52 protein-coding genes, 1 tRNA gene and 1 pseudogene (1 of these 54 running past the window's edge) are annotated in these 55,796 nt (G+C 71.5%); 28 read left to right on the top strand and 26 right to left on the bottom strand.

The window, feature by feature from the left end; translation table 11 throughout:
• Positions 1–404 (bottom strand): annotated as a pseudogene (locus IF89_RS0124405) (hypothetical protein); the annotation flags it as partial.
• A gap of 2 nt (positions 405–406) precedes the next feature.
• On the opposite strand from IF89_RS0124405, the gene IF89_RS0124410 reads away from it, so the two are divergent.
• Positions 407–931, top strand: a complete 525-nt coding sequence (locus tag IF89_RS0124410) for a DUF4184 family protein (RefSeq protein WP_267882107.1) — start codon at positions 407–409, stop codon at positions 929–931.
• A gap of 53 nt (positions 932–984) precedes the next feature.
• On the opposite strand, the gene polA is transcribed toward IF89_RS0124410, so the two are convergent.
• The gene (polA, locus tag IF89_RS0124415) at positions 985–3,708 is read right to left on the bottom strand and encodes a DNA polymerase I (protein ID WP_030771993.1); all 2,724 of its coding nucleotides are present in this window, start codon (positions 3,706–3,708) and stop codon (positions 985–987) included.
• Positions 3,709–3,907: 199 nt separating this feature from the next.
• Between polA and IF89_RS0124420 the strand changes: the two genes are divergently transcribed.
• The 8 genes from IF89_RS0124420 (at position 3,908) to IF89_RS0124455 (ending at position 13,733) form a co-directional block, all read left to right on the top strand.
• Positions 3,908–6,178: an FdhF/YdeP family oxidoreductase gene (locus IF89_RS0124420; protein ID WP_030771997.1), complete on the top strand. Its 2,271-nt coding sequence runs from the start codon at positions 3,908–3,910 to the stop codon at positions 6,176–6,178.
• A 54-nt stretch (positions 6,179–6,232) separates the two neighbouring features.
• Positions 6,233–6,715 carry a PaaI family thioesterase gene (locus tag IF89_RS0124425; RefSeq protein WP_030772000.1) on the top strand — a complete coding sequence of 161 codons (483 nt, stop codon included), beginning with the start codon at positions 6,233–6,235 and terminating at the stop codon, positions 6,713–6,715.
• Between the two features lie 286 nt (positions 6,716–7,001).
• Positions 7,002–7,379, top strand: a complete 378-nt coding sequence (locus IF89_RS0124430; RefSeq protein WP_030772002.1) for a hypothetical protein — start codon at positions 7,002–7,004, stop codon at positions 7,377–7,379.
• A gap of 566 nt (positions 7,380–7,945) precedes the next feature.
• A complete protein-coding gene (locus tag IF89_RS0124435; protein WP_030772004.1) occupies positions 7,946–9,178 on the top strand; it encodes a branched-chain amino acid ABC transporter substrate-binding protein in 1,233 nt (410 codons plus the stop codon).
• A 116-nt stretch (positions 9,179–9,294) separates the two neighbouring features.
• The gene (locus tag IF89_RS0124440; protein WP_030772006.1) at positions 9,295–10,227 is read left to right on the top strand and encodes a branched-chain amino acid ABC transporter permease; all 933 of its coding nucleotides are present in this window, start codon (positions 9,295–9,297) and stop codon (positions 10,225–10,227) included.
• A gap of 5 nt (positions 10,228–10,232) precedes the next feature.
• Complete coding sequence (locus IF89_RS0124445) at positions 10,233–11,963, top strand: branched-chain amino acid ABC transporter permease (protein WP_043194353.1); 1,731 nt, start codon at positions 10,233–10,235, stop codon at positions 11,961–11,963.
• Between the two features lie 4 nt (positions 11,964–11,967).
• Positions 11,968–13,020 carry an ABC transporter ATP-binding protein gene (locus tag IF89_RS0124450; RefSeq protein WP_030772012.1) on the top strand — a complete coding sequence of 351 codons (1,053 nt, stop codon included), beginning with the start codon at positions 11,968–11,970 and terminating at the stop codon, positions 13,018–13,020.
• A complete protein-coding gene (locus tag IF89_RS0124455) occupies positions 13,017–13,733 on the top strand; it encodes an ABC transporter ATP-binding protein (RefSeq protein WP_030772015.1) in 717 nt (238 codons plus the stop codon). Before IF89_RS0124450 ends, IF89_RS0124455 begins: the two co-directional genes overlap by 4 nt.
• Before the next feature lie 63 nt (positions 13,734–13,796).
• Here the strand turns inward: IF89_RS0124455 and IF89_RS0124460 are convergent, their stop codons facing one another.
• Positions 13,797–14,453, bottom strand: a complete 657-nt coding sequence (locus tag IF89_RS0124460) for an ANTAR domain-containing response regulator (RefSeq protein ID WP_030772018.1) — start codon at positions 14,451–14,453, stop codon at positions 13,797–13,799.
• Between the two features lie 92 nt (positions 14,454–14,545).
• Between IF89_RS0124460 and IF89_RS0124465 the strand changes: the two genes are divergently transcribed.
• Both IF89_RS0124465 and IF89_RS0124470 read left to right on the top strand, forming a co-directional pair.
• Positions 14,546–14,628: transfer RNA gene (locus tag IF89_RS0124465), tRNA-Leu, on the top strand.
• Between the two features lie 86 nt (positions 14,629–14,714).
• Positions 14,715–15,494, top strand: a complete 780-nt coding sequence (locus tag IF89_RS0124470; protein ID WP_030772021.1) for a hypothetical protein — start codon at positions 14,715–14,717, stop codon at positions 15,492–15,494.
• On the opposite strand, the gene IF89_RS0124475 is transcribed toward IF89_RS0124470, so the two are convergent.
• The 3 genes from IF89_RS0124475 to IF89_RS0124485 all read right to left on the bottom strand — a co-directional run bounded on the left by IF89_RS0124475 (position 15,491) and on the right by IF89_RS0124485 (position 18,533).
• The gene (locus IF89_RS0124475) at positions 15,491–16,075 is read right to left on the bottom strand and encodes a GNAT family N-acetyltransferase (protein WP_051807535.1); all 585 of its coding nucleotides are present in this window, start codon (positions 16,073–16,075) and stop codon (positions 15,491–15,493) included. The genes IF89_RS0124470 and IF89_RS0124475 overlap by 4 nt on opposite strands.
• A 176-nt stretch (positions 16,076–16,251) precedes the next feature.
• Positions 16,252–17,679 (bottom strand): pyruvate kinase, encoded by a 1,428-nt coding sequence (gene pyk, locus IF89_RS0124480; protein ID WP_030772027.1) that lies wholly within the window; start codon positions 17,677–17,679, stop codon positions 16,252–16,254.
• A 146-nt stretch (positions 17,680–17,825) separates the two neighbouring features.
• A complete protein-coding gene (locus IF89_RS0124485) occupies positions 17,826–18,533 on the bottom strand; it encodes an SIMPL domain-containing protein (RefSeq protein ID WP_030772030.1) in 708 nt (235 codons plus the stop codon).
• Positions 18,534–18,660: 127 nt separating this feature from the next.
• Here IF89_RS0124485 and IF89_RS0124490 point away from each other — a divergent pair, with 127 nt between their 5' ends.
• Positions 18,661–20,463 carry a bifunctional metallophosphatase/5'-nucleotidase gene (locus IF89_RS0124490; protein ID WP_030772033.1) on the top strand — a complete coding sequence of 601 codons (1,803 nt, stop codon included), beginning with the start codon at positions 18,661–18,663 and terminating at the stop codon, positions 20,461–20,463.
• Positions 20,464–20,639: 176 nt separating this feature from the next.
• Here IF89_RS0124490 and IF89_RS0124495 read toward each other — a convergent pair whose 3' ends face one another.
• The 7 genes from IF89_RS0124495 to IF89_RS0124520 form a co-directional block, all read right to left on the bottom strand.
• Positions 20,640–22,049, bottom strand: a complete 1,410-nt coding sequence (locus IF89_RS0124495; protein ID WP_030772036.1) for a lysine N(6)-hydroxylase/L-ornithine N(5)-oxygenase family protein — start codon at positions 22,047–22,049, stop codon at positions 20,640–20,642.
• On the bottom strand, positions 22,046–23,527 hold the full coding sequence (locus IF89_RS0124500; protein ID WP_078628478.1) for a pyridoxal phosphate-dependent decarboxylase family protein: 1,482 nt from the start codon (positions 23,525–23,527) through the stop codon (positions 22,046–22,048). The genes IF89_RS0124495 and IF89_RS0124500 overlap by 4 nt, the downstream gene beginning before the upstream one ends.
• A gap of 383 nt (positions 23,528–23,910) precedes the next feature.
• Positions 23,911–26,433 carry an aminopeptidase N gene (gene pepN / locus IF89_RS0124505; protein ID WP_199820552.1) on the bottom strand — a complete coding sequence of 841 codons (2,523 nt, stop codon included), beginning with the start codon at positions 26,431–26,433 and terminating at the stop codon, positions 23,911–23,913.
• Positions 26,434–26,465: 32 nt separating this feature from the next.
• On the bottom strand, positions 26,466–26,819 hold the full coding sequence (locus IF89_RS0124510) for a chorismate mutase (protein ID WP_051807537.1): 354 nt from the start codon (positions 26,817–26,819) through the stop codon (positions 26,466–26,468).
• A gap of 66 nt (positions 26,820–26,885) precedes the next feature.
• Positions 26,886–27,038, bottom strand: a complete 153-nt coding sequence (locus IF89_RS47090; protein ID WP_199820554.1) for a hypothetical protein — start codon at positions 27,036–27,038, stop codon at positions 26,886–26,888.
• Between the two features lie 226 nt (positions 27,039–27,264).
• The gene (locus tag IF89_RS38245) at positions 27,265–27,564 is read right to left on the bottom strand and encodes a response regulator transcription factor (RefSeq protein ID WP_051807539.1); all 300 of its coding nucleotides are present in this window, start codon (positions 27,562–27,564) and stop codon (positions 27,265–27,267) included.
• Positions 27,565–27,856: 292 nt separating this feature from the next.
• A complete protein-coding gene (locus IF89_RS0124520) occupies positions 27,857–28,609 on the bottom strand; it encodes a serine protease (protein WP_030772048.1) in 753 nt (250 codons plus the stop codon).
• A 174-nt stretch (positions 28,610–28,783) separates the two neighbouring features.
• Between IF89_RS0124520 and IF89_RS0124525 the strand changes: the two genes are divergently transcribed.
• Together IF89_RS0124525 and IF89_RS0124530 are read left to right on the top strand one after the other, a co-directional pair.
• Positions 28,784–29,680 carry a hypothetical protein gene (locus tag IF89_RS0124525; protein WP_030772050.1) on the top strand — a complete coding sequence of 299 codons (897 nt, stop codon included), beginning with the start codon at positions 28,784–28,786 and terminating at the stop codon, positions 29,678–29,680.
• Positions 29,681–29,856: 176 nt separating this feature from the next.
• Complete coding sequence (locus IF89_RS0124530) at positions 29,857–30,558, top strand: HAD family acid phosphatase (RefSeq protein WP_030772053.1); 702 nt, start codon at positions 29,857–29,859, stop codon at positions 30,556–30,558.
• 192 nt (positions 30,559–30,750) lie between these two features.
• On the opposite strand, the gene IF89_RS0124535 is transcribed toward IF89_RS0124530, so the two are convergent.
• Complete coding sequence (locus IF89_RS0124535) at positions 30,751–31,662, bottom strand: SDR family oxidoreductase (RefSeq protein ID WP_030772055.1); 912 nt, start codon at positions 31,660–31,662, stop codon at positions 30,751–30,753.
• A 1-nt stretch (position 31,663) separates the two neighbouring features.
• Positions 31,664–32,428 (bottom strand): SDR family oxidoreductase, encoded by a 765-nt coding sequence (locus tag IF89_RS0124540; protein WP_030772058.1) that lies wholly within the window; start codon positions 32,426–32,428, stop codon positions 31,664–31,666.
• A gap of 56 nt (positions 32,429–32,484) precedes the next feature.
• Here IF89_RS0124540 and IF89_RS0124545 point away from each other — a divergent pair, with 56 nt between their 5' ends.
• The 5 genes from IF89_RS0124545 to IF89_RS0124565 are packed head-to-tail and all read left to right on the top strand — an operon-like array spanning position 32,485 to position 36,920.
• Positions 32,485–33,234: an enoyl-CoA hydratase family protein gene (locus IF89_RS0124545; protein ID WP_030772060.1), complete on the top strand. Its 750-nt coding sequence runs from the start codon at positions 32,485–32,487 to the stop codon at positions 33,232–33,234.
• Positions 33,231–34,082 (top strand): CoA transferase subunit A, encoded by an 852-nt coding sequence (locus IF89_RS0124550; protein ID WP_030772062.1) that lies wholly within the window; start codon positions 33,231–33,233, stop codon positions 34,080–34,082. The genes IF89_RS0124545 and IF89_RS0124550 overlap by 4 nt, the downstream gene beginning before the upstream one ends.
• On the top strand, positions 34,079–34,831 hold the full coding sequence (locus IF89_RS0124555; protein WP_030772064.1) for a CoA-transferase subunit beta: 753 nt from the start codon (positions 34,079–34,081) through the stop codon (positions 34,829–34,831). The genes IF89_RS0124550 and IF89_RS0124555 overlap by 4 nt, the downstream gene beginning before the upstream one ends.
• 4 nt (positions 34,832–34,835) lie before the next feature.
• Positions 34,836–35,963, top strand: coding sequence for an NAD(P)H-dependent flavin oxidoreductase (locus IF89_RS0124560; protein ID WP_051807541.1), 1,128 nt, complete (start codon positions 34,836–34,838; stop codon positions 35,961–35,963).
• A gap of 30 nt (positions 35,964–35,993) precedes the next feature.
• Positions 35,994–36,920: a tyrosine-protein phosphatase gene (locus tag IF89_RS0124565; protein ID WP_030772070.1), complete on the top strand. Its 927-nt coding sequence runs from the start codon at positions 35,994–35,996 to the stop codon at positions 36,918–36,920.
• A 110-nt stretch (positions 36,921–37,030) separates the two neighbouring features.
• On the opposite strand, the gene IF89_RS0124570 is transcribed toward IF89_RS0124565, so the two are convergent.
• Both IF89_RS0124570 and IF89_RS0124575 read right to left on the bottom strand, forming a co-directional pair.
• Entirely contained in the window at positions 37,031–38,716 is a 1,686-nt protein-coding gene (locus IF89_RS0124570; RefSeq protein ID WP_030772072.1) for a DEAD/DEAH box helicase, read from the bottom strand.
• 101 nt (positions 38,717–38,817) lie between these two features.
• Positions 38,818–39,021 carry a cold-shock protein gene (locus IF89_RS0124575; RefSeq protein WP_030028954.1) on the bottom strand — a complete coding sequence of 68 codons (204 nt, stop codon included), beginning with the start codon at positions 39,019–39,021 and terminating at the stop codon, positions 38,818–38,820.
• Positions 39,022–39,253: 232 nt separating this feature from the next.
• On the opposite strand from IF89_RS0124575, the gene IF89_RS0124580 reads away from it, so the two are divergent.
• Complete coding sequence (locus tag IF89_RS0124580) at positions 39,254–40,009, top strand: SIMPL domain-containing protein (protein WP_078628479.1); 756 nt, start codon at positions 39,254–39,256, stop codon at positions 40,007–40,009.
• Here the strand turns inward: IF89_RS0124580 and IF89_RS0124585 are convergent.
• From IF89_RS0124585 to IF89_RS0124595, 3 genes are read right to left on the bottom strand one after another with little or no spacing between them, the layout of a single operon-like run.
• Positions 40,006–41,163 (bottom strand): acetyl-CoA C-acetyltransferase, encoded by a 1,158-nt coding sequence (locus IF89_RS0124585; RefSeq protein ID WP_030772079.1) that lies wholly within the window; start codon positions 41,161–41,163, stop codon positions 40,006–40,008. The two genes, IF89_RS0124580 and IF89_RS0124585, sit on opposite strands and share 4 nt — an antisense overlap.
• A 34-nt stretch (positions 41,164–41,197) precedes the next feature.
• On the bottom strand, positions 41,198–41,839 hold the full coding sequence (locus IF89_RS0124590) for a TetR/AcrR family transcriptional regulator (protein ID WP_051807542.1): 642 nt from the start codon (positions 41,837–41,839) through the stop codon (positions 41,198–41,200).
• Between the two features lie 15 nt (positions 41,840–41,854).
• The gene (locus IF89_RS0124595) at positions 41,855–42,637 is read right to left on the bottom strand and encodes an SDR family oxidoreductase (RefSeq protein WP_030772085.1); all 783 of its coding nucleotides are present in this window, start codon (positions 42,635–42,637) and stop codon (positions 41,855–41,857) included.
• A gap of 86 nt (positions 42,638–42,723) precedes the next feature.
• On the opposite strand from IF89_RS0124595, the gene IF89_RS0124600 reads away from it, so the two are divergent.
• Positions 42,724–43,869, top strand: a complete 1,146-nt coding sequence (locus IF89_RS0124600; protein ID WP_030772088.1) for an acyl-CoA dehydrogenase family protein — start codon at positions 42,724–42,726, stop codon at positions 43,867–43,869.
• On the top strand, positions 43,869–44,876 hold the full coding sequence (locus IF89_RS0124605) for an acyl-CoA dehydrogenase family protein (RefSeq protein WP_030772090.1): 1,008 nt from the start codon (positions 43,869–43,871) through the stop codon (positions 44,874–44,876). Before IF89_RS0124600 ends, IF89_RS0124605 begins: the two co-directional genes overlap by 1 nt.
• Here the strand turns inward: IF89_RS0124605 and IF89_RS0124610 are convergent.
• Positions 44,851–45,621 (bottom strand): class I SAM-dependent methyltransferase, encoded by a 771-nt coding sequence (locus tag IF89_RS0124610; protein ID WP_030772094.1) that lies wholly within the window; start codon positions 45,619–45,621, stop codon positions 44,851–44,853. The two genes, IF89_RS0124605 and IF89_RS0124610, sit on opposite strands and share 26 nt — an antisense overlap.
• A 54-nt stretch (positions 45,622–45,675) precedes the next feature.
• Here IF89_RS0124610 and IF89_RS0124615 point away from each other — a divergent pair, with 54 nt between their 5' ends.
• Positions 45,676–46,146 carry a hypothetical protein gene (locus tag IF89_RS0124615; protein WP_030772097.1) on the top strand — a complete coding sequence of 157 codons (471 nt, stop codon included), beginning with the start codon at positions 45,676–45,678 and terminating at the stop codon, positions 46,144–46,146.
• Between the two features lie 153 nt (positions 46,147–46,299).
• Here IF89_RS0124615 and IF89_RS0124620 read toward each other — a convergent pair whose 3' ends face one another.
• A complete protein-coding gene (locus tag IF89_RS0124620; protein ID WP_030026623.1) occupies positions 46,300–46,497 on the bottom strand; it encodes a hypothetical protein in 198 nt (65 codons plus the stop codon).
• Positions 46,498–46,675: 178 nt separating this feature from the next.
• Here IF89_RS0124620 and IF89_RS0124625 point away from each other — a divergent pair, with 178 nt between their 5' ends.
• From IF89_RS0124625 to IF89_RS0124645, 5 genes are all read left to right on the top strand, one after another.
• Positions 46,676–48,079: a US12 family protein gene (locus IF89_RS0124625; RefSeq protein ID WP_030772101.1), complete on the top strand. Its 1,404-nt coding sequence runs from the start codon at positions 46,676–46,678 to the stop codon at positions 48,077–48,079.
• Positions 48,080–48,113: 34 nt separating this feature from the next.
• Positions 48,114–48,842, top strand: a complete 729-nt coding sequence (locus IF89_RS0124630; RefSeq protein WP_030772103.1) for a VWA domain-containing protein — start codon at positions 48,114–48,116, stop codon at positions 48,840–48,842.
• A gap of 35 nt (positions 48,843–48,877) precedes the next feature.
• Positions 48,878–49,396: a pyridoxamine 5'-phosphate oxidase family protein gene (locus IF89_RS0124635; RefSeq protein ID WP_030772106.1), complete on the top strand. Its 519-nt coding sequence runs from the start codon at positions 48,878–48,880 to the stop codon at positions 49,394–49,396.
• Positions 49,397–49,609: 213 nt separating this feature from the next.
• A complete protein-coding gene (locus tag IF89_RS40950; RefSeq protein WP_051807543.1) occupies positions 49,610–50,332 on the top strand; it encodes a DUF4232 domain-containing protein in 723 nt (240 codons plus the stop codon).
• Positions 50,333–50,418: 86 nt separating this feature from the next.
• Entirely contained in the window at positions 50,419–50,835 is a 417-nt protein-coding gene (locus IF89_RS0124645; RefSeq protein WP_051807544.1) for a hypothetical protein, read from the top strand.
• A gap of 40 nt (positions 50,836–50,875) precedes the next feature.
• Here IF89_RS0124645 and IF89_RS0124650 read toward each other — a convergent pair whose 3' ends face one another.
• The 4 genes from IF89_RS0124650 to gltB all read right to left on the bottom strand — a co-directional run.
• Positions 50,876–51,076, bottom strand: coding sequence for a DUF397 domain-containing protein (locus tag IF89_RS0124650; RefSeq protein WP_030772116.1), 201 nt, complete (start codon positions 51,074–51,076; stop codon positions 50,876–50,878).
• The gene (locus IF89_RS0124655) at positions 51,061–51,900 is read right to left on the bottom strand and encodes a helix-turn-helix domain-containing protein (RefSeq protein WP_030772120.1); all 840 of its coding nucleotides are present in this window, start codon (positions 51,898–51,900) and stop codon (positions 51,061–51,063) included. Before IF89_RS0124655 ends, IF89_RS0124650 begins: the two co-directional genes overlap by 16 nt.
• A gap of 216 nt (positions 51,901–52,116) precedes the next feature.
• Complete coding sequence (locus tag IF89_RS0124660) at positions 52,117–53,577, bottom strand: glutamate synthase subunit beta (protein WP_030772123.1); 1,461 nt, start codon at positions 53,575–53,577, stop codon at positions 52,117–52,119.
• Positions 53,570–55,796: the 3' end of a glutamate synthase large subunit gene (gene gltB, locus IF89_RS0124665; protein ID WP_030772125.1), read on the bottom strand. 2,312 nt of this gene lie beyond the right edge of the window; the window shows 2,227 of its 4,539 coding nt (coding positions 2,313–4,539); the start codon falls outside the window, past its right edge — the gene reads right to left on this strand; it ends in the stop codon at positions 53,570–53,572. Before gltB ends, IF89_RS0124660 begins: the two co-directional genes overlap by 8 nt.

Genomic DNA, 55,796 nt, shown 5'->3' on the forward strand with positions numbered 1-55,796 from the left:
GGGGTGGGGGTGGGGGTGGGGGTGGCCGTCGGAGGCGGCGTGGGCGTCGGCGTCGGCGTCGGCGTCGGCTGCGGGGTCGGGGTGGGCGTGGGCTTCGGGCTCGGCTTCGCGGGTGTGCTCGCGGGCGCGCCGGCGCCGCTGTCCGGGGTTTCGTGGGCGCCCTTGAGGTAGTGGGCGAACCAGGACCGCACGGTCCGCAGGTACTCCGTCGAGCGGTTGTAGGACAGCACGGCCCGGTCCAGGTCCGCTTCGACGCGCAGGTCCCGGTCGCCCGCGCACAGGTAGCGGCCGGCCGCGAGGGCCGCGTCGTGCACGTTGTTCGGGTTGCGCCGGCCGTCGCCGTCCGCGTCCTGGCCCCACGCCGCCCACGTGGAGGGACTGGCGGGGCGGACGCCGACTGCCCGCGCTGGCCGCCTGGTTCTACGTCTCGGCGGTCATCGGGTCGCTCACGCATGTGGTGTGGGACAGCTTCACGCACATGGACCGCTGGGGGACGAACGCGATGCCGTGGCTCGGCGAGCCCATCGCCTTCGGTTTCCCGCCCTACACCTTCCTGCAGTACGGCTCTTCGGCGGTCGCGGCCTGCGTGCTGCTCTGGTTCACGGTGACCGGGCTGCGCCGCACGCCCGCCGACCCCGACCCGGCGGGCGTGCCGGTGCTCGGCCGCGCCGAGCGCTGGGGCTGGCTGGCGCTGATCGCGGCGTGCGTGGCGACCGGCATCACCGTGCGCGTGATCCGTTTCTTCACCTTCTTCGACCGGATCCGTACGCCGCTCGACATCATCCCGACCGTCTGCTTCGGGGCGGGCGGCGGACTGGCCGTCGGGCTGCTGCTCTACGGGGTGCTGGTCCGGCTGCGCCGGCGCCGCGGCCCCGGCGACGGGCAGCAGCCGGCGGACGAGGAGACGCGGACGCCCGTCCCCACCGCCTGAACGGCGGCGGGAACGGGCGCCGAACCGGCCCGGGCACCGGTGCCCCGTGCCGGTCAGTGCGCGGCGGACTCCCAGTCCGCGCCGACGCCCACCGACACGTCCAGCGGGGCACGGAGCTCCACGGCCGCGCCCATCTCGCGGCGCACCAGCTCCTCGACCCGCTCCCGCTCGCCGGGGGCGATCTCCAGCACGATTTCGTCGTGCACCTGGAGCAGCATCCGCGAGCCCAGGCCGGCCTCGGCGATCGCCCGGTCCACGCGCAGCATCGCGACCTTGACGATGTCGGCGGCGGTGCCCTGGATGGGGGCGTTGAGCGCCATCCGCTCGGCTGCCTCGCGGCGCTGGCGGTTGTCGCTGTTGAGGTCGGGCAGGTACCGGCGGCGGCCGAAGATCGTCGCCGTGTACCCGGTGGCCCGAGCCTCGTCCACGACCCGCTGGAGGTAGTCGCGGACCCCGCCGAACCGCTCGAAGAAGGTCTCCATCAGGCCGCGCGCCTCGGCGGGCTCGATGCCCAGCTGCTGGGAGAGGCCGAACGCGGACAGCCCGTAGGCCAGGCCGTAGGACATGGCCTTGATCTTGCGGCGCATCTCGGCGTCGACCTGGTGGCGCTCCACGCCGAACACCTGGGAGGCGACGGTGGTGTGCAGGTCCTCGCCGGAGGCGAAGGCCTCGATCAGGCCCTCGTCCTCGGAGAGGTGGGCCATCACGCGCAGCTCGATCTGGCTGTAGTCGGCCGTCATCAGGGACTCGAAGCCCTCACCGACGACGAAGCCGCGGCGGATGGCGCGGCCCTCGTCGGTGCGCACCGGCACGTTCTGCAGATTCGGGTCGGTGGAGGACAGCCGACCGGTCGCGGCGACGGTCTGGCTGAAGCTGGTGTGCACCCGGCCGTCGGCGGCGATGCTCTTGACCAGGCCCTCCACGGTGACGCGCAGCTTGGCCTGCTCCCGGTGACGCAGCATGATCACCGGCAGTTCGTGGTCGGTCTGCGTGGCCAGCCAGGCCAGCGCGTCGGCGTCCGTGGTGTAGCCGGTCTTCGTCTTCTTCGTCTTCGGCAGGTCCAGCTCGCCGAAGAAGACCTCCTGGAGCTGCTTGGGCGAGCCGAGGTTGAACTCGTGGCCGACGGCCGCGTGCGCCTCCTTCACCGCCTGCTGCACCGCTCCGGCGAACTGCTGCTCCATCGCCTCCAAGTGGTCGCGGTCGGCGGCGATGCCGGCGCGCTCCATCCGGGCGAGCAGTTCGGAGGTCGGCAGCTCCATGTCGTGCAGCAGCTCCGCGGCGCCCACCTCGGCGAGCTTGCCGCTGAAGGCGTCGCCCAGGTCGAGGACGGCGCGGGCCTGCGCCATCAGCGCCTCGGCCTCGGCGGTCTCGTCGGCGCCGAAGGCCAGCTGCCCGTCGGCGGCGGCGGGGGCCAGCTCCCGGTGCAGGTACTCCGTGGACAGGGCGTCCAGCGCGAAGGAGCGCCGGCCGGGCTTGACCAGGTACGCGGCGAGCGCGGTGTCCATGGTGATACCGGCCAGGCTCCAGCCGTGCTCGGGGAACACCCGCAGCAGGCCCTTGGCGTTGTGCACGACCTTGGGGCGTGCCGCGTCGGCCGCCCAGGCCGCGAAGGCCCGCTCGTCCGCCTCGTCGAGGTCGGCCGGGGTGAACCAGGCCGCGGCCCCGCCGGCGGCGGCGAGCCCCACCTCGCTGATGCTGCCCTGGCCCAGTGCCCAGCTGTCGACCGTCGCGACGCCCAGCGGCCCGCCGCCGTGGCTCTCCAGCCACGGTGCCAGCTCGCCCGTACCGAGCACGGAGCCGTCGAGCTCCACACCGGCGGCCGGCGCCGGCGCGGCGTCCTGCTCCGCGGCGCCCGGGTCGACGGCGAGCAGCCGCTCGCGCAGCGAGGGGTTGCGGATCTCCAGCACGTCCAGAACCCCGGTCACGGCAGCCCGGTCGTACGGCAGCCGGCCCAGGTCGGCGGGGCTCCGGGACAGCTCCACGTCTTTGACCATCTCGGTCAGGACCCGGTTGAGCTTCACGGCCTCCAGGTGGTCGCGGAAGTTCTGCCCGGCCTTGCCCTTGACCTCGTCCGCGCGCTCCACGAGCTCCGCGAACGACCCGAACTGCATGATCCACTTGGCGGCGGTCTTCTCGCCGACGCCCGGGATGCCGGGGAGGTTGTCGGACGGGTCGCCGCGCAGCGCCGCGAAGTCGGGGTACTGCTGAGGGGTGAGGCCGTACTTCTCCTCGACCTTCTCCGGCGTGAAGCGGGTCAGCTCCGAGACGCCCTTGGTCGGGTAGAGCACAGTGGTGTGCTCGGAGACGAGCTGGAAGGAGTCCCGGTCGCCGGTGACGATCAGCACCTCGAAGCCGAGGGCCTCGGCCTGCGTCGCCAGGGTCGCGATCACGTCGTCGGCCTCGAAGCCGTCGACCGCGAACCGCGGCACCTTCATCGCGTCGAGGAGCTCGCCGATCAGCTCGACCTGCCCCTTGAACTCGTCGGGCGTCTTGGAACGGTTCGCCTTGTACTCGGGGAACTCCGTCGACCGCCACGTCTTGCGGGACACGTCGAACGCCACCGCGAAATGCGTGGGCGCCTCGTCGCGCAGCGTGTTCGCCAGCATCGACGCGAAGCCGTAGATGGCGTTGGTCGGCTGCCCCGTCGCGGTCGTGAAGTTCTCCGCGGGCAGCGCGAAGAACGCCCGGTACGCCAGGGAGTGCCCGTCCATGAGCATCAGGCGGGGGCGGTCCGCTGCGGTCGTCTGGTCCGTCTTCTTCGATGCTGAATCTGCCACGTCCCCGATCCTAGGCGCCCCCGCCGACAATGCGGCCCGCCTCCTCCCCGGGCGCATCCGCCCCACCGGCCGCCCCCGGCGCACCCACCCGGGCACCGCGAGCACCGGGCCGCCCTCCCCCGGAACCCGTGGACCGTGCAAGGATCGAAGGACGCGGCCACCCGTGCTGCACCCGTACGAACGCTCGAAGGGGAGCGCGATGGCGACCAAGCCGCCCACAGGCGATCCGGTACAGGACGCACCGCAGGTCACACCGCCCAAGCACGCCGCCGCCGGGCTGCCCGCGATCGGCCACACGCTGCGGATCGCGGGGGCGCAGATGGGCCTGGCCCGCACCGCCCGCACCCTCCTCAAGGTCAACCAGAAGGACGGCTTCGACTGCCCCGGCTGCGCCTGGCCCGAGGGCGACGAGCGGCACGCGGCCGAATTCTGCGAGAACGGCGCCAAGGCCGTCGCGGAGGAGGCCACCCTGCGCCGGGTCACCCCGGAGTTCTTCGCCGCGCACCCCCTGGCCGACCTGGCCGCCCGCTCCGGTTACTGGCTGGGCCAGCAGGGCCGGATCACCGAGCCGATGTACCTGCCCGAGGGCGGCGACCGCTACGAGGCGATCAGCTGGGAGCGCGCCTTCGCCGTCATCGCGCAGGAGCTGAACGCGCTCGACTCCCCCGACGAGGCCCTCTTCTACACCTCGGGCCGCACCAGCAACGAGGCCGCGTTCCTCTTCCAGCTCTTCGCCCGCGAGTTCGGCACCAACAACCTGCCCGACTGCTCCAACATGTGCCACGAGTCCTCGGGCTCCGCACTGACCGAGACCATCGGCATCGGCAAGGGCAGCGTCTCCCTCGAAGACCTCCACAAGGCCGACCTGATCATCGTCGCCGGGCAGAACCCGGGCACCAACCACCCGCGCATGCTCTCCGCCCTGGAGAAGGCCAAGAACGCCGGCGCGAAGATCATCTCGGTGAATCCGCTGCCCGAGGCCGGCATGGAGCGGTTCAAGAACCCGCAGACCCCCCTCGGCATGCTCCGGGGCACCGCGCTCAACGACCTCTTCCTGCAGATCCGCATTGGCGGCGACCAGGCCCTCTTCCGCCTCCTCAACAAGCTCGTCATCGAAACCCCGGGCGCCACCGACGAGGCCTTCGTCCGCGAGCACACCCACGGCTACGAGGACCTCGCCGCCGCCGCGAAGGAGGCCGACTGGGAGGAGACCCTCACCGCGACCGGCCTGACCCGGCCCGAGATCGAGCGGGCACTGGCCATGATCCTGGCCTCGGAGCGCACCATCGTCTGCTGGGCGATGGGCCTCACGCAGCACAAGCACTCCGTCGCCACCATCCGCGAGGTCGTCAACCTCCTCCTGCTGCGCGGCAACATCGGCCGGCCCGGCGCCGGGGTCTGCCCCGTCCGCGGCCACTCCAACGTCCAGGGCGACCGCACCATGGGCATCTTCGAACGGCCCGCGCCCGCCTTCCTCGACGCCCTCGACAAGGAATTCGGCATCACCTCGCCCCGCGGCCACGGCTACGACGTCGTCCGCTCCATCCGGGCGATGCGCGACGGCCGCGCCAAGGTCCTCTTCGCCATGGGCGGGAACTTCGTCGGCGCCACCCCCGACACCGAGGTCACCGAGGCCGCGATCCGCCGCACCGCACTGACCGTGCACGTCTCCACCAAGCTCAACCGCTCCCACGCGGTCACCGGCCGGCGCGCCCTGATCCTGCCCACCCTCGGCCGCACCGACAAGGACGTCCAGGCCTCGGGCCGGCAGTTCGTCACGGTCGAGGACTCCATGGGCATGGTCCACGCCTCCCGCGGCAACCTCGCCCCCGCCTCCCCGCACCTGCTCTCCGAACCGGCGATCGTGGCCCGCACGGCCCGCGCCGTCCTCGGCCCGGCCTCCGCCACCCCCTGGGAGGACTTCGAGCGCGACTACGGCACCATCCGCGACCGGATCTCCCGCGTGGTCCCCGGCTTCGAGGACTTCAATGCCCGCGCCGCCCGCCCCGAGGGCTTCCGCCTCCCCCACGCCCCGCGCGACGAACGCCGCTTCCCCACCCGGACCGGCAAAGCCAACTTCACCGCCGCGCCCGTGGAGTACCCGCGGATCCCCGAGGGCCGGCTGCTGCTGCAGACCCTGCGCAGCCACGACCAGTACAACACCACCATCTACGGCCTCGACGATCGCTACCGCGGCATCACCGGGGGCCGCCGCGTCGTCCTGGTCAACCCCGCCGACGCCGCCGAGCTCGGCCTCGCCGACGGCTCGTACACCGACCTCGTCAGCGAGTGGAAGGACGGCGTGGACCGCCGCGCACCGGGCTTCCGCGTCGTGCACTACCCCACCGCCCGCGGCTGCGCCGCCGCCTACTACCCCGAGACGAACGTGCTCGTCCCGCTCGACTCCACCGCGGACACCAGCAATACCCCGGCCAGCAAGTCCGTCGTCGTGCGCTTCGAACCGGCCTGATAGAACGACCTCAGGACATGAAGGTTAACGAGCGTTGACGAACGGAGCCCGGCCATGGGTGAGCAGCACGCAGTGAAGTTCCCGCAGGAAGTCCTCGACGAGTACGCGGCCCTGGGCATCGACCTGCCCGCGCTGTTCTCGGCCGGCGACCTCGGCGCACGCATGGACATCCGCATCCTGGAGGCCTCCGCGGACCGCGTCGTCGGCACCATGCCGGTCAAGGGCAACACCCAGCCCTACGGACTGCTGCACGGCGGCGCCTCCGCCGTACTGGCCGAGACCCTCGGCTCGATCGGCGCCATGATGCACGGCGGCATCGACAAGATCGCGGTCGGCGTGGACCTGAACTGCACCCACCACCGGGGCGCCCGGACCGGCATCGTCACCGGTACCGCCACCCCGGTCCACCGCGGCCGTTCGACCACCACCTTCGAGATCGTCATCACCGACGAGCAGGACAAGCGGATCTGCACGGCCCGCCTGACCTGCCTGCTGCGCGAGGTCGACCGGGCCGACGGCGCCCGCACCGGCTCCTGACCCCGCGCACGCCGCACCTCCACCGGCCCGGGCGGGCGGCCACCACCGCCGCCGGGACCGGACCACCCCGTCGCCGGGGCCCGGGCGACCGCCACCGCCGGGAACCCGGCCGGCGGGCCCCGGACGCCCCCTCCGCGGCGCCCGGGGCCGGCGAGGGGTGGGCACGCCGGCCCTGGACGCCGGCACCGCCGCATGCCGGGCCGCGGACCCGCCCGGAATCCGCCACTCCGCACGCTTCGCGGTGACATCTGTTGTCTCGCCGCCGGCCACCGCCTACCGTCCCCCCATGGGGACCCCGCCTCGCCCGGCCCGGTACGCCGCGCGCATCCTCCTCACGGCGCTCGCCCTGACCGGATGCTCATCCTCCGCACCCAGCCCCGCGGCGGGTTCCGCGAGCCCCTCCACGCCCACCCCCGCCCCGCCCGTACAGGTGTGCACGACCCTGGTGTCCTACTGGGCGAAGGAGACCCTCCTGGGCACGAAGTGGTCCGGCCTGGACTGGGAGCAGAAGGGGCTCTCCAACGACCAGTACGCGATCCACGAGGACGCGGTGGCCGCGGGACGCGCCGAAGAGCGAACTGCCGGACGGACCAAGGCACTTGAGCTGATCGACCGATTCGTCGCCCAGCACTGCGCCGAACAGGGCGGCGCGACGGGCGGCTGACGGGAACCGGCGCCGCCGGTGTGACCGGCGTCACCGCATTCCGAGCACGGTGTCCGCCTACCGGGCAGATGATCGCGTACGGCCGAACCGCAGGTGGGGGGCCGTGCCGGCGCATACACAAGATCGTTCACGGTCCCGACACACGGCCGAAATCATCACGCTGCGTAATGCCCATGAGGGATCGAATCCACCTTTTCCCCGGAGAATGGCCACCCGGAGGATTCTTTTGGACACGCGCAGCCACATTCGGCTCAATTTGATCTAAGACAGGTGCATGAAGGCCTCAAGCCCCTTAGAGGAACTGCGATTTCTCACGATGCGGACGATCTCCACAGTACCTAAATGTCCGTTTTGTTTAAACTCCGACCACACATTCTTGGCCTTGGCATAACAAGAGCGTCACATCCTCCTTTCCCGCCTCCCGGTGCTCGCCACCTCGGCCCTAGAGTCACGGCCAGTCACCGCGCCGCAGGGCGCGAATCAGCACGGCCGTGGACCTCTCCAGTGCGGCCCGGCGACCCAACGGCACCTCGACAGAGCGCGCCGCGCCAGGGAAAGGAAGAATCGTGCGACACCGTTCTTTGCTCATCCTCACCACCGTGATCACCACGGGAGCACTGACCCTCACCGCTTGCGGATCGCGCGACGGAGGCTCCAAGGACAACAGCGGCGGCAAGAAGACCGTCGTCGTCATCGGCGTCGACGCCCCGCTCACCGGATCCCTCTCCGCTCTCGGTCAGGGCATCAAGAACTCCGTGGACCTCGCGGCCAAGACGGCCAACAAGAACAACGAGGTCCCGGGCATCGAGTTCAAGATCGAGGCCCTCGACGACCAGGCCGTCCCGGCCTCCGGCCAGGCCAACGCCACCAAGCTCGTCGGCAACAAGGACGTCCTCGGCGTCGTCGGCCCGCTGAACTCCGGCGTCGCCCAGCAGATGCAGGGCGTCTTCGCCTCCGCCAAGCTGGCGCAGGTTTCCCCCGCCAACACCAACCCCGCGCTCAGCCAGGGCGACAACTGGGGCAAGGGCGAGTTCAAGCGCGGCTTCGACACCTACTTCCGCACCGCCGCCACCGACGTGGTCCAGGGCAAGTTCGCCGCCCAGTACCTCTTCAAGGACGCCGGCAAGAAGAAGGTCTTCATCGTCGACGACAAGCAGACCTACGGCGCCGGCCTCGCCGCGATCTTCGCCGAGGAGTTCAAGAAGCTCGGCGGCGAGGTCGTCGGCACCGACCACGTCACCGTGAAGGAGACCGACTTCTCCTCCACCGCCGACAAGGTCAAGTCCTCCGGCGCCGACTCCGTCTACTTCGGCGGCCAGTACCCCGAGGGCGGCCTGCTCGCCGACCAGATCAAGAAGACCGGCGCCAACGTCCCGCTCATGGGCGGCGACGGCATCCAGGACCCCGCCTTCATCAGCGCCTCCGGTGAGGCCAACGAGGGCGACCTCGCCACCTCCATCGGCTACCCGGTCGAGAAGCTCGACACCGCCAAGAAGTTCATCGAGGACTACAAGGCCGAGGGCTACAAGGACCCGTACGCCGCCTACGGTGGCTACTCCTACGACGCCGGCTGGGCCGTCATCCAGGCCGTCAAGGCCGTCGTCGCCGCCAACAACGGCAAGCTCCCCGACGACGCCCGCGCCAAGGTCGTCGAGGCCCTCGGCAAGGTCTCCTTCGAGGGCGTGACCGGCAAGGTCGCCTTCGACCAGTACGGCGACACCACCAACAAGCAGCTCACGGTCTACAAGGTCGAGGGCGGCAAGTGGGTCGACGTCAAGAGCGACACCTTCAACCAGTAAGCCGTAACACCCAGCAGCACCCGTAACACCCGCAACACCTGAACCAACGCCGCGCGAGGGCGCAAACAGTGCCCTCGCGCGGAGTCTTATCCGACACGCTCATCGGAGGCCCTGCGGTGCACGAACTGCCGCAACAGCTGGCCAACGGCCTGGCCCTCGGTGCTCTCTATGGCCTCATCGCCATCGGGTACACCATGGTCTACGGCATCGTCCAGCTCATCAACTTCGCCCACGGCGAGATCTTCATGATCGGCGGCTTCGGCGCGCTCACCGCCTACGCCATCCTCCCGACCGGCACCACCCTGCTGATCGCGATACCCGTCATGATCGTCGGCGGTGCCCTCTGCTCCGTCGCCGTGGCATGCGCAGCCGAACGCTTCGCCTACCGCCCCCTGCGCAGCGCTCCAAGGCTCGCACCCCTCATCACCGCAATCGGCCTCTCGATCGCGCTCCAGCAGCTCGTCTGGCAGTTCTACCCGGACGCCAAGAAGGCCGTCAGCTTCCCCGAGTTCACCGGGCCGGCCTTCAACCTCACCGACAGCCTCGCGATCCAGCGTGCGGACCTCTTCGTCCTCATCCTCGCCCCCCTCTGCATGCTCGCCCTCGGCGTCTTCGTCCAGAAGAGCCGCAGCGGCCGCGCCATGCAGGCCACCGCGCAGGACCCCGACACCGCCAAGCTGATGGGCATCAACACCGACCGCATCATCGTCATGGCCTTCGCCATCGGTGCCGCGTTCGCCGCCGTCGCAGCCGTCGCCTACGGCGTCGACAAGGGCCAGATCAACTTCGAGATGGGCTTCATCCTCGGCCTCAAGGCCTTCACCGCAGCCGTCCTCGGCGGCATCGGCAACATCTACGGAGCCATGGTCGGCGGCGTCGTCCTCGGACTCGCCGAAGCCCTCTCGATCGCCTACATCGAAGAGATCCCCGGCATGCAGCAGCTCGGCGGCGGAGCCTGGTCCAACGTCTGGGCCTTCGTACTCCTCATCGTCGTCCTCCTCGTACGGCCCCAAGGCCTGCTCGGCCAGCGCGTCACGGATCGGGCGTGAGAACCATGACCACAGACACCACCCCGCAGACGCAGACGCAGACCGCGAAGACGGCACCCGCACCCGCCGCGCTCCTCTACGCGATCATCGGTGGCAGCCTCCTCACCATCGTCAGCGCCTTCCTCGCCTGGACGTGGACCGCCGACTTCCCCGGCGACCTCACCTTCTACGGCAGCCCCGCCGACCTCCAGTACGTCACCCTGGCCGGCGCCGCCCTCACCCTCGTCCACGCACTCTCCGCGCTCGGCGTCAAGGGCTTCGGCTGGCTCACCCCCGCCGGCTCCCGCAAGGCCATCTGGTTCCTCGCCCTCGGCAACCTCGCCGCCACCTGGTTCACGGTCATCGCGATCACCGTCGTCCTCGGCGGCGTGATCAACCTCGAACCCGGCGCCTACGTCGCCCTCGTCGGCTCCCTCGTCCCGGCCCTCGCCGCGCACAAGCTCCCCGACGACAGCCGCAAGGTCACCCCCGGCAAGAGCACGCTGCCGAACTGGGCCGAAATCCTCATCATCACCGGCGTCTTCGCCCTCGGCCTCTTCGTCATCACCTTCGGCATCGACACCGATGACAAGGAACCGCAGCTCTTCGTCGCCTACCTCATCACGGTCGGCCTCGCGGCCCTCGCCCTGACCAAGTCGGGCATCCTCGCCCGCTTCTCGGTCCTCACCGCGAACAACCGCCAGGTCACCCTCCTCGGCACCGCGGCCGCCGCGATCGCCTTTCCGTTCATCCAGCAGAGCGGCGACACCTACACGCTGATCGCGGTCAACATCCTGATCTTCGCGACCGTCGCCCTCGGCCTGAACATCGTCGTCGGCCTCGCCGGCCTCCTCGACCTCGGATACGTCGCCTTCCTCGGCGTCGGCGCCTACGCCGCCGCCCTGGTCTCCGGCAGCACCGCCTCCGCCTTCGGCATCCACCTCCCCTTCTGGGCGGCGGTCATCGTCGGCGCCATCGTCTCGCTCGTCTTCGGCGTGGTCATCGGTGCACCCACCCTCCGCCTGCGCGGCGACTACCTCGCCATCGTCACCCTCGGCTTCGGAGAAATCTTCCGCATCGCCATGGGCAACCTCGACGGCACCTCCGGCCCCGACGTCACCAACGGCCCCAACGGCATCCCGAACATCCCCCACCTCGAGATCTTCGGGTGGAACTTCGGCGAGTCCCACACCGTCGCCGGCATCGAACTCGGCGCCTACGCCAACTACTACTTCCTCATGCTGCTGGTGATGGCCCTGGTCGTCCTGGTGTTCGCCCGCGCGGGCAACAGCCGCATCGGCCGCGCCTGGGTCGCCATCCGCGAGGACGAGACCGCAGCCGAAGCCATGGGCATCAACGGCTTCAAGGTCAAGCTCATCGCCTTCGCCCTCGGCGCCACCCTCGCCGGCCTCGCCGGCACCGTCCAGGCACACGTCAACACCACGGTCGTCCCCGAGAACTACGTCTTCGCCGGACCCGTCCCGCCGAACTCCGCGTTCCTCCTCGCCGCCGTCATCCTCGGCGGCATGGGCACCATCCGCGGCCCCATCCTCGGCGCCGCACTGCTCTTCCTGATCCCGGCGAAGCTGGCCTTCCTCCAGGACTACCAGCTCCTCGCCTTCGGCATCGCCCTCATCCTGCTCATGCGCTTCCGCCCTGAAGGCCTCATCGCCAACAAGCGCGCGCAGCTCGAGTTCCACGACGACACCGCTGACCAGGCCCCCAAGGACCTGGCCACCGCCAAGGCGGGGGCGTAACACCATGACGACCACCACGGACACCACCACCACCACGAAGACCACGGTCCTCGAAGCCAAGGGCGTCACCATGCGCTTCGGCGGCCTCACCGCCGTCAAGGGCGTCGACCTCCAGGTCAACGCAGGCGAGATCGTCGGACTCATCGGCCCCAACGGCGCTGGCAAGACCACCTTCTTCAACTGCCTCACCGGGCTGTACGTCCCCACCGAGGGCTCCGTCAGCTACAAGGGCAAGGTCCTCCCGCCCAAGCCCCACCGGGTCACCGAGGCCGGCATCGCCCGCACCTTCCAGAACATCCGGCTCTTCCACAACATGACCGTGCTGGAGAACGTCCTCGTCGGACGCCACACCCGCACCAAGGAAGGCCTCTGGTCCGCCCTGCTGCGCGGCCCCGGCTTCAAGAAGGCCGAAGCCGCCAGCGAGGCACGCGCCATGGAACTCCTCGAGTTCATCGGCCTGGAGCACAAGGCCGACCACCTCGCGAAGAACCTCCCCTACGGCGAACAGCGCAAGCTGGAGATCGCCCGCGCCCTCGCCAGCGACCCCGGCCTCATCCTCCTGGACGAGCCCACCGCCGGCATGAACCCGCAGGAGACCCGCGCCGCCGAAGAGCTCATCTTCGCGATCCGGGACATGGGCATCGCCGTACTCGTCATCGAGCACGACATGCGCTTCATCTTCAACCTCTGCGACCGCGTCGCCTGCCTCGTCCAGGGCGAGAAGCTCATCGAAGGCACCGCCTCCGAGGTCCAGGGCGACGAGCGCGTCATCGCCGCCTACCTCGGCACCCCCTTCGAGGGCGAGCCGGGAGCGGCCGAGGTCGCCGAGGTCGAGGCGGCCGAAGCCCACGCCGAGGCCGCGGCGGAGACCGCGCCCGAGGCTGCGGCCGAAACCGAGCCGGAGGCCGAAGCCGAAGCCGAGACCGAGGCGGAAGCCGCGGACGACGACGAGGCCCCCGCGGCCGACTCGGACACCGACGCCTCCACCGACTCGGACACGGACGCCGACGCGGACAGCACCACCCGCACCACCAGCACGGAAGGAGAGGCCAAGTGACCGCACTGCTCAAGGTCGAGGACCTCAAGGTCGCCTACGGCAAGATCGAAGCCGTCAAGGGAATCTCCTTCGAGGTCAACCAGGGCGAGATCGTCTGCCTCGTCGGCACCAACGGCGCCGGCAAGACCACCACCCTGCGCACCCTCTCCGGGCTCCTGAAGCCCACCGCGGGCAGCATCACCTTCGACGGCCAGCCCCTGGTCGGCGTCCCCGCCCACAAGATCGTCGCACTGAAGCTGGCGCACTCCCCCGAGGGCCGCCACATCTTCCCCCGACTGACGATCGAGGAGAACCTCCAGCTCGGCGCCTTCCTCCGCAGCGACAAGGACGGCATCGAGAAGGACATCCAGCGCGCCTACGACCTCTTCCCCATCCTGGGCGAGCGTCGCAAGCAGGCCGCCGGCACCCTCTCGGGCGGTGAGCAGCAGATGCTCGCCATGGGCCGCGCGCTCATGTGCCAGCCGAAGCTCCTCATGCTGGACGAGCCCTCCATGGGCCTCTCCCCGCTGATGATGCAGAAGATCATGTCGACCATCTCCGAGCTCAAGGCCTCGGGCATGACGATCCTCCTCGTCGAGCAGAACGCCCAGGCGGCGCTCTCCCTCGCCGACCAGGCCCACGTCATGGAGATCGGCAAGATCGTCCTCTCCGGCACCGGCCAGGACCTCCTCCACAACGAGGACGTCCGCAAGGCCTACCTCGGCGAGGACTGACACAACGTGTGAGGCCCGCCTCCCTCGGGGGAGGCGGGCCTCACGCATGTCCGGGGCCGGAACCTACTTCCCGCCGGCTTCCTTCTTCTTCGACTCGGCGTCCTCGATGACCACCTCGGCGACCTGCTGCATGGACATCCGGCGGTCCATGGAGGACTTCTGGATCCACCGGAAGGCCGCGGGCTCCGTCAGCCCGTACTGCGTCTGCAGGATGCTCTTAGCCCGGTCGACCAGCTTGCGGGTCTCCAGCCGCTGCGAGAGGTCCGCGACCTCCTGCTCCAGCGCACGCAGCTCCGCGAACCGGGACACGGCCATCTCGATGGCCGGCACCACGTCGCTCTTGCTGAACGGCTTCACGAGATACGCCATCGCCCCGGCGTCCCGGGCCCGCTCGACGAGGTCGCGCTGCGAGAACGCCGTCAGCATCAGGACCGGCGCGATGGACTCCTGCGCGATCTTCTCGGCGGCGGAGATCCCGTCCAGAACGGGCATCTTCACGTCGAGGATCACCAGGTCGGGCCGGTGCTCGCGGGCGAGCTCCACGGCCGTCTGCCCGTCGCCGGCCTCGCCGACGACGGTGTAGCCCTCTTCTTCGAGCATCTCTTTGAGGTCGAGACGGATGAGCGCCTCGTCCTCGGCGATGACGACGCGGGTCGTCAGCGGCGGAACGTGCGACTGGTCGGCGTCGGGCGTGGGCGTCGACTCGTGCTCGGCGGTCACGGGGGCTCCTCGTTGCGGGGCTCTGCTGCTTGGATGAGCCTACCTAGCTGCAGTGCGCGATGGTCACCCGGTACACTCCGACCAGCGACCCAGCCGGGTTGGTGGAATGGCATACACGGATGTCTCAAACACATCTGCCCGTGAGGGCTTGCGGGTTCGAGTCCCGCACCCGGCACTGCGTTCGAAAAGTGGACGTTCACCTTCGCGTGAACGTCCACTTTTTGCTACGCGCAGCCACTCATGGTCACGCACAGTTGTTCCATGGAGTCCCACAGCCTCGACGTACGGCAAACAGCGCTATCCCTGTTACGCGGCGGCGCGAGAAACGCGGACGTCGCACGCCACCTCGATGTCCCGCTCGGAACCGTCAGCTACTGGAAACACATAGACCGCCGCAAACGGGGCGAGCCGGTTGCCATCCGACCGTCACTCCTGTGCCCTCGCTGCGACGGACGAGCTCTGGACCCCTCCGCCTACGCCTACCTGCTGGGCCTCTACCTCGGCGACGGCCACATCAGCCACTACGTGAAGCACAAGGTCCCTAGCCTCGTGATCACCTTGGACAACGCGTGGCCCGGCATCCAGGACGAGGCAGAAGCCGCACTGCACGCCGTCTTTCCGCACAATGCCACGTGTCGCGTGCGAACCGTCGGAGCACAGAACATGAAGGTGTACTTCAAGCACCTGCCATGCCTGTTCCCGCAGCACGCGCCGGGGAAGAAGCACGAGCGGCGGATCGTCCTCCAGGACTGGCAGCAGGAGATCGTCGACGCCCATCCCTGGGAGTTCGTCCGGGGGCTGATCCACTCCGACGGGTGTCGGATCACCAACTGGACCGTGCGCAACGGCAAGCGCTACGAGTACCCGCGGTACTTCTTCACCAACAAGTCGGACGACATCCGCAGGCTCTGTACCGACACGCTCACCGCGCTCGGCGTCGAGTGGACGATCCTGGCCCGCGGCGGTGACCCGTTCAACGTCTCCATCGCCCGGAAGGCGTCCGTGGCGCTGATGGACGCCCACATCGGGCCGAAGTACTAGGGGCCCGGTTCGGGGTCGGTGGCGAGGCGGGCGTGGAGGTGTTCGTCGTGGTGGCGGCCGTCGCCGAAGAGGTGGGACGCGCGCAGGGTGCCCTCGGGGAGGTAGCCGCAGCGGTGGGCGACGCGGCAGGAGGCGTCGTTGCCGGTGGCGTGGGCGAGTTCGATGCGGCGGGCGTCGGCGGTGCGGAAGCCCCAGGTGGTGACGGCCCTGGTGGTGCGGGTGGCGAGGCCGCGGCCTCGGGCGGCCGGGAGGAACCAGTAGCCGATCATGGCCAGGCCGTCCGCGCGGTCGGTCCAGCGGAGGTTGACGGTGCCGAGGAGGGCTCCGTCGGTGGCGGCGAGCACGGCGAAGGCGGCGCCTGTGCCGCGGTCCCAGCCGTCCTCGCGGGTTTCGAGCCAGGCTCGGGCGGCTGTGTGGTCGGCTGCCGGGAGGGGGTTCCAGAGGGCGATCGTCGGGTCGGCTGCAGCGGTGACGAGGTCGTCGAGGAGTTCCGGTCCGGCGGGCCGGCGGCCCCAGGGGTGGAGCTGTATGTCGCCGAGGTCGAGCGTGGTGCGGGTGAAGTTCCGTGTGGAGGTGCTCATGGCGCCCTTCCTACTCGGCCGTCGGGCCCGTCGCCAGCCCATTTCCTCCGGTCGGGGCAGGTCGCCGTCGCCACCGAGGGGGTGACCGCAGGGCCTGAAGTCGGCTTGGGATCACAGGGGTGTGGTGGTGTGCGCCGGGCCGCTCGGTGGGGCCCGGCGCGGTGGTGCGTGGGGGGTCAGCGGACGGGGTCGCCGATGTGGTGGATGCGGACGAGGTTGGTGGAGCCGCTGACGCCGGGGGGTGAGCCGGCGGTGATGACGACGGTGTCGCCGGGGATGCAGCGGCCGATGCGCAGGAGTTCTTCTTCGACCTGGGCGACCATGGCGTCGGTGGAGTCGACGTGGGGGCCGAGGAAGGTTTCGACGCCCCAGGTGAGGTTGAGTTGGGAGCGGGTGGCGGGGTCGGGGGTGAAGGCGAGGAGGGGGATGGGTGAGCGGTAGCGGGAGAGGCGGCGGACGGTGTCGCCGCTCTGGGTGAAGGCGACGAGGAACTTGGCGTCGAGGAAGTCGCCCATTTCGGCGGCTGCGCGGGCGACGGCTCCGCCTTGGGTGCGGGGCTTGTTGCGGTCGGTGAGGGGCGGGAGGCCTTTGGCGAGGATGTCCTCTTCGGCGGCTTCGACGATGCGGGACATGGTGCGGACGGTGTCGACGGGGTATTTGCCGACGCTGGTTTCGCCGGAGAGCATGACGGCGTCGGTGCCGTCGATGACGGCGTTGGCGACGTCGGAGGCTTCGGCGCGGGTGGGGCGGGAGTTGTCGATCATCGAGTCGAGCATCTGGGTGGCGACGATGACGGGTTTGGCGTTGCGCTTGGCGAGTTTGATGGCGCGCTTTTGGACGATGGGGACGTGTTCCAGGGGCATTTCGACGCCGAGGTCGCCGCGGGCGACCATGATGCCGTCGAAGGCGGCGACGATGTCGTCGATGTTGTCGACGGCCTGGGGTTTTTCGATTTTGGCCATGACGGGGAGGCGGCGGCCTTCTTCGTCCATGATGCGGTGGACGTCTTCGATGTCGCGGCCGGTGCGGACGAAGGAGAGGGCGATGACGTCGGCGCCGGTGCGCAGGGCCCAGCGGAGGTCGTCGATGTCCTTGTCGGAGAGGGCGGGGACGGAGACGGCTACGCCGGGGAGGTTGAGGCCTTTGTGGTCGGAGACCATGCCGCCTTCGATGACGCGGGTGTGGACGCGGGGTCCGTCGACGTGGGTGACTTCGAGGGTGACGCGGCCGTCGTCGACGAGGATGCGTTCGCCGGTGGTGACGTCGGTGGCGAGTCCTTTGTAGGTGGTGCCGCAGGTGTGGCGGTCGCCTTCGTGGTCTTCGACGGTGATGGTGAAGTCGTCGCCGCGTTCAAGGAGTACGGGGCCTTCGTGGAAGCGGCCGAGGCGGATCTTCGGGCCTTGAAGGTCGGCGAGGATTCCGACGCTGCGGCCGGTTTCGTCGGAGGCCTTGCGTACGCGGTGGTAGCGCTCCTCGTGTTCGGCGTAGGTGCCGTGGCTGAGGTTGAGTCGGGCGATGTCCATTCCGGCTTCGACCAGGGCTTTGATCTGGTCGTATGAGTCGGTGGCGGGGCCCAGGGTACATACGATTTTCGCTCGGCGCATGGGGCGAGCCTATTCCCCTACCAGTGGGTAGGTAATCGCTTCCTGGTGTCCTCTCAACAACCGGTTGGCAAAAGGTTGTTGACAATTGTTGAATGTGCGTGGGGGTGCTCTGATGAGCACCCCCACGGGCCCGTTTCGTCCGCGTTTCAGAGTTGGGGCGGGGTCATCGTGAAGCGGGCGTTCACCTGGGCGTGGACGGTCTGGCGCTGGGGTTCGAGGTCGAGGGGCGGGGGGCCCGCGTCCTCGGTGGTGCTGAAGGCCATGGTGCGCATGCCGGCGCCGGGTGCGGCGTAGGGGGTGGCGTCGTCGGCTCCGAGGTCGGCGAGTTCGACGAGGGCGGCGAGGCGGGCGCCGAGTGCTTCGGCGTATTCGCGGGCGCGCTGGACGGCTTCGAGGACGGCTTGGCGGCGGGCTTCGCCGTGGGCGGGCGAGGTGGGGCGCAGGGCCCACCAGGGGCCGTCGACCTGGGTGAGGTCGAGGTCGGCGAGGCGGGTGGTGAGTTCGCCGAGGGTGGTGAAGTCGCTGATTTCGGCGGTGATGTGGACGCGGCCGTGGTAGGCGCGGACGCGTTCGGCACGGCCGTGGCGGGTGAGTTCGGGGGTGATGGAGAGGGTGCCGGTTTCGAGTTTTTCGACGGTGTCGCCGTGGCTCTTGATGAGGTCGATGACGGCGTTGTTCCTGCGGGTGAGGTCTTCGAGGGCGGTGCGGCGGTCGGTGCCGCGGGCGCTGACGGTGATGCCGATGCGGGCGATTTCGGGGTCGACTTCGAGGCGGGCTTCGCCGCGGACTGCTACGCGGGGTACGTCGGGGGTGCCGTAGGGCTGGTGGGTGGTGTGCGCTGCGTCCTGGGTCATGGATTCACTCTCGCACTGTCGCCCGTTCGGGTGTGGTCACCGGATCGAAACCTGGTGGGGGTGTTGCGTCTTGTTACCGGTGGGTCAGAATCTACGCGCGTTGTTCAGGCCTCGAAAGGGAGACGGCATGGCGTTCGACCGCAGGACTTTCATAGGGACCACGGCTGCGACCGGTGCGGCGGCGGCGCTGGCGGGGGCCGCGAGCACCCCGGCAGCCGCCGCGCAGCCGGACCGGGGCGGGCGGGGCCCGCGGACGTACGCGTTCACGGTGATGGGCACGACGGACCTGCACGGGAATGTCTTCAACTGGGACTACTTCACGGACAGGGAGTTCGACGACAAGGCGCACAACGATGTCGGCCTGGCGAAGATCTCCACCCTCGTGGACCAGGTGCGGGCGGAGAAGGGGCGGTGCAACACGCTGCTCATCGACGCCGGTGACACCATCCAGGGCACGCAGTTGTCGTACTACTACGCGAAGGTCGATCCGATCACGGCGCGGCGTGGTCCGGTGCATCCGATGGCGCAGGCGATGAACGCGATCGGCTACGACGCGGCGGCGCTGGGGAACCACGAGTTCAATTACGGCATTCCGGTGCTGCGGAAGTTCGAGGAGCAGTGCGACTTCCCGCTCCTGGGAGCGAACGCGCTGGATGCGAAGACGCTGCGGCCGGCGTTCGCGCCGTACAGCATGCATACGCTGCGCACCCCGCACGGGCGGGATGCGAAGGTGGCGGTGCTGGGGCTGACGAATCCGGGGATCGCGCTGTGGGACAAGGCGAACGTGCAGGGGAGGATGACGTTCCCGGGTCTGGAGGAGCAGGCGGCGAAGTACGTGCCGCGGCTGCGTTCGATGGGTGCGGACGTGGTGATCGTGTCGGCGCACTCGGGGTCGAGCGGTACGTCGTCGTACGGTGACCAGCTTCCGTACGTCGAGAACGCTGCGGCGCTGGTGGCGGAGCAGGTGCCGGGGATCGACGCGATCCTGGTGGGGCACGCGCACACGGAGATCCCGGAGTACCGGGTGAGGAACAGGGCGACCGGCAAGGACGTGGTGCTGTCGGAGCCGCTGAAGTGGGGGCAGCGGCTGACGCTGTTCGACTTCGAGCTGACCTGGGAGAAGGGCCGCTGGTCGGTGGCGAAGGTCGCGGCGAAGGTGCTGAACTCGAACACGGTGGCGGAGGACGTGAAGATCACGCGGCTGCTGTCGGACGAGCACCGCAAGGTCGTGGCGTACGTGAACCAGGTGATCGGTACGTCGACGCAGGCGATGACGTCGGCGGAGGGCCCGGTGAAGGACGTGCCGATCATCGACCTGATCAACCATGTGCAGGCGGAGACGGTGAAGGCGGCTCTGGCCGGTACGGAGTGGGCGTCGCTGCCGGTGCTGTCGCAGGCGTCGTGCTTCTCGCGGACGGCGGCGATCCCGGCCGGGCAGGTGACGATCCGGGACGCGGCGGGTCTCTACCCGTTCGAGAACACGATGGAGGCGCGACTGCTGACGGGTGCGCAGCTGAAGGACTACCTGGAGTTCTCGGCGCGGTACTTCGTGCGGACGGCGCCGGGTGAGGCGGTGGATCCGGCGAAGCTGACGAACGCGGACGGCATTCCGGACTACAACTACGACGCGGTGTACGGGCTGGCGTACGACATCGACATCGCGCAGCCGGCGGGGTCGCGGATCACGGGGCTGTCCTTCCTGGGGAAGGCGGTGGATCCGGCGGCGCAGTTCGTGCTGGCGGTGAACAACTACCGGGCGTCGGGCGGCGGGAACTTCCCGCACGTGCCGCAGGCCAAGCAGCTGTGGTCGAACTCGGACGAGATCCGCAACACGATCATTTCGTGGGTGAAGGCGAAGGGGACGATCGATCCGGCGCAGTTCGCGTCGGTGGACTGGCGGCTGACGCGGGCGGGCGTGCCGGTGTTCTAGCGGGCGGCCGTTCGTGGGGGCCGGTGTCCGCGGCGGCGGACACCGGCCCCGCGTGTGTTGCGGGTGTCGGTGCGGACGAGGTGTGCGGGGACGGCGGCGTCGGGCGCGGCGCCGTGTCCGTGCCGGTGGGCGGTGAGGCGGCGGAGGGGGGCCGCCGGGGGTCCCCTGGGCAGCGCCTACGGGTGTTCGACGAGCGGGAGCAGTTCGCCGGTGGGGCGGGGGCGGGTGTGTTCGCGCTGTTCGAGGCCGAAGGTGGTGAAGGCGGTGCGCGGGGGCTGGGGGTAGGGCTCTTTGCCGGTGAGGGCGTTGAGGATGGCGGCGCTGCGCCAGGCGGCGAGGCCGAGGTCGGGGGCGCCGACGCCGTGGGTGTGGCGTTCGCCGTTCTGGACGAAGATGCTGCCGGTGACGGAGGGGTCGAGGACCATCCGGTAGCGGTCGTCGATGCGGGGGCGGCCGGAGGAGTCCTTGCGCAGGTAGGGGTCGAGGCCGGCGAGGAGGCGGGTGAGGGGTCGTTCCTGGTAGCCGGTGGCGAGGACGACGGCGTCGGTGGTGAGGCGGGAGCGGGCGCCCTGTTCGGTGTGTTCGAGGTGGAGTTCGACTTTGGTGGTGGCGACGCGTCCGGCGGTGCGGACGGTGACTCCGGGGGTGAGGACGGCATCCGGCCAGCCGCCGTGGAGGGTGCGCCGGTAGAGCTCGTCGTGGATGGCGGCGATGGTGGCGGCGTCGATGCCCTTGTGGAGCTGCCACTGGGCGGGGACGAGGTGGTCGCGTACCGGTTCGGGGAGGGCGTGGAAGTAGCGGGTGTAGTCGGGGGTGAAGTGTTCGAGGCCGAGCTTGGAGTACTCCATGGGGGCGAAGGAGGGGGTGCGGGCGAGCCAGGTGAGGCGTTCGCGGCCGGCGGGGCGGGCGCGGAGCAGGTCGAGGAAGACCTCGGCGCCGGACTGGCCCGAGCCGATGACGGTGACGTGGTCCGCGCCGAGGATGCGCTGCCGGTTGTCGAGGTAGTCGGCGGAGTGGATGACGGGGACGGTGGGGGCGTCGGCGAGGGGGCGCAGGGATTCGGGGATGTGGGGGGCGGTGCCGATACCGAGGGCGAGGTTGCGGGTGTAGGTGCGGCCGAGGGCTTCGGCTTCGCCGGCGCGGTCGAGCTGGGTGTAGTCGACTTCGAAGAGGTCGCGTTCGGGGTTCCAGCGGACGGCGTCGACCTGGTGGCCGAAGTGGAGTCCGGGGACGCGGCCGGCGACCCAGCGGCAGTAGGCGTCGTATTCGGCGCGGTGGATGTGGAACTGCTCGGCGAAGTAGAAGGGGTAGAGCCGTTCCTTGTGCTTGAGGTAGCTGAGGAAGCTCCAGGGGCTGGCGGGGTCGGCGAGGGTGACGAGGTCGGCGAGGAAGGGGACTTGGAGGGTGGCGCCCTCGATGAGGAGTCCGGGGTGCCAGCGGAAGTCGCGGCGCTGCTCGTAGAAGGCGGTGGCGAGTTCGCCCGCTCCCTGCTGGGGGAGGCCGTGGGCGAGGGCGGCGAGGGACAGGTTGGACGGTCCGATGCCGATTCCGACGAGGTCGTGGGGTGCATCGAGCTGGGCGGTCATCGGTGGGTGCTGCCTTCCAGGTGGGCGATGAGGGTGTCCAGGTCTCCCGCCGTGGTGTGCGGGTTGAGCAGGGTGGCTTTGAGCCACAGGCGGCCGTCGGCGCGGGTGCGGCCGAGGACGGCGCGGCCTTGGTGGAGGAGGGCGCGGCGCTGGGTGGCGAGCTCGTCGTCGGTGGCGCGGGTGGGCCGGAAGAGGACGGTGCTGATGGTGGGGGGCGAGTGGACTTCGAAGCCGGGGTGGGTGTCGAGGCGTTGGGCGAGGTGGTGTGCGAGGGCGCAGGTGCGGTCGATCAGGTGGGCGAGGCCGTTGCGGCCGAGTGAGCGGAGGGTCGCGGCGATCTTGAGGGCGTCGGGGCGGCGGGTGGTGCGGAGGGAGCGGCCGAGGAGGTCGGGCAGTCCGGCTTCGGTGTCGTCGGTGGCGTTGAGGTAGTCGGCCTGGTGCGCGAGGGGGGTGAGGAGTGCGGTGTCGGGGACGGCGAGGAGTCCTGCGGCGATGGGCTGCCAGCCGAGTTTGTGCAGGTCGATGGTGAGGGAGTGGGCGCGGCCGAGGCCTGCGAGTTTGTGCCGGTGGCGGGGGCTGAGGGCGAGGAGGCCGCCGTAGGCGGCGTCGATGTGGAGGTCGGCGCCGTGCTGGTCGCAGAGGTCGGCGAGGGCGGGGAGGGGGTCGATGAGTCCGGCGTCGGTGGTGCCGGCGGTGGCGGTGACGAGGGTGGGGCCGGGGGTGGTGGCGAGGGCGTGGGCGAGGGTTGCGGGGTCGAGTACGCCGGCGGGTGTGGGGAGTCGGGTGGCCGGGGGGAGGCCGAGGAGCCAGGCGGCGCGGGGGACGGAGTGGTGGGCGTTGGCTCCGTGCAGGACGGTGAGGCGGGGGCCGTGGCGTTCGCGGGCGAGGAGCAGGGCGAGGTGGTTGGCTTCGGTGCCGCCGGTGGTGACGAGGGCGTCGGGGTGGGGGGTGTCGTAGAACTCGGCGGCGAGGGTGCGGGTGAGTTCGGCTTCGAGGGCGGAGGCGGCGGGGGCCTGGTCCCAGGAGTCGAGGGAGGGGTTCAGGGCGCTGGCGGCCAGGTCCGCGGCGGCGGCGACGGCGAGCGGCGGGCAGTGCAGGTGGGCGGCGCAGAGGGGGTCGGCGGGGTCGGCGGCTCCGGCGGCGAGGGCGTGGACGAGGGTGCGGAGGGCTTCGTGGTCGCCGGTGCCGTGGTCGGGCAGTACGGTGCCGAGGGTGGCGCGGAGGTGGGCGGTGACGGCGGCGGGGCCACCGGCGGGGAGGGGGCCGCGGCGTTCGGCGGTGCCGGTGGTGAGGGCGTCGAGGACGGTGTCGAGGAGGGGGCGCAGGGCCCGGGGTCCGTGGGCTCCGCCGGCGAGCGGAGCGCCGGGGGGCCGCGCCGGGCGGGGGTTCTCCGCCCGGGCGGCGCGCGGGGTGCCGGACGGCGCCGGCACGGGACCCTTGGGCTGGCCGGGATGGGGGGTGCCGGGCGGCGCTGTCATCGGGTCCTCCGGGGGCTGGCCGGGGTGTGCCTGGCGGCGCTGTCGTCCCGGGGCTGGCCTGGGTGCGGCGGGGAGCACCCGGCCAGTACAACGATCAGACCCGAATGGGGTAACCGCCGGGGTTTGTCCGAATCCCGAGGGTTGGGTGGAGCCGCTCCCCGGGGGGTTCCGGTGCAGGGTGGCGGTCGGGGAGGGACGGGGTGTTGTCCGGGACGTGAAACCACACCCCGGCCCGGCCCAGGCCCCGGCCTGGTGGACCGCCGGGCACCCGGCAGGGGTCGGGGCGGGCTGGAGCCACCGAGCCGTGAAGGCACCCCTGACCGGCCAGGCCCCGGGGCCACCGAGCCCCGCAGGCGCCCCGAACCGCCGGGCCCCCCGCAGGGTCAGCCGCGGGCGCGCAGGGCTCGGGACAGGTCGTCCAGTTGGTCGACCAGTTTGCGGCGCAGCAGCGGGATGATGTCCGGATCGGAGAGGCAGGCCTGGCCCGCCTTGAGGTTGGCCTCGTCGACGGCGAACACCGGGAAGGCGTAGCGGCCCGCGGCTTCGCCGATGGCGGGTCCGCGGCGGGCGCCGAGGGCGACGGCCTCGGGGTAGTAGCGGGCCACGTACTCGGCGGTGAGGTCGGCCTGTTCGGGCTGCCAGAAGCCCTGGGCGGTGGCGCTGAAGAGGTAGTTGGACAGGCTGTCGTCGTGGAAGAGCCGGTTCCAGGCGGCGGCCTTGGCCTCGGGGGTGGGGAGGGCGGCGCGGCAGCGGGCGGCGCCTTCCTCACCGGTGGCGCTGGGGTCGGCGGCGAGGGCGGCGTCGATCTCGGCCTCTCCGGCGGCGCCGAGGACGGCGAGGCGGGCGAGGATGCGCCAGCGCAGCTCCGGGTCGAGGGCGGGGCCGCCGGGCACGGTGTCGTCGGCGAGCCAGGCGGCGATGGTGTCGGGCTGGGTGGCGCTGCCGACGAGGGTGCGGACGGCGGTGAGCCGCATGCCGGGCTCCGAGCCGTCCTCGGTGCGGCGCAGGAGGTCGCGGGCGATGGCGGTGAGGGTGCCGAGGGCGGCGGTGCGGTCCTCGGGGGCGAGGTAGCGGACGGCGATCTCGGTGCGGGCGAAGGCGAGGACGCCCTGGACGACGGCGAGGTCGTGCTCGGCGGGCAGGTGCGCTTCGGCGGTGGCCAGGTAGTCCTGCGGGGCGAGTTCGCCGTCGCGGACCATGTCGCGCAGGCAGTTCCAGGCGACGGCGCGGGTGAGGGCTTCGGGGATGCCGGAGAGGCCGCGCAGGACCGTTTCGAGCGAGGTGTCGTCGAGGCGGACCTTGGCGTAGGTGAGGTCGGCGTCGTTGAGGAGGAGCAGTGCGGGGCGGGTGCCGCTCGTGGAGACGACTTCGTCGGAGGGGACGTCGAGGTCGAGGAGTTCGCGCAGTTCCAGGGTGCGGCCGTCGGCGGGGTCGCGGTCGTAGACGCCGATGGCGATGTGGTGGGGGCGGCTGCCGTCGCGGTCGACGGTGAGGGTCCACCCGGCGGTGCCTTCGGGGGCGTCCTCGATGCGCGGGGTGAGGGTGTCGATGCCGGTGGTGCGCAGCCAGGCGTCGGCCCAGGCGCGGACGTCGCGGTCGGTGTGGGCGGCGAGGGAGTCGATGAAGTCGGCGAGGGAGGCGTTGGCGAACTTGTGGCGGGCGAAGTGGGTGTTGATGCCGGCCAGGAAGTCCTGCTCGCCGAGCCAGGCGACGAGTTGGCGCAGGGCGGAGGCGCCCTTGGCGTAGGAGATGCCGTCGAAGTTGAGGAGGGCGGAGGCGGTGTCGGGGACGTCGTCGGGGGCGGGGGCGACGGGGTGGGTGGAGGGGCGCTGGTCGGCGTCGTAGCCCCAGGGTTTGCGGGTGACGCCGAAGTCGGTCCAGGTGTCGGTGAAGCGGGTGGCTTCGGTGAGGGTCTGGTAGCCCATGTATTCGGCGAAGGACTCGTTGAGCCAGATGTCGTCGAACCAGGCGAGGGTGACGAGGTCGCCGAACCACATGTGGGCCATCTCGTGGGCGATGACCATGGCGCGGGACTGGCGTTCGGTGTCGGTGACGGCGGAGCGGTAGATGAATTCGTCGCGGAAGGTGACCAGGCCGGGGTTCTCCATGGCGCCGGCGTTGAATTCGGGGACGAAGGCCTGGTCGTAGGAGTCGAAGGGGTAGGGCTCGGTGAACTTGACCTGGTAGCGGTCGAAGCAGGCCGTGGTGATGGAGAGGATTTCGTCGGCGTCGGCGTCCAGGTGGGGGGCGAGGGACTGGCGGCAGTGGATGCCGAAGGGCAGTCCGGCGTGTTCGGTGGTCACGCTGTGCCAGGGGCCCGCGGCGACGGCGGCGAGGTAGGTGGAGATGACGGGGGTGGGGGCGGACTGCCAGGTGCCGGCGGTGTCGGTGTCCCGGTCGGTGAGGCGGGTGGTGATGCCGTTGGCGAGGACGGTCCAGTGCGTGGGTGCGGTGACGGTGAACCGGAAGACGGCTTTGAGGTCGGGCTGGTCGAAGGCGGGGAAGACCCGCTGGACGTCGTCGAGGAACATCTGGCTGTAGACGTACGTCTCGCCGTCCGCGGGGTCGGTGAAGCGGTGCAGGCCCTCGCCGGTGCGGGAGTAGCGCATGCGGGCGTCGATGCGCAGTTCGTGGTGGCCGGGGGTGAGGGCGGTGAGCGGGAGGCGGTTGTCGTCGAGGGTCGCCGGGTCGAGGGGGTGGCCGTCGAGGGTGGCGGAGCGCAGCTCCTCGGGCTTCAGCTCCACGAAGGTGTCGCCGGCGGTGCGGGCGCTGAAGCGGATGGTGGTGGCGGAGTCGAAGGTGTCGTCGCCGGTGGTGAGGTCGAGGTCGACGGCGTAGTCGTGGACCTCGATGAGCTGGGCTCGGAGCTGCGCTTCGTTGCGCGTGAGTGCGGACATGGGGCCCATGCTGCCCCAGGGGGCGGCCGGACCCCATGTGTCTAGTCTTCGCCCGCAGCGATCGTCTCGTGGTGGCGGATGACCTCGGCGATGATGAAGTTGAGGAGCTTCTCGGCGAAGGCGGGGTCGAGCTTGGCGTTCTCGGCGAGCTGGCGGAGCCGGGCGATCTGGCTGGCTTCGCGGCCGGGGTCGGCGGGGGGCAGGTGGTGGCGGGCCTTGAGGTGGCCGACCTGCTGGGTGCACTTGAAGCGTTCGGCGAGCATGTGGACGACGGCCGCGTCGATGTTGTCGATGCTGTCGCGCAGGCGGGCGAGTTCGGCGGTGACGTCGTCGTCGATGCCGTCGGCGGCGTCCTGGCCGTTGCCCGTGCCGTTGTCGAGGTCGCTGATGTTCATGGTTGTCGAGAATACGTGGCGCGGGGCGCAGGTCGCGGGGCATGTCGGCCTGTGAGACGGCGTCGGTCACAGGGGCATGGCGGCGGTGAGGGCCCGGCTGCCTCCGGGGCCGGGGCCCGCGGTGAGGGGGCCGCCGCGGGCCGCGGCGCGCCCGGTCGCGCCGACGAGGGCGCAGCCGCCACCGCGGTCCTTCGCGGGGTGGCATGGGCTCGCGTGCACGGCGGTACGGGCGCCCGCGCGGCCCGGCCGGACCTGGGCGCCGGGACGGCTGCGCCGGGGCCTCCCCCCGGCGCGCCCGTGACCGCAGCCGCGCCGGCCGCGACAGTACGTACGGGTGCCCCCGCGGGCCCCGCCCGAAGGGCGCCGGGCGACTTCGCCGGACCTCCCGGCCCGCCCGCGGCTGCCGCACGCGCGGCTTCAACCGGGGTGGCCGGGCTCGCGTCTTTCAGGAGGAAGCCGGACGCTCCGCCGGGAGTGCCGTACGGAGGTATCCGTCGAGGTCGACGGTGGTGACGATGACGATGACGGTGCGTGGCCCGTGGCTGCCGGACGGACACCGGGTGGTGTCGAGGCCGTCGAGCTTCGGCGTGCGGATGTCGAGGAGCGGGACGTCGGGGCGGTGTGCGGCGCCGGTGCGGGCGACAGCGGCCAGCGCGGCGAGGCCGGCCGGGGCAGCCACGGGGGCCTCGGCGGCGGCAACGAGGGCGGCCACCGCGGCCCGGGCGACAGCGGCCCGGGCAACCACGGCGACCAGGGCGGTTTGCCCCGCTGCGGCGGCGGCCCCGGTGACGGGCCGGCTCGGGAGGATCCGGCCGGTCCCGGTTCGGTCCGTCTGCTGGTCGTCCGCGACGACCGCGCCGGGCGCCGTGCGCGGTCTGCTCCGCGGTCGCCCGTTGCCGCCGGTCGCCTCCCGTGGGAGCGGCGGGCGCCTCGACCCGCAACCGCCCGTCGGCCCCGCGGGTACGGCGGCGGGTGCGTCGCGTCCTTCCGGCCCGTCGGTACCGGGCCGGAAGGACGGGGTGGTGCCGGTGCCGGGGCTACAGGGTCGCCGCGGCGCTCTTGATCTGGGCGGCGAAGGTGGAGACCTCGGTGTAGACGCCGGGGTAGTCGGGGCGGGCGCAGCCTATGCCCCAGCTGACGATGCCGACCTGGATCCAGGCTCCGGCGTTGTCGCGGCGGAACATGGGGCCGCCGGAGTCGCCCTGGCAGGTGTCGACGCCGCCCTGGTCGAGGTAGCCGGCGCAGATTTCCTCGCCGGGCACGAGGTCGCTGTAGGCGGCGCTGCAGTCGGCGTCGGAGACGAAGGGGACGGTGGCCTTCATGAGGTAGCGCTGCTGGGCGCCGCCCTCGCGGGTGGCTCCCCAGCCGGCGACGGTGAAGGTGCCGTTGTCGTAGGCCTTGGTCTCGGCGATCTTGAGGGTGGGCAGGTTGATGGGCTTGGCGAGCTTGATGAGGGCCCAGTCCTTGCCGGTGCCGTTGTAGCCGGGGGCGCGGAGGACCTTGGTGGACTTGACCTTGATGGCGCTGGCGCTGTTCAGGTCGACGACTCCGGCGGTGGCGGTGATGGAGGTGTTGTTGCCGGAGCCGCTCACGCAGTGGGCGGCGGTGAGGACGATCTGCTGGGTGTAGAGGGCGCCGCCGCAGCCCATGGAGAGGCGGACCATGAAGGGGAACTCGCCCTGGGCGGCGCGGGTGCCGCCGACGACGGGTGCGGTGCCGGCGGAGGCGGTGCCGGGCTGGAGGCTGACGGCCGCGAGGGCGACGGCGCCGACGGCGAGGGTTCGCTTCATGAGGCGCACAAGGCTGGACACAGTCAACACACTGCCTTTCGTGGGGGGTTGGGCCGTGCGTGCCATCGGGGATGAATGACGGGTCCATGACACATCAGGAGGGCGGCGGCCAACAAGAACGCAGTTTCGGCCAACTCCCGTCACTGCGACAGGGATTGCGGTAAAGGGGATCCGATGAAGGAGAACGACGGGCCGCGGCGGGCCATCGAGCACGGATTTCCGCACCTGGCGACCGTGCGGGCGTCGATCACCGCGCTCTTCCGCCGCATGTCGGCCGACGGGATCCGCGCCCACGCCCCGAGCTTCTCGCCCGCCGACGCGGCCTTCGACGCCTCCGAGGACCTGCACCTGGGGGCGCAGCGGTTGGCCTCGGCGATGGTGCGGGCACTGCGGCTGCCCGAGGCGCGCATGGTGGTGGCCTTCCGGCCGATGGACGAGGCCGCCACCGTGGAGCTGACGGCCGGGCCCGAGTACTTCGTCGAGGTCAACGACCGCTTCCGGACCCACCGGCGGGACCTGGCGGCCGCCCTGTCGCACGAGGTGGCGCACGTGCTGCTGCACCGGCTGGAACTCGCCTTCCCCGATCCGGCCGAGAACGAGATCCTCACCGACACCGCCGCCGCCTACCTGGGTGCGGGCTGGCTGCTCCTGGACGCCTACCGGGAGGACGCGCTCACCCACCAGCGGCTCGGCTACCTGACACCGGAGGAGTTCGGCTACGTCCTCGCCAAGCGGGCGGCACTGTTCGACGAGGACCCGTCGCCGTGGTTCACCAGCCCGCAGGCGTACGAGGCCTACGTGCGCGGGAGCGCCCTGGCGGCCCGGGACCTGCGCCGCGCACCGCTCGCCGCCGCCGGCCCCGCCGCGCGGCGGCGGTACGCGCGGGCGCGGCGCTGCGGGCTCGCCCCGCGGGACGGGTCGGCGTACCGCTTCGAGCCCGCGGGATCCGGCCCGGCGCTGCGGGTGAGCTTTCCGTGCCCGGTGTGCGAGCAGCGGGTGCGGGTGCCGGTGGGCGGGCGCCTGCGGGCCCGGTGCGGCCTGTGCCGGTCGGTGCTCGACTGCGACACGTGAGGGTGCCCGCCGGTGCGGCCCCGGTCCGGCGAGGACCCCCGTCCCGGTCCGCCCGCATTCGGCTTGATCATTCACCGGGAGGCCGCAAAAAGTTTCCTACCGGCCAGTAGACATGTGTGCGCTTCTCGCCAACTCTGGTCACGTCCATGTCAATTCGTGACCGAGGAGCGCCCCCCATGCGCAGTTCCCGCCGCACCCGCACGCCCCGTACCGCCGCTGTCGGCGTGGCCGCAGCGGCCGCCGTCCTGACGCTCGTTCCGGCCACCGCGGCCCAGGCGGCGCCCGTCGCCGCACCCGCCCCCGCCTCCGTGTCGGCGACCGCCTACGCGCCTGCCTCCGCGACCGCCTCCGCGCCGGGCGGGAACGCGGCGATCCTCGGCATCGACTATGCCGCGTGGCAGCGGGAGGTGGCCGCGATCGTCGACGCGGCGCGCCCGGCCATCGAGCAGCGCATCGCGAACTCCCCCGCCGGCGAGAAGCCGGCCCTCGTCCTCGACATCGACAACACCTCGCTGGAGACGGACTTCCACTGGTTCTGGACGTACCCGACCCCCGCGATCGCCAAGGTGCGCGCCCTGACCCAGTACGCCCACGCCCGCGGCGTCGCCGTCTTCTTCGTCACGGCCCGCCCGGGAATCATCCACTCCCTGACCGAGTACAACCTCAAGGCCGTCGGCTACCCGGTGTCCGGGCTGTACGTCCGCGACCTGCCCGACCTCTTCGAGGAGGTCAGCACCTACAAGACGGCCAAGCGCGCGGAGATCGAGGCGCGCGGCTACACGATCATCGCCAACATCGGCAACAGCCCGACCGACCTGGTCGGCGGTCACGCCGAACGCACCGTCAAGCTCCCGGACTACAACGGCAAGCTCTCCTGACGCACCGGGGGGAACCCTCCGGTTCCCCCCTCCCGCGCGACCCGCGCACAACATGATGGCCCGACTGCGGTTCAGCGGGTACGCGCAGCGGGTAGTGATACCCCAACGCACCGACGAAGACTCGGGCCCGACCCCTCGCCAGGGGGCCGGGCCCGCTCTCGTTCCCGGCCTCCTCCGACGCGGGCCGACGCCCTACTGCGAGCCGTACACCGGCAGCGGGGGCTCGGCCGCCGCCAGGAGTTTCACCGCCGCCTCCCCCGCCTGCGCCGGGGTCCACCGCGCGCCGCGGTCCGCGGTGGGGCCCGGCCGCCAGCCCTCCATGACGGTGATCCGGCCGCCTTCGGTCTCGAAGACCCGTCCGCTGACCCCGGCCGAGGCGTCCGCGCCGAGCCACACGACGAGCGGTGAGACGTTCTCGGGTGCCATCGTGTCGAAGCCGCCGTCCTCGGGGGCGGCCATGGCCTGTGCGAAGGTCTGCTCGGTCATGCGGGTGCGCGCCGCCGGGGCGATGGCGTTGACCTGGACCCCGTACCGGCCCAGCTCGGCGGCCGCGACCAGGGTCAGGCCGAGGATGCCGGCCTTGGCCGCGCTGTAGTTGCCCTGGCCGACGGAGCCCAGCAGGCCCGCCCCGGAGGACGTGTTGACGACGCGGGCGGCCACCGGCCGGCCGGCCTTCGCCTCCGCCCGCCACCACGCGGCGGCCGACCGCAGTGGCAGGAAGTGCCCCTTCAGATGGACCCGGACGACCGCGTCCCAGTCGCCCTCGTCCAGGTTCACCAGCATCCGGTCCCGCAGGAAGCCGGCATTGTTGACCAGCGTGTCCAGCCGGCCGAAGGCGTCGACGGCGGCCCGTACCAGGCAGTCCGCGCCCTGCGCGGTCGCGATGTCGCCGCCGTGCGCGACGGCTTGACCGCCGAGCTCCTCGATCTCCCGGACCACCTGGGCCGCCGGGCTCTGCGGGTCGGGCCGTCCGTCCAGTCCGACGCCGAGGTCGTTGACGACGACCTTCGCCCCTTCCGCGGCGAAGGCCAGCGCGTGGGCGCGGCCCAGCCCCCGCCCCGCACCGGTCACGACCACGACCCGGCCCTCGCACAGTCCCGCCATCTCAGCCCTCCTTGTTGACAGTTGCCGCATCCAGGAACGCCGGGCGCTCCCCGCCGCCGTGCACCAGCAGGCCGGCCCCGCTCACGTACCGCGCCCGGTCGGAGGCGAGGAAGACCGCCGCGTCGCCCACGTCGTCCGGTTCGGCGAGGCGGCCCAGCGGGACGGTCGCGCCGACCGCCTTGATCCCGGCCTCGTCCCCGTAGTGCAGGTGCGCGAGTTCGGTGCGCACCATGCCGAGGAGCAGCGAGTTCACCCGTACTTCGGGGGCCCACTCGACGGCCATGGACCGGGCGAGGCTCTCCAGGCCCGCCTTGGCCGCACCGTAGGCCGCCGTCCCCGGTGAGGGGCGGGTGCCGCTGACGCTGCCGATCATCACGACCGAGCCGCGGGCCCGTCTCAGCCAGGGGTGGGCGGCCAGGGAGGCCGTCATCGGGGCGACGAGGTTCAGCTCGACGACCCGGGCGTGGCGTTCGGCGTCGCCCTCGCCGAGGAGGCGGTACGGAGTCCCGCCGGCGTTGTTGACCAGGCAGTCGAGCCGCCCGTACCGGTCGGCGACCGCGTCGAAGAAGTTCCGTACGGCGCCCGCGTCGCGCAGGTCGAGCGCGGTGAAGGACGCTTCGCGGCCGCCCGCCGCGACCGGCCGGTCCGGGGGCCGGCGTGCGCAGACGACGACCTCGGCGCCGGCCGCGAGGAACGACCGGGCGATGCCGGCACCGACGCCCCTGGTTCCGCCGGTGACGACGGCGACCCTCCCGTCGAGCTCCATCGGCTGCTACCTTCCTCACCTAACAAATGTTTGGTGGAAAGGTAGCTGATCCTCTCATGGGTGTCTCCACCTCCCGCCCGGACCAGGGCGTCGCACAGGTCACGGTCGACTTCCCGCCCGTCAACGCGCTGCCCGTGCAAGGCTGGTACGACCTCGCCGACGCCCTGCGGGCCACGGGCCGGGACCCCGAGGTCCGGTGCGTGGTCCTCGCCGCCGGGGGCCGCGGCTTCAACGCGGGGGTCGACATCAAGGAGATGCAGCGCGACACCGGCCGCGCGGCCCTCATCGGCGCGAACCGGGGCTGCTACGAGGCGTTCGCCGCTGTCTACGAGTGCGAGGTGCCCGTCGTCGCGGCCGTGCACGGCTTCTGCCTGGGCGGCGGCATCGGCCTGGTCGGCAACGCCGACGCGATCGTCGCCTCCGACGACGCCGTCTTCGGGCTGCCCGAACTCGACCGGGGCGCCCTCGGCGCCGCCACCCACCTGTCCCGGCTGGTGCCCCAGCACCTGATGCGCGCCCTCTACTACACCTCGCGCACCGCGACCGCCGCCGAACTGCACGCCCACGGCTCGGTCTGGAAGGTGGTCCCGGCCCACGGCCTGCGCGCGGCCGCGCTGGAACTGGCCGGGGAGATCGCGCAGAAGGACGGCCACCTGATCCGGCTGGCGAAGGCGGCCATCAACGGGATCGACCCGGTGGACGTGCGCCGCAGCTACCGCTTCGAGCAGGGCTTCACCTTCGAGGCCAACCTCAGCGGGGTGGCCGACCGGATCCGCGACACCTTCGGGAAGGGAGAGCGCGCATGAGCGACAAGACCATGACCGTCGAGGAGGTGGTCGGGCAGCTGCGCAGCGGAATGACCGTCGGGATCGGCGGCTGGGGATCCCGGCGCAAGCCCATGGCCCTGGTCAGAGCGCTGCTCCGGTCCGACATCACCGATCTCACCGTAATCGCCTACGGCGGTCCCGATGTCGGTCTGCTGGCGGCCGCGGGCCGGATCCGCCGGCTCGTCGCCCCCTTCGCCACCCTGGACTCCATCGCGCTGGAGCCGCACTTCCGCGCCGCCCGCGAACGGGCCGCCTTCACGCTCACCGAGTACGACGAGGCGATGTTCATGTGGGGCCTGCACGCCGCCGCCAACCGGCTGCCCTTCCTCCCGGTCCGCGCCGGTCTCGGCTCCGACGTGATGCGGGTCAATCCGGACCTGCGCACGGTCACCTCGCCCTACGCCGACGGCGAGGAGCTCGTCGCCGTGCCCGCCCTGCGCATGGACGCCGCCCTCGTCCACCTCAACCGCGCGGACCGCCTCGGCAACGCCCAGTACCTGGGCCCGGACCCGTACTTCGACGACCTGTTCTGCGAGGCCGCCGACGCCGCCTACGTCTCCTGCGAGCAGCTCGTGGGGACCGCCGAGCTCAGCAAGGCCGGGCCCCCGCAGTCGCTCCTCGTCAGCCGGCACTCCGTCACCGGTGTGGTGGAGACCCCGAACGGCGCGCACTTCACCTCCTGCGCCCCCGACTACGACCGCGACGAGGCCTTCCAGAAGCTCTACGCGAGCACGCCCTGGCCGGAGTTCTCGGCCCGCTTCCTGTCCGGGGCGGGCGAGCACGACTACCAGTCGGCCGTCCGGACCTGGCACGAGGAGCAGCAGTGACCACGACGACCGGCACGTCAGCCGCCCCCGCCACCCGTGCCGAGTACTGCGTGGTCGCGTGCGCCGAGGCCTGGCGCGGCGACGGCGAGGTGCTCGCCAGCCCGATGGGTCTGATCCCCTCCTTGGGGGCCCGCCTCGCGAAGCGGACCTTCTCCCCCGACCTGCTGCTGACGGACGGCGAGGCCATGCTCGTCGGGCTGGACGGCACGCCCGAGGGGTGGCTCCCGTACCGGCGCCACCTGACGATGGTCACCGGCGGCCGGCGGCACGTGATGATGGGCGCGAGCCAGATCGACCGGTTCGGCAACCAGAACATCTCCTGCATCGGCGACTGGGAGCGGCCGTCCCGCCAGCTGCTCGGCGTCCGCGGCGCGCCCGTGAACACCCTCAACCATCCGGTGAGCTACTGGATCCCGCGGCATTCGACCCGGGTCTTCGTCGAACGCGTCGACATGGTGAGCGGCGTGGGCCACGACCGGGCCGCCGAGGCCGGGGTGACCCGCTTCCACCGGCTGCCCCGGGTGGTGAGCGACCTGGGCGTCTTCGACTTCGCCGGCCCCGGGAACACGATGCGGCTGGCCTCCCTGCACCCCGGGGTGACCGTCGGGCAGGTGCGGGCGGCGACCGGCTTCGAGCTGGCGCTGCCCGAGGAGGTCCCTTGCACGCGGGAGCCGACGGGGCCCGAACTGCGGCTCATCCGCGAGGTGATCGACCCCAAGGGGCTGCGCGACCGGGAAGTGCGGGGCTGAAGCGGTGGAGACGGCGTTCACGAAACTGGTCGGGGTCGAGCACCCGATCGTGCAGACGGGCATGGGCTGGGTCGCCGGCCCCCGCCTGGTGTCGGCCGCGGCGAACGCGGGCGCCCTGGGCATCCTGGCCTCGGCGACGATGACCACGGAGCACCTGCGGTCGGCGGTCCGCGAGGTGCGCTCACGGGTGCCGCGGGGGACCCCGTTCGGCGTCAACCTGCGGGCGGACGCCGGGGACGCACCCGAACGCGTCCGGCTGATCATCGAGGAGGGGGTGCGGGTCGCGTCCTTCGCGCTCGCGCCCTCCCAGGAGCTGATCGGCCGGCTGAAGAACGCGGGCGTGGTCGTCATCCCGTCGATCGGAGCCCGGCGGCACGCCGAGAAGGTGGCGGCCTGGGGCGCCGACGCGGTGATCGTGCAGGGCGGTGAGGGCGGCGGCCACACCGGGGACGTCGCCACCACCGTGCTGCTGCCGCAGGTCGTGGACGCCGTGGACATCCCGGTGGTCGCGGCGGGCGGCTTCGGCGACGGCCGCGGCCTGGTCGCCGCCCTGGCCTACGGAGCGGCCGGCATCGCCATGGGCACCCGGTTCCTGCTGACGTCGGACTCGACCGTCCCGGACGCCGTGAAGGCCGCGTACCTGAAGGCGACGGTCAGGGACGTCACCGTCACCACGGCCGTCGACGGGCTGCCGCACCGCATGCTCCGTACGGAGCTGGTCGACTCCCTGGAGCGCGCCGGCCGCACCCGGGCGCTGGTCCGGGCGGTCCGACACGCGGCCGGCTTGCGGAGGCTGTCCGGTCTGAGCTGGCCGCAGATGGTCCGCGACGGCCTGGCGATGAAACACGGCAAGGACCTCTCCTGGAGCCAGGTCCTGCTCGCCGCGAACACCCCCATGCTCCTCAAAGCGTCCATGGTCGAGGGCCGTACGGACCTCGGCGTCATGGCATCGGGCCAGATCGCGGGGGTGATCGACGACCTCCCGTCCTGTGCGGAGCTCGTCTCCCGCGTGATGGCCGAGGCCCAGTCCGTGCTGGACCGTCTGCACGGACCGGACGGACCGTACGGACCGCTTGGGCCGGGCGTGCCGGACGGACCGCATGTGCCCGACGCCCTGCCACCACCAGGGTGATCCCCCTTCTGCGTCACAGGAGTCGCCCCCATGAGCCGTACCGGGATCCGCAGAGGGGCCGCGGCAGCCGTCGCCGCCCTCGCCCTCGCCACCCTGCCGACCGCCGTGCACGCGGCGGCCGCACCCGAAGCCGGGACCGTCACCCGGCACCAGCAGCAGGCTGAAACGATCCGCCAGATCGTCCTCCAGGGCGCTGTCAACGTCCGCGACCTCGGCGGCCACCGCACCTGGACGGGCGGCCAGGTCCGCCACGGCCTCGTCTACCGGTCCGACGCCCTGGGCAGGCTGACCGACGCGGACGTCACCACCGTCTCCGGTCTGGGCCTCACGAAGGTCGTCGACTTCCGGATCCCGATGGAGGTGCAGTACGACGGCGCCGACCGGCTGCCCGCCGGACTGTCCGCCACCTCCCGCCCCGTGAGCGACCTCGGCCTCTACGGCACGCTGGTCTCGGCGATCGGCAGCGGGGACCCCGTCAGGCAGGAGCAGATGCTCGGCGGCGGCCGCGCCGAGGCCTACATGCGCGACATCTACCGCACCTTCGTGACCGGCGCCGAGAACCGGGCGCAGTTCGCGGCGACCCTGCGGGAGCTCGCCGACGGCCGGCAGGGCCCGCTCCTGTACCACTGCACGTCCGGCAAGGACCGGACGGGTTGGATGAGTTACGTGCTGCTGCGCGCCCTCGCCGTCCCCGAGGAGAGCGCCGAGCGGGACTACCTGGCGTCGAACACCTTCCGCGCCGCGTACGACGCGAAGGTGCGGGCCGGCCTGAAGCAGTCGGGCCGGATGCAGAACCCGGACCTGCTGATCCCGCTCCAGGAGGTCCGCCAGGACTACCTGGACGCGGCGACGGCGCAACTGGAGGCCGACTACGGCAGCTTCTACGGCTACCTGACCCGGGGCCTCGGCCTGGACCTGCGCACCCTGGCGAAACTCCAGACCGGGCTGGTCCGGTAGCGGACGCGACGACGGGCAGTGCGCGCGGCACTGCCCGTCGTCGTCCTGCGGTCGGAGCGGGTCGGACCGCAGTCGACCGTGCGCTCGGACGGTGTCGTCGTCCGTGCGGGTCAGACCGTGCGGCGGCGGCCCTGGCCGGCGGCCGTGCCGACACGGCTGCGGGCGGAGGCCGCCGCGGCGCCGCCGCCGGAGCCGCCCGCCGTGCGCCGGCCGCGCTCGCCGGATGTGCCGGCCGAGCCGCCCTGCCCGTTCTGGCCGCCGCGACGGGCCTGGCCCGCGCCGGAGGCGGCCGGGGCCTGCCCGGAGCCGCCGCCGGAACGGCGGCTGCGGCCGCCGGCCGCCGGGGCTGCGCCGGTGGCGGAACCGCCGCGCCCGCCGCCCGAGCGGCGACGCGAGCCGGAACCGGAGCCCGAGCCGCTGCGCGCCTTCGGCGCGGGCTGCTGCGGGACCTCCAGCACCACCGGGATGCCCGAGGGTTCCCGGGCGCCGGTCAGCCGGGCCAGTTCCTCGTCGGAGGACTTGATCTGCGCGGTGCGCGGGGAGATCCCCGCGTCCGACATCAGCCGGGTCATGTCCCGCTTCTGGTCGGGCAGGACCAGCGTGACGACGCTGCCGGACTCGCCGGCCCGGGCGGTACGACCGCCGCGGTGCAAGTAGTCCTTGTGATCGGTCGGCGGGTCGATGTTGACGACGAGGTCGAGGTCGTCGATGTGGATGCCGCGCGCCGCCACGTTCGTCGCGATCAGCGCGGTGACCTCGCCGGTCTTGAACCAGTCGAGGGTGCGGTTGCGCTGCGGCTGGGAGCGGCCGCCGTGCAGGCCGGAGGCGCGCACGCCGTCGGCGAGGAGCTTCTTGACCATGCGGTCCACGCCGCGCTTGGTGTCCACGAACATGATCACCCGGCCGTCGCGAGCAGCTATGCGCGTCGCCACGGCCTTCTTGTCGGTCTCGTCCATGACGTACAGGACGTGGTGCTCCATGGTGGTGACCGCGCCGGCCGACGGGTCCACGGAGTGGCCGACCGGGTCGGTCAGGAACATCTTGACGAGCTTGTCGATGTTCTTGTCGAGGGTCGCCGAGAAGAGCATGGTCTGGCCGCCGGCCTCCACCTGCTTGAGCAGCGCGGTCACCTGCGGCATGAAGCCCATGTCGGTCATCTGGTCGGCCTCGTCGAGCACGGTGATCGACACCTGCGACAGGTCCGCGTCACCGCGGTCGATGAGGTCCTTGAGCCGGCCGGGAGTGGCGACCAGCACCTCGGCGCCGCGGCGCAGGGCGCCCGACTGGCGGTTGATCGACATGCCGCCGACGACGGTGGCGATGCGCAGGTTGACGGCCGTGGCGTACGGGGCCAGCGAGTCGGTCACCTGCTGCGCGAGCTCGCGGGTCGGTACGAGGACCATCGCGAGCGGCGCCTTCGGCTGCGCGCGGCGGCCGGCGGTGCGGGCCAGCAGCGCCAGGCCGAAGGCGAGCGTCTTGCCGGAGCCGGTGCGGCCGCGGCCGAGGAGGTCCCGGCCGGCCAGGGAGTTCGGCAGGGTCGCTGCCTGGATGGGGAAGGGCTCGGTGACGCCCTGGGCGGCGAGGGTCTTCAGCAGCGCCTCGGGCATGTCCATGTCCTCGAACGCGGCGATCGGCGGCAGCGCCGGCACGGTCGGCTCGGGCATGGTGAATTCCTGGGGCCGGGGGGCGGGCGGGGCGGACTTCTGGCGTCCCGCGCCAGCCTTCGGACGCCCCTGGGCCGCTCCTCGTCCCCGTGCGGGGCGGCGGCTGGGTCGTGCGGAGCTGGAGCTGGTCATGCGAGAAAGCCCTCCTGAAACCGGCAGGTGAAACAAAGGTGGAGACAGCAGACAAGCCGGGGTCCGCACCTCGCGGCGCGGACCCCGGCATGCTGAAGGAATTAGGCGGGGATGATGTTCTCCGCCTGGGGGCCCTTCTGGCCCTGCGTCACGTCGAAGGACACACGCTGGCCCTCGGTGAGCTCACGGAAGCCCTGGGTGGCGATGTTCGAGTAGTGGGCGAAGACGTCCGGACCGCCGCCGTCCTGCTCGATGAAGCCGAAGCCCTTTTCCGAGTTGAACCACTTCACGGTGCCAAGTGCCATTTGAATCTCCTGAATAGGCGGCAAGGGCCCCATCCGGAGATCCCGGTAAAAACAATAAAAGCGCCTGAGGACATTCCCGTCAGGCGCACATAGTTTCATGGGTACCACAACTGCAACGGTGACTAAGCTAGCACACCTCCGGCCCGTGGTGTCGACGGGGCGGGTGTGACGTGTGCTGCCGTGGTGTCGCAAAGCCCTGGTGGCGGGCTCCGGCGCCTGGTTTGATCATGGGATGGCAGCGATCAGAGAGCCCTGGGGGCTCAGTGTGCTCGGCGCGGGCAGCGTGTCCGCCGAACCCCGTCTCGCCCTCGTGGACCTGGCGGTCGACCTCGTCGCCCCGACGCCGAAGGTGGCCTTCGCCGAGGCGGGGGCGGCGGTGGCGCGGCTGCGGGAGACCCTGCGGGAGCACGGCATACCGGATGCGGACGTCTCGGGCTCCCGGCTGCGCCTCACCTCCCAGTACAGCGGTTACGGCGCGGAGCGCACCTTCCTCGGCTACAGCTGCGAGGCGAAGTACACGGTGCAGACCGAGGCGCTCGACCGGATCGAGCTGCTGATCGAGGACGCCGTCACGGCCGGCGCCAACCGCGTCGACGACGTGCGCTTCGAGGTCCGGGACAAGCCGGCGATGCGGGACGAGGCGCGCCGCCGGGCGGTCGAGGCCGCTCGGCGCAAGGCCGAGGTCTACGCGGAGGCCTGCGGGGTCGACCTGGGGGCGGTGATCCACATCCAGGACGTGAACCCGGAGTCGGTCGGCGGGCACGGCCGCAGCGCGAGCCGCGCGGACCACGAGTACGAAGGCACCCTCTCGCCGGGCTCGGTGCGCGTGGACGCCGCGGTCCTCCTCGGCTTCGCCCTTGCGCCCGCCGGCAGTGCCACCGCGCAGGACGCCGACTCCGAGGACGCCGACCGGGGGGATGACGACCCGGGGGCCGGCGCCCCGGAGGACACCGGCCAGGGGGGCACCGACCCGGAGGACACCGTCTAGAGGCGTTCGATGATCGTCACGTTGGCCTGGCCGCCGCCCTCGCACATCGTCTGCAGGCCGTAGCGGCCGCCGGTGCGTTCCAGTTCGTGCAGGAGGGTCGTCATCAGCCTGACGCCGGTCGCGCCCAGGGGGTGGCCCAGGCTGATGGCGCCGCCGTTGACGTTGACGCGTTCGGGGTCGGCGCCGGTCTCCTTCAGCCAGGCGAGCACCACCGGGGCGAACGCCTCGTTGATCTCGACCAGGTCGATGTCGGCCAGTGCCATGCCGGTCTTCTTGAGCGCGTAGGCCGTCGCCGGGATGGGTGCGGACAGCATGCGGATGGGGTCCTCGCCGCGGACGGACAGGTGGTGGATGCGGGCGCGCGGCCGCAGGCCGTGTTCGCGCACCGCCCGGTCGGAGGCGAGGAGCATGGCCGCCGCGCCGTCGGAGACCTGGGAGGAGACGGCGGCGGTGAGGGTGCCGCCCTCGACGACCGGCTTCAGGGCGGCCATCTTCTCCAGGCTGGTGTCCCGGCGCGGCCCCTCGTCCACGGCCACGTCCCCGTAGGGCACGCTCTCGCGGGCGAAGCGGCCCTCGTCGATCGCGCGTACGGCCCGCTGGTGGGAGCGCAGCGCGAACTCCTCCATGGCGCGGCGCGATATCCCCCACTTCTGCGCGATCAGCTGGGCGCCGTGGAACTGGTTGACGGGGGCGTCCGCGTAGCGGGCGCGCCAGCCCTCCGATCCGGCGTAGGGGCCTTGCGTGAACCCGAGCGGTTCGGCCGCCTGCCGTGAGGCGAACGCGATGGGGATCATGGACATGTTCTGGGTGCCGCCGGCGACGACGAGGTCCTGGGTGCCGGAGAGCACGCCCTGCGCGGCGAAGTGCACGGCCTGCTGGGAGGAGCCGCACTGGCGGTCGACGGTGACGCCGGGGACCTCCTCGGGCAGGCCGGCGGCGAGCCATGCGGTGCGTGCGATGTCCCCGGCCTGCGGGCCGACCGTGTCGAGGCAGCCGAAGACCACGTCCTCCACGGCGGCCGGGTCGACGCCGGACCGGGCGAGGAGTTCCTTGAGGACGTGCGCGCCGAGGTCGGCCGGGTGGACGGCGGACAGGCCGCCTCCGCGCCGGCCCACGGGGGTGCGTACGGCGTCGACTATGTAGGCCTCGGGCATGGGGACTCCTCGGGCGGTCGGACGGTCGGGGCTGTCAGGCGGGGCGCAGGGCGATCCCGTCCAGGACCATCGACAGGTACTGGCGGGCGATCTCGTCGGGGCTGTGCTGTCCGCCCGGCCGGTACCAGGACGCCGCCACCCACACCGTGTCGCGCACGAAGCGGTAGGTGAGGCGGATGTCGAGGTCGGCGCGGAAGACCTGGGCGGCGACCCCGCGTTCCAGGGTGCCGAGCCAGGCCTTCTCGAACTTCTGCTGCGAGTCGGACAGGTAGTGGAAGCGGGGCTGGGCGGAGAGGGTGCGGGCCTCCTTCTGGTAGATCGCGACGGCGGCGCGGTGGCGGTCGATCTCGCGGAAGGACTCGGTGACGAGGGCCTCGATGGTCTCCCTGGGGCCGAGTCCGGCGGCGAGGACGGCGTCGTACCCGTCCCAGAGCTCGGTGAGGAAGGCGGAGAGGATCTCGTCGAGCATCGATTCCTTGGAATCGAAGTGGTAGTAGAGGCTGCCGGCGAGCATCCCGGCGGCGTCGGCGATCTTGCGGACGGTGGTGGCGTCGTAGCCCTGGGCGGCGAAGACTTCGGCGGCGGTGTCGAGGAGTTCGCGGCGCCGCTCGGGCGAGGGCGTCACCTGCGGCTTCTTCTTGGCTGCGGGCGGGGCCGCGGGCTTGTTCGTGGGCACGCGTCCATTGTCGGGCTACGGGTGCTGGCTGCTGACGGACACCGTCTCGCCGGTCATGTAGGACGAGTAGCCGCTGGCCAGGAAGACGATGACGTTGGCGACCTCCCACGGCTCGGCGTACCGGCCGAAGGCCTCGCGGGAGGTGAGCTCGGCCAGGAGTTCCTCGCTGGTGACCTTGGCGAGGTGGGGGTGCATGGCCAGGCTCGGCGCGACCGCGTTGACGCGTACGCCGAACTCGGCCGCCTCCAGGGCGGCGCAGCGGGTGAGCGCCATGACGCCGGCCTTGGCCGCGGCGTAGTGGGCCTGGCCCGTCTGGGCGCGCCAGCCGACGACGGAGGCGTTGTTGACGACGACGCCGCCGGTGCCGGAGGCCTTGAAGGAGCGCAGGGCGGCGCGCGTGCAGCGGAAGGTTCCGTTCAGGGTGACGTCGAGGACGCGGGTCCACTGTTCGTCGGTCATGTCGACGAGGGTCGCGGTGCCGCCGAGTCCGGCGTTGTTGACGACGATGTCGAGGCTGCCGTGGGTCTGCTCCGCCAGCGCGAACAGGGCTCGGACCTGGTCCTCGTCGGTGACGTCGCAGGGCAGCGAGGTGACGCGGCCGGCTCCGAACTCGGCGGTGAGCGCCGCCTCGGTCTCCTTCAGCCGTCGGGCGTGGGCGTCGCCGATGACGACGCGGGCGCCCTCCTCCAGGAAGCGGCGGGCGGTGGCGCCGCCGATGCCGGCGCCCGCGGCGGCGGTGACGACGGCGGTGCGGTCGTGCAGCAGGTGGTGGCCGGCGGTGTAGCGGGGCTCGTTCACGGCGACTCCTCGACGCTGCTCATGGCCGTACGTTAACCTACCAAACACTTGTTAGGGAAGGTACGGCGTTCGAGGAGGCGGGCACCATGGACCTGACCCAGACGGCGCAGGTGGCGGCCTTCCGGGCCGCGGCGCGCGCCTGGCTGGCCGACCACGTACCCCCTTTCCCCCTGCCCTCGCTGGAGACGCGCGAGGGCTTCGCCGCGCACCGCGAGTGGGAGGCCCTGCTGCACGCGGACCGCTGGTCGGTGGTGTCCTGGCCCGAGGAGTACGGGGGCCGGGGCGTGGACCTCGCGCGGTGGCTCGTCTTCGAGGAGGAGTACTGGGCGGCGGGCGCGCCCGGCCGGGTCTCCCAGAACGGCATCAGCCTCCTCGCACCCACGCTCTTCGACCACGCGACGCCCGAGCAGCGGGCGCGCGTGCTCCCGCCGATGGCAAGCGGCGACGTCGTGTGGGCGCAGGCCTGGTCGGAACCGGAGGCCGGCTCCGACCTGGCCTCGCTGACGTCGCGCGCGGTGCGGACGGACGGCGGCTGGCTGCTGACCGGACAGAAGACGTGGTCCTCGCGGGCGGCCTTCGCGGACCGGGCCTTCGGCATCTTCCGCACCGACCCGGACGCGCCGAAACCGCACCAGGGGCTGACGTACCTGATGTTCGACCTGCGGGCGCCCGGGGTCACGGTGCGGCCCATCGGCCGTCTCGACGGCAAGCCGGCCTTCGCGGAGCTGTTCCTGGACGAGGTTTTCGTGCCGGACGAGGACGTGATCGGGGAGCCGGGGCAGGGCTGGCGGATCGCGATGTCTACCACCGGCAACGAGCGCGGCCTGACCCTGCGCTCCCCCGGCCGGTTCCTGGCCGCCGCGGACCGGCTGGCCGCGCTGTGGCGCGCGCAGGGGGACCCGGCCGACACGGCGCTGCGCGACCGGGTGGCCGACGCGGTGGCCGGGGCGCGCGCCTACGAGCTGTTCACCTGGGCCGGCGCCGCCCGGTTCGCGGCAGGCCGCGCGGTCGGCGCCGAGTCGAGCCTGAACAAGGTGTTCTGGTCGGAGTACGACATCGCCCTGCACGAGACGGCGCTCGACCTGCTGGGCCCGGACGCCGAGCTCGCGGACGGGGAGTGGGCCGAGCCGTGGGTCTTCTCGCTGGCCGGGCCGATCTACGCCGGCACGAACGAGATCCAGCGCGACATCATCGCCGAGCGGCTGCTCGGCCTCCCGAAGGGCCGCCGCTGATGCGTTTCCTGCCGACCGAGGAGCAGTCCGACTTCGCCCGTGCGCTGCGCTCCCTGCTGGCGTCGGCTCAGGTCCCGGCGGTCGCACGGGCCTGGGCGGACGGGGAGTACGGGCCGGGGGACGCGCTGCGGTCCCGGCTGGCCGGGACGGGCCTGTTCGCGCTGGCCGCGCCCGAGGCGTACGAGGGGGCCGGCCTGCTCCCGGTGGAGCTGTCGCTGGGGTTCGTGGAGCTGGGACGGGCGGGCGTGCCGGGGCCGGTGGTGGAGAGCGCCGCCGTGTCGGTGCTGCTGTCGGAGCTGGGGGACGAGGCGCTGGCGAAGCGGTTCCTGCCGGTCCTGGCCGCGGGTGGGGCCTGGGCAACGCTCACGCTGCCGGAGGGCAGCGGCGGCGGTCCGTACGCGCTGGATGCGGACGCGGCGGCGTACTGCTTCACCGTGTCGGGGGCGGGCGGGCTGCGACGGGCCGCCGCGGGTGCGCCGCTGCGGTCGACGGACCCGGTCCGGCGGCTGTCGCGCCCGGTCCCCACCGGGGGTGAACCGCTCGCGGCGGGACCGGCGGTGGCCCGGGCGGCGCAGGCGGCCGGGCTGTGGGCCCGGCTGCTGACGGCGGCCCAGTGCCTGGGCGTGGGCGAGGCCCTGCTGGAGCGGACGGTCGGATACGTGAAGCAGCGTACGCAGTTCGGGGTGCCGATCGGGTCCTTCCAGGCGGTCAAGCACCGGCTGGCGGACACCCTGGTGGCCCTGGAGTTCGCCCGCCCCCTGCTGTGGGCGGCCGCACTGTCGCTCGACCCCGGCGACGTCGCGGCGGCGAAGCTGCGCTGCGGCGCGGCGGCGTACGGCGCGGCCATGACGGCCCTCCAGCTCCACGGCGCGGTCGGCTACACCGAGGAGCTGGACCTGTCGCTGTGGCTGCGCAAGGCGCGGCCCCTGCGGGACGCCTGGGGCACCCCGTCGGCCTGCCGGGCGGAGGTCCTGCGGTCCTTCACACCCGGGCGACGTGGAGGCTGACGACGCAGCTCTCCTCGACGGTGCCGTCGGGGAAGTGCGGGGCCAGCAAATCCCGTTCGGCGGCGAGGTACGCGCGGGTGCCGGCCTCGCCCAGCATCAGGAAGGCGGAGTGGCTGGCGAGGTTGGCGAGGTGCGCGTCCAGCGGAACGCGCCGGGACCAGCGCACGGAGCGGGTGGCGAAGCCGCCGAGCCCGCGGGGCAGCGTACGGAAGCCACTGCCCTGGCCCGGCTGCCGCGACGGTTCTGCTTCCTTGGCCGGGTCCGCCTTCGCCTCGAAGAACTCGGCCAGGCGGGCCTCCTGTTCGGCGATCCAGGGGACGGTGGTGTCGGAGTCGTTCCACCAGATGGCGAGCGCACCGCCGGGGCGCAGCACCCGGCGGGCTTCGGGGACGGAGTGGGCCGGGTCGGTCCAGTGCCAGGCCTGGGCGTAGGTGAGGAGGTCGAAGGCGCCGGTGGACAGGGGAAGCCGGTTGCCGTCGCCGCGCAGGACCGGGATGCGGGGGTGCGTGCGGCGCAGTTGTACGGCCATCCCGTCCCCGGGTTCCACGGCGACGACCTCGGCTCCGCGCCGGTGCAGCAGGGCGGTGGCGATTCCGGTGCCCGCGCCGATGTCGGCCACGCGCGCCCCGGCGAGGGGTCGGCCGGTGAGCTCCTCGACGGCGTCGAGGAGGGCCGGCGGGTAGCCGGGCCGGTGGGCGGCGTAGGAAGCGGCTGCGGCGTCGAAGGAACGGGCGCGTGTGGTCATGCGTCCATTGTTTTCGATCAGTAGTGCAAGGCGATACGATAGAGGTATCAGGACATGCGCAGGACCATCACCGCCATGACGCTGTGCGCCGGGGCGGCGCTGTTGCTCGTCGGCTGCGGGGGCGCGGAGCCGAAGGCGGCCCCGGAGGGCGGGAAGCAGCAGCCGCAGCCTGTGGCGTCGCAGAACAAGGGCCAGGACCCCGCGCCGGCCCCGGCCGCCGGTGGTGGCGCGAAGCACGAGGTGGTCCTGGAGGTGGGCGGCACGGGCAGGACGGCCGTCATGTACAGCGGCATCGGCAGCGGCTTCGAGCAGCAGACGCTGCCGTGGTCGAAGTCGGGCACCGCCGAACTCACCGCCGCGGAGCAGAAGGTGGGCTACCTGGTGAGCGTGGTTCCGGGCACGATCACGGGCGCCGACGGCAAGCTCCAGCAGGCCCCCTGCACCATCAAGGTGGACGGCAAGGTGGTCGCGGAGAGCGACGGCGTCACGAACGCCAAGGGCTGCTCGTACAAGATCAAGCAGTAGGGGGCTGCGGGGCCCTGCGCCGTCAGCTCCGGGAGCGGCGCAGGGAGATCCGGAGCAAAAGGGCGGTCTGGAGCAGCAGGAGCACGCCGTGACGGTCAGCCGTGCGCCGACGGCGGGACCGGTCGGCCCCGGCATGGACCCGCTGGGCCCGGTTCAGTCGATGGGTTTGCCGTCGTACTTCCCGTCGACGCAGATCCACGAGCCCCTGACGGACTCGTACTCCACGGTGCCGCCGCCGTCCACGCACATCTGCCCGCCGATCGCGGGTACGGCCGCCTGCGCGACGGGGAGCCCGGCGCCGAGAGCGGCCAGTACGGCGGCGGCGATCAGCCCGACCAGTCGTGTACGCATCCGAACCTCCCACAAGGACGAGCGACACGGTCGCCACCACTCTCGGTCCGGACCGTGCCGAGGCGCGCACCCTGTTACTCCATTCGAGTGAAGGCTCCGCCCCCGCCGTCGCACGGGAATCGCTGCTCGGACCCGCTTCCCAGCGGCGTGCGCGCGGGAATGGGCGCACGCTGACGCCATGGACACCAAGCCCGAGGTGGCCGTAGGGCCGCCGGACGACGACGGCCTGCGGAAGGTCGTGATCGACGGCAAGAACAGAGGCCGGGTCTGGAACCGCCGCGAACTGCAGAAGGTCCTGCGCCGCGCCGGGGTTTCGCCCAAATGCGACATCGATTGGCAGGGCGAAGACAGCAGTGTGTGGCCGGCTCACACCTGGGGGCGCCTCACGACCGGGGCCGTCATGGCACTCGGCTTCCTGGCGACCGCAGCCATGTGCACCTGGATAGGGATGAAGGATTCTTTCGACGCCCTCACCTTCGCCGGTCGGATGACGGGCTTCATCTTCCTGCTCATGGCCATCGTGGAAGTGATCGCTTTCGCGGCCGGATTCGACTATTGGCGCAAGCGAAAGATGCCCTACTCCGGGCCGACCCTTCTGCTCGGAGCGCTGGTCGAGTTCTTCGTCGGCGCGACACTGCTCGCACTGTTCCTCGCCAACGAGGCCAGGTCGACATACGTGCTGTGCCTGCTGCTCTGGATAGCCCTCACAGCCTGCGCCACATGGTCCGTTTGGCTCCTCTGTCGCCGGCGAGTCTGGAAGGCGCTACGCAATCCCGGCCGCATCGCGGTCGGGGCCGTCGTCTCCACCGTCCTCGTCACCACCAACTTGGCCTACACCCAGATCTACCTCCCCTCGATATCCCGTCCGCTCATGCAGGGCACGGCTGAGATCGGGACGGCGAGCCTGAACAGGGAAGGCACGAAGATGTACCTGCGGGTCCGTCTGCACCTCAAGAACTCCGGCGAGGTCCCGGTCCACGTTCTGGGCAGCATCTACTGGATCCACGTCAAGCTCGCCAGCGATCCGAAGGACACGTACAAACTGATAAAGCCGGGAGAGCTGGTCAACCCGCCGGGGCGGGAGTTGAACCCGGGGGAAGACATTTGGACGGACGTTGTCGCCGAGATCGAAAACCCTGAGGAAGTCGACTATGAAGCGGTTGCAGCCCGGGTGGAGGCTTACGCGTTCCGGCAGGACAGAATGAGGCTGGATACCGGTTTCGCCAACGGGAAGTGGCGAGGAAAACTCAGGGAGGAGGGGAGGGAAGACGACCCGCCAGGCCCGATAAGGGACAAGAAGGAATACTTCAGATACCAGTCGACCATCTCCCAGAGCAGCGAGCTCCTGAATCTGACGCGCGGGCGGGAACGCGTGACGGTCTGGTGGCTGTACCGTCGCCTGCCGGCCCTCTACGTCGATGTTGCGAGTCCAGGCGAGAAGAAGGCCTCCAGCTACATAGATCAGCCCTGGGCGCAGGTGAAGGCAGTCGACCGGTACGGCCTCGCCCACATACGCGGCTCGCTGGTCCAGACGCCGTACGCGCAACTCCTCAAGGAGGCCCAGGCCAAGCGCCCGAAGTGACCGGGGCCCGCGGCCTTCGGCATACCCTCGCCGCATGACGAGCAGCGCCATCAGCCTCCGCAAGGTCGAGGAGTCGGCCCCGGCCCTCGTGAACCTGTACAAGAGCGCCGGGATCTCCCTGCGCAAGTACGGCATGGAGGGCGGACGCGCCGCCGTCTACCTGGTCCTGGACTACTCCGGGTCGATGCGCCCGTACTACCAGGACGGCACCGTGCAGGCCCTCGCGGACCGGGTGCTGGGACTGTCGGCGCATCTGGACGACGACGGCCGCGTGCCCGTGGTGTTCTTCTCCACGGAGGTCGACGCGGTGGAGGAGATCTCCCTCCCGGGGCACGAGGGCCGGGTCACCGAGATCGCCTCCCGCCTGGGCCACATGGGCAAGACCGCCTACCACGCGGCGATGGACGCGGTCATCGACCACTACCTCGACGCGGGCTCGACGGCCCCCGGCCTCGTCGTCTTCCAGACCGACGGCGGCCCGATCAACAAGCTCGCGGCCGAGAAGTACCTGTGCAAGGCGGCCCGGCTGCCACTGTTCTGGCAGTTCGTGGGCTTCGGCAACACCCGCAGCACGCAGTTCGACTTCCTGCGCCGGCTGGACGAGCTGCCGGTCCCGGCGAAACGGCCCGTGGACAACGCGGGCTACTTCCACGCGGGCCCGGACCCGCGCGCCGTACCGGACGGCGAACTGTACGACCGCCTCGTCGGGGAGTTCCCGGCCTGGCTGGCGGCGGCGCGCGGTGCGGGCATCGTGCGCGCCTGACCCACGCCCGTCGGCGGCCGCGCTTTGATGGACGTATGACGCACACGAGCTGGGCCGTCTTCGAGAAGGCCGAACCGGAGTTCGCGGCGGCCGTCCGGGCCCGCTTCGCGCAGTACCCGCACCACGTCCTGGCCACCCTGCGCAAGGACGGCTCCCCGCGGGTGACCGGCCTGAACGTCGACATCCGCGGCGGGGAGCTGTGGCTCGGCATGATGGCCGGCTCGATGAAGGCGAGGGACCTCCAGCGCGACCCGCGCTTCGCCCTGCACACCAATCCGGGCGAGGGGGAGACCATGCCGGACGGGGACGTACGGATCTCCGGGCGGGCGGTGGAGCTCGTGGACCCGCCGGAGCTGCACCGGTACGCGGAGGAGACGGAGACCCCGCACCCGTTCCACCTCTTCTACGCCGACCTGACGGAGGTCGTCCACACCGGCGTCGAGGGCGACGACCTGGTGATCCGGACCTGGCTCCCGGAGCACGGCCTGCGCACCCTGCGCCGCGGCAACGACGACGAACCGCCGCGTGAGGACCCGTCACCGGGTGCCGCATGACGGCTGCGGGCGGCCGGATGACGGAAGCATGGCATCCCTGTGCGCGAGGCGTAACGATCCTCCGAGTGGTGTGAATGCGCCGCTGCGCCGGGCATCCTGACCACACCGCACCGCACTGCTGCACCGCACTGCCCAGCTCCGCACCGTACCCAAGTCAGCCGGTCGGTCGGGTCACTCGGCCGGTCACCGGCGAGAGCCGCTTCACGGGGGATCATGATGCACACCTGCCGCACGTCAGCCGGACGCACCCGGACACTCGCCTTCCTGGGCCTGACGGCCGCCGCGCTCCTCGCGACGACCACGGCCTGCGGGCCCTCGGGCGACGACAAGGCGGGCGCCACGGCGCCGCCGAAGCCCTCCGCGTCCACGCCGGGAGCCGCCTCCGGCGCTCCTCCGGCCGCCCCCTCGGCCACCCCGCCCGGGGCTCCCGCCCCCTCGGCGACCTCGCCCGTGCCCCGGCCGGGAGAGGCGGAGGGCGAGCCGGTGGGCAAGAACGGCAACTGCTCCGACGAGTACGCCCGCGTGTCCGTGGAGTGGGCCGTGCCGCCGGTGAAGGACGACTCGAAGCTCCTGCTCACCGTGGTGAACACGGGCCCGAAGAGCTGCGTGCTGACGTCCTACCCCGTGCTGCGGGTCAAGGACGGGAACGGGCGGCTGGTGGCGGTGTTCGAGAACACCAAGCCCCCGTCGCCGGTGGTCCTCGCGCCCGGCAAGGAGGCCTACGCGGGCCTGCTCGCCCGGCAGGGCGGCAAGGAGGCGGGCACGCTCACGACGGACCTGGCACTCGCCCCGCACGGTCAGAGGCCGCAGGAGGACACGGGCGAGGGATTGCTCCTCGAACTGCCCTCCGGCGGCGTGTACATGGACGGCAAGGCGCGCGTGACGTACTGGCAGAGCACCTCGGAGAACGCGGCGTCACACCTGTTCACCCGCTGAGTACGCGTACTCAGGCAGGTGTCGGTGCCACTGGGTAGCGTCGTGCCCGTCCGACCGACGGACGGTACGACAACCTGGGGGACGACATGAACAAGCGCACCACCGCCCTGGCGGTCCTGGCACCGGCACTCGCCCTGACGCTGGCGGCGGCGCCGGCCCAGGCCGCCGCGGCGGACGAGGTCATCGGCTACCCGGGGCCCGACGGCCTGATCTGGATCGCCGACCAGGCCGGCTCCAGCGGCTTCGTCTCGGGTGGCCTCTCCTCCAGCCTGGACACCTTCATCACGTTCGGCTGCGCCGACGGCGGCAGCATCGAGGTGTCGTTCCGGCTCCAGGAGCACCCCGACCGCGACCCGGCCCCGTTCACCGTCGACTGCCCCGGCACGGACCCGACGCTCGTCACGCTCCCCCTCGGCACCGGTCTCCACGGCGGATTCACCGCGTGGGTGACCACCTCGACCGCGACCACCCGCTGGGGCGCGACGGTCACCCAGCCCGAGTAACCACGCCGGCGCCGCGGCGCCCGCCCCTCCCGGCGGGCGCTCAGGGGCGATGCTGCACGGCCCGGATGAACGACACCCACGGGGCGGCGGCGAAAACGATCACCGGACCGGTATCGGCCAGCTTGCTGTCGCGGACGGGGACGGCGCCGGGGAGGCCGTCGGACACTTCGACACAGTTGGCGCCGTCGGAGTTGGAGTACGAGGAGGTCCGCCAGGACAGGCCGTTCAGGTCTGCGCGCATTTCGCGTACTCCTCCGCCACCGACTCGATCAAGGCCAAGGATGCCGCCGGTGCGAGCGCAGCGGCCCTCGCAAGATCGTAGAGCCTCCAGTGGCGCTGGACCAGGGCCGGGTAGTCGATCAGGTGCCCAACCCGGGGGCCTTCCGTGTAGACCACGTCGGGCGCGTCGACGAACTGCATGATGCTGACCAGCGACCCCAGAGTGCCTTGGGCTCCGGCGGAAAACGGGACCACCTGTACGACGATCCTGTTGTCGCGGACACGGGCGGCGATGTGCCGCAGTTGGGCAGCCATGACAGCGAGCCCTCCCACCTGCGTCCGCAGAACCGCCTCGTGCAGGACGAACCAGAGTTCGGGGGTCACCGGATCGTCGAGGAGGCGCTGGCGCTCCATGCGGGACATGACCAGGGACTCGACGTACTCCTCCGGCGCGGTGGGATTGCCTCCCCGGATGACCGCGCGCGGGTAGTCCTCCGTCTGGAGAAGACCCAGAACCAGGCTGGAGCCGTACTCGTACATGGCCGTGGCCCGGGTCTCCAGCTCGGCCGCCGCAGCGAAGTACTCGACGTACCTGGACTTGAACGCCTTCGCCAACCGGTAGAAGTAGTCCCCGGTACCCAGCTCGCGGTCGATGAGTACCGCGATCTCGGGGCGCAGACGGCGCTGGCCGCCCTCCATCTGCCCGACGTAGGACCCGGTGGCGAAGATCCGCTCGCCCAGCGCGGCCTGGGTCAGGCCTGCGGCCTCCCGATGGCGCCGCAGTTCCTCACGGGCGAACTCCTCCGGCGTCTGCGCCGCGCCCCCCTCGCCCTTCGGCTTGGCCATGCAACAACTCCCCGCTTCTACGGCCCCTTGGCGGCCAGAAGCGTAGCCCTCCACGAGGCACCGCGGCAGCGGAACGCATCCATACGACTACACAACGCCACAGCGCCCGCCACCCCTGGTCGGGGACGTGGCGGGCGCTGTGCCGGGTGTTCCGTACGCCGTTGTACGGACCGTATGAGGGGTCCCGCCCTTCGCGAGGCGGGGGCGCCTGGCGGGCTACACGGTCAGCGAGCGGTCCGTCGGCTTGACCGGGTACGGGAGGGCGCTGCTGCCGGTGAGGTAGCGGTCCACGCCGCGGGCGGCCGAGCGGCCCTCCGCGATGGCCCAGACGATCAGCGACTGGCCGCGGCCGGCGTCGCCGGCGACGAAGACGCCGTCGACGTTGGTCGCGTAGGAGGCGTCGCGGTCGATGTTGCCGCGGGCGTCCAGCTCCACGCCGAACTGCTCGACCAGGCCGTTCGCCTGGTCGGTGCCCGTGAAGCCCATCGCCAGGGTCACCAGCTGCGCGGGGAGGACGCGCTCGGTGCCGGGCTTCTGGACGAGCTTGCCCTCGACGAACTCGACCTCGACCAGGTGCAGCGCCTGGACGTTGCCGTCCTCGTCGCCCTCGAAGTGGGTGGTGGAGACGGAGTAGACCCGCTCGCCGCCCTCCTCGTGGGCCGAGGTGACCTTGTAGAGCATGGGGAAGGTCGGCCACGGCTGGTTGGCGTTCCGCTCCTCGCCCGGCTTCGGCATGATCTCCAGCTGCGTGACCGAGGCCGCGCCCTGGCGGTGGGCGGTGCCCACGCAGTCCGCGCCGGTGTCGCCGCCGCCGATGACGACGACGTGCTTGCCCTCGGCGGTGATCGGCGGAGCCAGGAAGTCGCCCTCCTGCACCTTGTTCGCGAGCGGCAGGTACTCCATCGCGAAGTGGATGCCCTTGAGATCGCGGCCCGGGACCGGCAGGTCGCGGGAGACGGTGGCGCCGGCCGCGACGACCACCGCGTCGAACCGCTTGCGCAGGTCGGTGGCCGTGATGTCGCGGCCGACCTCGACGCCGGTGCGGAACTTGGTGCCCTCCGCGCGCATCTGCTCGATGCGGCGGTTGATGTGCACCTTCTCCATCTTGAACTCGGGGATGCCGTAGCGCAGCAGGCCGCCGATGCGGTCCGCGCGCTCGTACACGACCACGGTGTGGCCGGCCCGGGTCAGCTGCTGGGCGGCGGCCAGGCCGGCCGGGCCGGAGCCGATCACGGCGACGGTCTTGCCGGACAGGCGCTCGGGGGCCTGCGGGGTGACGTCCCCGTTGTCCCACGCCTTGTCGATGATCGAGACCTCGACGTTCTTGATGGTGACGGCCGGCTGGTTGATGCCGAGCACGCACGCGGACTCGCACGGGGCCGGGCACAGGCGGCCCGTGAACTCCGGGAAGTTGTTCGTCGCGTGCAGCCGCTCCGACGCCGCCGCCCAGTCGTCGCGGTAGGCGTAGTCGTTCCACTCGGGGATCAGGTTCCCGAGCGGGCAGCCGTTGTGGCAGAACGGGATGCCGCAGTCCATGCAGCGGCCGGCCTGCTTGCTGATGATCGGCAACAGCGAGCCGGGGACGTAGACCTCGTTCCAGTCCTTCAGCCGCTCGGCGACGGGACGGGAGCAGGCGGTCTCGCGCGTGGTGGTGAGGAAGCCCTTCGGGTCAGCCATGGGTCGCCGCCTCCATCATCTTCTCCGTGGTCTCGGATTCCGAGAGTCCGGCGAGCTCAGCGGCGTCCTTGGCGGCGAGCACTGCCTTGTACGTGGTCGGGATGATCTTGCTGAAGCGGTCCACCGCGGTGGACCAGTCAGCCAGGAGCTTCGCGGCCACGGTCGAGCCGGTCTCCTCCTCGTGGCGGCGCACCACATCGTGCAGCCACTGCTTGTCGGTGTCGGAGAGGGCCTCGACGGCGCCCGCGTTGCCGACGTTGACGTTGTCCGGGTCGAGGTCGATGACGTACGCGACGCCACCCGACATGCCGGCCGCGAAGTTGCGGCCCGTCTCGCCCAGGACGACCGCCGTGCCGCCGGTCATGTACTCGCAGCCGTGGTCGCCCACGCCCTCGGAGACGACCAGGGCGCCGGAGTTGCGGACGCAGAAGCGCTCGCCGGTGCGGCCGCGCAGGAACATCTCGCCGCCGGTGGCTCCGTAGCCGATGGTGTTGCCGGCGATGGTGGAGTACTCGGCGAGGTGGTCGGCGGCGCGGTCCGGACGGACCACGATGCGGCCGCCGGAGAGGCCCTTGCCGACGTAGTCGTTGGCGTCGCCCTCCAGGCGCAGGGTGATGCCCTTCGGGACGAAGGCGCCGAAGGACTGGCCGGCCGAGCCCGTGAAGGTGAGGTCGATGGTGTTGTCGGGCAGGCCCGCACCGCCGAACTTCTTGGTGACGTGGTGGCCGAGCATCGTGCCGACGGTCCGGTTGATGTTCCGGATGGCGACCTGCGCGCGGACCGGCTGGGCGGCCTCGGCGGTCTCGGCGTTCAGCGCGTCGGCCGCGAGCTCGATCAGCTCGTTGTCGAGGGCCTTCTCCAGCCCGTGGTCCTGCTCGATCAGGGCGTGGCGGACCGCGCCCTCGGGCAGCTCGGGCACGTAGAAGAGCGGCTCCAGGTCGAGGCCCTGAGCCTTCCAGTGCGAGACGGCCTTGGTGGTGTCCAGCAGTTCGGCGTGGCCGACGGCCTCCTCGATGGTGCGGAAGCCCAGCTCGGCGAGGAGCTCGCGCACCTCCTCCGCGATGAACTCGAAGAAGTTCACGACGAATTCGGGCTTGCCGGAGAACCGGTCGCGCAGGACCGGGTTCTGGGTGGCGATGCCGACCGGGCAGGTGTCCAGGTGGCAGACGCGCATCATGACGCAGCCGGAGACGACGAGCGGCGCGGTCGCGAAGCCGAACTCCTCGGCGCCGAGGAGCGCGGCGATGACGACGTCGCGGCCGGTCTTGAGCTGGCCGTCGGTCTGGACGACGATGCGGTCGCGCAGGCCGTTGAGCAGCAGGGTCTGCTGGGTCTCGGCGAGGCCGAGCTCCCAGGGGCCGCCCGCGTGCTTGAGGGAGGTGAGCGGGGAGGCGCCCGTACCGCCGTCGTGGCCGGAGATCAGGACGACGTCCGCGTGGGCCTTGGACACACCGGCCGCGACCGTGCCGACACCGACCTCGGAGACCAGCTTCACGTGGATGCGGGCGACCGGGTTGGCGTTCTTGAGGTCGTGGATCAGCTGGGCCAGGTCCTCGATGGAGTAGATGTCGTGGTGCGGCGGCGGGGAGATGAGGCCGACGCCGGGCGTCGAGTGACGCGTCTTGGCGACCCACGGGTAGACCTTGTGGCCGGGCAGCTGGCCGCCCTCGCCGGGCTTGGCGCCCTGCGCCATCTTGATCTGGATGTCGTCCGCGTTGACGAGGTACTCGCTGGTGACACCGAAGCGGCCGGAGGCGACCTGCTTGATGGAGGAGCGGCGGGCCGGGTCGTACAGGCGCTCCGGGTCCTCGCCGCCCTCACCGGTGTTGGACTTGGCGCCCAACTGGTTCATGGCGATGGCGAGGGTCTCGTGCGCCTCCTTGGAGATGGAGCCGTACGACATGGCGCCGGTGGAGAAGCGCTTGACGATCTCGGAGACCGGCTCGACCTCGTCGATGGAGATCGAGGGGCGGTCGGACTTGAAGCCGAAGAGGCCGCGGAGCGTCATGAGGCGCTCGGACTGCTCGTTCACGCGGTCCGTGTACTGCCGGAAGATGTCGTACCGGCGGTTGCGGGTGGCGTGCTGGAGGCGGAAGACCGTCTCCGGGTCGAACAGGTGCGGCTCGCCCTCGCGGCGCCACTGGTACTCGCCGCCGATCTCCAGCGCGCGGTGCGTGGCGGCGACGCCGGAGACCGGGTACGCCTTGGCGTGGCGGGCG

It is taken from the genome of Streptomyces sp. NRRL F-2664 (genome assembly GCF_000719345.1).
In the GTDB taxonomy this organism is placed as follows: Bacteria; Actinomycetota; Actinomycetes; order Streptomycetales; family Streptomycetaceae; genus Streptomyces.

Excerpts from the sequence above, each read along its gene's own strand:
- IF89_RS0124600 (WP_030772088.1), top strand. The coding sequence starts at position 42,724 with ATGGACCTGACCCAGACGGCGCAGGTGGCGGCCTTCCGGGCCGCGGCG.
- IF89_RS0124610 (WP_030772094.1), bottom strand. The coding sequence starts at position 45,621 with ATGACCACACGCGCCCGTTCCTTCGACGCCGCAGCCGCTTCCTACGCC.
- IF89_RS0124430 (WP_030772002.1), top strand. The coding sequence starts at position 7,002 with ATGGGGACCCCGCCTCGCCCGGCCCGGTACGCCGCGCGCATCCTCCTC.
- IF89_RS0124620 (WP_030026623.1), bottom strand. The coding sequence starts at position 46,497 with ATGCGTACACGACTGGTCGGGCTGATCGCCGCCGCCGTACTGGCCGCT.
- IF89_RS0124630 (WP_030772103.1), top strand. The coding sequence starts at position 48,114 with ATGACGAGCAGCGCCATCAGCCTCCGCAAGGTCGAGGAGTCGGCCCCG.
- IF89_RS0124565 (WP_030772070.1), top strand. The coding sequence starts at position 35,994 with ATGAGCCGTACCGGGATCCGCAGAGGGGCCGCGGCAGCCGTCGCCGCC.
- IF89_RS0124500 (WP_078628478.1), bottom strand. The coding sequence starts at position 23,527 with ATGACAGCGCCGCCCGGCACCCCCCATCCCGGCCAGCCCAAGGGTCCC.
- IF89_RS0124470 (WP_030772021.1), top strand. The coding sequence starts at position 14,715 with ATGGAGTCCCACAGCCTCGACGTACGGCAAACAGCGCTATCCCTGTTA.
- IF89_RS0124530 (WP_030772053.1), top strand. The coding sequence starts at position 29,857 with ATGCGCAGTTCCCGCCGCACCCGCACGCCCCGTACCGCCGCTGTCGGC.
- IF89_RS0124645 (WP_051807544.1), top strand. The coding sequence starts at position 50,419 with ATGAACAAGCGCACCACCGCCCTGGCGGTCCTGGCACCGGCACTCGCC.
- pepN (WP_199820552.1), bottom strand. The coding sequence starts at position 26,433 with ATGGGCCCCATGTCCGCACTCACGCGCAACGAAGCGCAGCTCCGAGCC.
- IF89_RS0124650 (WP_030772116.1), bottom strand. The coding sequence starts at position 51,076 with ATGCGCGCAGACCTGAACGGCCTGTCCTGGCGGACCTCCTCGTACTCC.
- IF89_RS0124490 (WP_030772033.1), top strand. The coding sequence starts at position 18,661 with ATGGCGTTCGACCGCAGGACTTTCATAGGGACCACGGCTGCGACCGGT.
- IF89_RS0124635 (WP_030772106.1), top strand. The coding sequence starts at position 48,878 with ATGACGCACACGAGCTGGGCCGTCTTCGAGAAGGCCGAACCGGAGTTC.
- IF89_RS0124540 (WP_030772058.1), bottom strand. The coding sequence starts at position 32,428 with ATGGAGCTCGACGGGAGGGTCGCCGTCGTCACCGGCGGAACCAGGGGC.
- IF89_RS0124535 (WP_030772055.1), bottom strand. The coding sequence starts at position 31,662 with ATGGCGGGACTGTGCGAGGGCCGGGTCGTGGTCGTGACCGGTGCGGGG.
- IF89_RS0124585 (WP_030772079.1), bottom strand. The coding sequence starts at position 41,163 with ATGCCCGAGGCCTACATAGTCGACGCCGTACGCACCCCCGTGGGCCGG.
- IF89_RS0124445 (WP_043194353.1), top strand. The coding sequence starts at position 10,233 with ATGACCACAGACACCACCCCGCAGACGCAGACGCAGACCGCGAAGACG.
- IF89_RS0124495 (WP_030772036.1), bottom strand. The coding sequence starts at position 22,049 with ATGACCGCCCAGCTCGATGCACCCCACGACCTCGTCGGAATCGGCATC.
- IF89_RS0124450 (WP_030772012.1), top strand. The coding sequence starts at position 11,968 with ATGACGACCACCACGGACACCACCACCACCACGAAGACCACGGTCCTC.
- IF89_RS0124655 (WP_030772120.1), bottom strand. The coding sequence starts at position 51,900 with ATGGCCAAGCCGAAGGGCGAGGGGGGCGCGGCGCAGACGCCGGAGGAG.
- IF89_RS0124545 (WP_030772060.1), top strand. The coding sequence starts at position 32,485 with ATGGGTGTCTCCACCTCCCGCCCGGACCAGGGCGTCGCACAGGTCACG.
- IF89_RS0124485 (WP_030772030.1), bottom strand. The coding sequence starts at position 18,533 with ATGACCCAGGACGCAGCGCACACCACCCACCAGCCCTACGGCACCCCC.
- IF89_RS0124660 (WP_030772123.1), bottom strand. The coding sequence starts at position 53,577 with ATGGCTGACCCGAAGGGCTTCCTCACCACCACGCGCGAGACCGCCTGC.
- IF89_RS0124625 (WP_030772101.1), top strand. The coding sequence starts at position 46,676 with ATGGACACCAAGCCCGAGGTGGCCGTAGGGCCGCCGGACGACGACGGC.
- IF89_RS0124570 (WP_030772072.1), bottom strand. The coding sequence starts at position 38,716 with ATGACCAGCTCCAGCTCCGCACGACCCAGCCGCCGCCCCGCACGGGGA.
- IF89_RS0124520 (WP_030772048.1), bottom strand. The coding sequence starts at position 28,609 with ATGAAGCGAACCCTCGCCGTCGGCGCCGTCGCCCTCGCGGCCGTCAGC.
- IF89_RS0124425 (WP_030772000.1), top strand. The coding sequence starts at position 6,233 with ATGGGTGAGCAGCACGCAGTGAAGTTCCCGCAGGAAGTCCTCGACGAG.
- IF89_RS0124575 (WP_030028954.1), bottom strand. The coding sequence starts at position 39,021 with ATGGCACTTGGCACCGTGAAGTGGTTCAACTCGGAAAAGGGCTTCGGC.
- IF89_RS0124510 (WP_051807537.1), bottom strand. The coding sequence starts at position 26,819 with ATGAACATCAGCGACCTCGACAACGGCACGGGCAACGGCCAGGACGCC.
- IF89_RS0124580 (WP_078628479.1), top strand. The coding sequence starts at position 39,254 with ATGGCAGCGATCAGAGAGCCCTGGGGGCTCAGTGTGCTCGGCGCGGGC.
- IF89_RS40950 (WP_051807543.1), top strand. The coding sequence starts at position 49,610 with ATGATGCACACCTGCCGCACGTCAGCCGGACGCACCCGGACACTCGCC.
- pyk (WP_030772027.1), bottom strand. The coding sequence starts at position 17,679 with ATGCGCCGAGCGAAAATCGTATGTACCCTGGGCCCCGCCACCGACTCA.
- IF89_RS0124615 (WP_030772097.1), top strand. The coding sequence starts at position 45,676 with ATGCGCAGGACCATCACCGCCATGACGCTGTGCGCCGGGGCGGCGCTG.
- IF89_RS0124605 (WP_030772090.1), top strand. The coding sequence starts at position 43,869 with ATGCGTTTCCTGCCGACCGAGGAGCAGTCCGACTTCGCCCGTGCGCTG.
- IF89_RS0124550 (WP_030772062.1), top strand. The coding sequence starts at position 33,231 with ATGAGCGACAAGACCATGACCGTCGAGGAGGTGGTCGGGCAGCTGCGC.
- IF89_RS0124420 (WP_030771997.1), top strand. The coding sequence starts at position 3,908 with ATGGCGACCAAGCCGCCCACAGGCGATCCGGTACAGGACGCACCGCAG.
- IF89_RS0124525 (WP_030772050.1), top strand. The coding sequence starts at position 28,784 with ATGAAGGAGAACGACGGGCCGCGGCGGGCCATCGAGCACGGATTTCCG.
- IF89_RS0124475 (WP_051807535.1), bottom strand. The coding sequence starts at position 16,075 with ATGAGCACCTCCACACGGAACTTCACCCGCACCACGCTCGACCTCGGC.